This window comes from Pseudomonas sp. yb_9 (genome assembly GCF_043103635.1).
Lineage (GTDB): Bacteria > Pseudomonadota > Gammaproteobacteria > Pseudomonadales > Pseudomonadaceae > Aquipseudomonas > Aquipseudomonas monteilii.
Genome location: NZ_JBICKA010000016.1, coordinates 1 through 57,671, shown reverse-complemented (window position 1 = coordinate 57,671; position 57,671 = coordinate 1). Strand labels below are relative to the sequence as shown.

General features: G+C 62.6%; 48 protein-coding genes and 1 pseudogene (1 of these 49 running past the window's edge). 24 read left to right on the top strand and 25 right to left on the bottom strand.

The genetic code is table 11. The features are described from left to right. Positions 1-1,127, top strand: partial view of a PhoX family phosphatase gene (locus ACF8MI_RS04225; RefSeq protein WP_104834063.1) — the 3' portion only. Its footprint begins 949 nt before the window's first position; the window shows 1,127 of its 2,076 coding nt (coding positions 950-2,076); the start codon falls outside the window, past its left edge; it ends in the stop codon at positions 1,125-1,127. A gap of 126 nt (positions 1,128-1,253) precedes the next feature. Here ACF8MI_RS04225 and gspK read toward each other — a convergent pair. Continuing rightward, positions 1,254-2,219, bottom strand: a pseudogene (gene gspK, locus ACF8MI_RS04220) (type II secretion system minor pseudopilin GspK). Between the two features lie 145 nt (positions 2,220-2,364). Between gspK and tatA the strand changes: the two are divergent. Genes tatA through tatC form a run of 3 tightly spaced genes read left to right on the top strand, consistent with a single transcriptional unit; the run spans position 2,365 to position 3,646 of the window. Next, positions 2,365-2,598: a twin-arginine translocase TatA/TatE family subunit gene (gene tatA, locus ACF8MI_RS04215; RefSeq protein ID WP_025753757.1), complete on the top strand. Its 234-nt coding sequence runs from the start codon at positions 2,365-2,367 to the stop codon at positions 2,596-2,598. Next, entirely contained in the window at positions 2,598-2,888 is a 291-nt protein-coding gene (gene tatB / locus ACF8MI_RS04210; protein ID WP_156867978.1) for a Sec-independent protein translocase protein TatB, read from the top strand. The genes tatA and tatB overlap by 1 nt, the downstream gene beginning before the upstream one ends. Beyond that, positions 2,885-3,646, top strand: a complete 762-nt coding sequence (tatC, locus tag ACF8MI_RS04205) for a twin-arginine translocase subunit TatC (protein WP_104834060.1) — start codon at positions 2,885-2,887, stop codon at positions 3,644-3,646. The genes tatB and tatC overlap by 4 nt, the downstream gene beginning before the upstream one ends. A 41-nt stretch (positions 3,647-3,687) precedes the next feature. On the opposite strand, the gene ACF8MI_RS04200 is transcribed toward tatC, so the two are convergent. Together ACF8MI_RS04200 and purL are read right to left on the bottom strand one after the other, a co-directional pair. Further along, complete coding sequence (locus ACF8MI_RS04200) at positions 3,688-3,999, bottom strand: hypothetical protein (RefSeq protein WP_063911431.1); 312 nt, start codon at positions 3,997-3,999, stop codon at positions 3,688-3,690. Between the two features lie 3 nt (positions 4,000-4,002). Next, the gene (purL, locus tag ACF8MI_RS04195) at positions 4,003-7,902 is read right to left on the bottom strand and encodes a phosphoribosylformylglycinamidine synthase (protein WP_104834059.1); all 3,900 of its coding nucleotides are present in this window, start codon (positions 7,900-7,902) and stop codon (positions 4,003-4,005) included. A 528-nt stretch (positions 7,903-8,430) separates the two neighbouring features. Between purL and mltF the strand changes: the two genes are divergently transcribed. After that, entirely contained in the window at positions 8,431-9,888 is a 1,458-nt protein-coding gene (gene mltF / locus ACF8MI_RS04190) for a membrane-bound lytic murein transglycosylase MltF (RefSeq protein ID WP_019098095.1), read from the top strand. 11 nt (positions 9,889-9,899) lie between these two features. On the opposite strand, the gene tadA is transcribed toward mltF, so the two are convergent. Together tadA and ACF8MI_RS04180 are read right to left on the bottom strand one after the other, a co-directional pair. Further along, positions 9,900-10,379 carry a tRNA adenosine(34) deaminase TadA gene (gene tadA / locus ACF8MI_RS04185; RefSeq protein WP_104834058.1) on the bottom strand — a complete coding sequence of 160 codons (480 nt, stop codon included), beginning with the start codon at positions 10,377-10,379 and terminating at the stop codon, positions 9,900-9,902. Beyond that, positions 10,379-11,761 carry a multicopper oxidase family protein gene (locus tag ACF8MI_RS04180; protein WP_104834057.1) on the bottom strand — a complete coding sequence of 461 codons (1,383 nt, stop codon included), beginning with the start codon at positions 11,759-11,761 and terminating at the stop codon, positions 10,379-10,381. The genes tadA and ACF8MI_RS04180 overlap by 1 nt, the downstream gene beginning before the upstream one ends. A gap of 208 nt (positions 11,762-11,969) precedes the next feature. On the opposite strand from ACF8MI_RS04180, the gene ACF8MI_RS04175 reads away from it, so the two are divergent. Beyond that, entirely contained in the window at positions 11,970-12,425 is a 456-nt protein-coding gene (locus ACF8MI_RS04175) for a GNAT family N-acetyltransferase (protein WP_104835414.1), read from the top strand. 65 nt (positions 12,426-12,490) lie between these two features. On the opposite strand, the gene guaA is transcribed toward ACF8MI_RS04175, so the two are convergent. From guaA to ACF8MI_RS04155, 4 genes are all read right to left on the bottom strand, one after another. Beyond that, positions 12,491-14,068, bottom strand: coding sequence for a glutamine-hydrolyzing GMP synthase (gene guaA, locus ACF8MI_RS04170; RefSeq protein WP_060497421.1), 1,578 nt, complete (start codon positions 14,066-14,068; stop codon positions 12,491-12,493). Positions 14,069-14,146: 78 nt separating this feature from the next. Further along, the gene (gene guaB / locus ACF8MI_RS04165; RefSeq protein ID WP_012270723.1) at positions 14,147-15,616 is read right to left on the bottom strand and encodes an IMP dehydrogenase; all 1,470 of its coding nucleotides are present in this window, start codon (positions 15,614-15,616) and stop codon (positions 14,147-14,149) included. An 86-nt stretch (positions 15,617-15,702) separates the two neighbouring features. Further along, positions 15,703-16,260 (bottom strand): hypothetical protein, encoded by a 558-nt coding sequence (locus ACF8MI_RS04160; RefSeq protein WP_028698964.1) that lies wholly within the window; start codon positions 16,258-16,260, stop codon positions 15,703-15,705. Positions 16,261-16,307: 47 nt separating this feature from the next. Next, entirely contained in the window at positions 16,308-17,063 is a 756-nt protein-coding gene (locus ACF8MI_RS04155; RefSeq protein WP_156867082.1) for a sulfite exporter TauE/SafE family protein, read from the bottom strand. Between the two features lie 97 nt (positions 17,064-17,160). Here ACF8MI_RS04155 and ACF8MI_RS04150 point away from each other — a divergent pair, with 97 nt between their 5' ends. The 4 genes from ACF8MI_RS04150 to leuA all read left to right on the top strand — a co-directional run bounded on the left by ACF8MI_RS04150 (position 17,161) and on the right by leuA (position 22,393). Next, complete coding sequence (locus ACF8MI_RS04150; protein WP_392517374.1) at positions 17,161-18,117, top strand: LysR family transcriptional regulator; 957 nt, start codon at positions 17,161-17,163, stop codon at positions 18,115-18,117. Next, the gene (gene xseA / locus ACF8MI_RS04145) at positions 18,077-19,456 is read left to right on the top strand and encodes an exodeoxyribonuclease VII large subunit (RefSeq protein ID WP_156867083.1); all 1,380 of its coding nucleotides are present in this window, start codon (positions 18,077-18,079) and stop codon (positions 19,454-19,456) included. The genes ACF8MI_RS04150 and xseA overlap by 41 nt, the downstream gene beginning before the upstream one ends. A 3-nt stretch (positions 19,457-19,459) precedes the next feature. Next, entirely contained in the window at positions 19,460-20,287 is an 828-nt protein-coding gene (locus ACF8MI_RS04140; RefSeq protein ID WP_060497424.1) for a M23 family metallopeptidase, read from the top strand. A gap of 432 nt (positions 20,288-20,719) precedes the next feature. Beyond that, positions 20,720-22,393 carry a 2-isopropylmalate synthase gene (leuA, locus tag ACF8MI_RS04135; RefSeq protein ID WP_060497425.1) on the top strand — a complete coding sequence of 558 codons (1,674 nt, stop codon included), beginning with the start codon at positions 20,720-20,722 and terminating at the stop codon, positions 22,391-22,393. 237 nt (positions 22,394-22,630) lie between these two features. Here the strand turns inward: leuA and ACF8MI_RS04130 are convergent, their stop codons facing one another. Genes ACF8MI_RS04130 through zwf form a run of 3 tightly spaced genes read right to left on the bottom strand, consistent with a single transcriptional unit; the run spans position 22,631 to position 25,498 of the window. Next, positions 22,631-23,311, bottom strand: a complete 681-nt coding sequence (locus tag ACF8MI_RS04130; RefSeq protein WP_104834053.1) for a bifunctional 4-hydroxy-2-oxoglutarate aldolase/2-dehydro-3-deoxy-phosphogluconate aldolase — start codon at positions 23,309-23,311, stop codon at positions 22,631-22,633. Positions 23,312-23,328: 17 nt separating this feature from the next. Then, on the bottom strand, positions 23,329-24,042 hold the full coding sequence (gene pgl, locus ACF8MI_RS04125) for a 6-phosphogluconolactonase (protein WP_156867085.1): 714 nt from the start codon (positions 24,040-24,042) through the stop codon (positions 23,329-23,331). Then, on the bottom strand, positions 24,029-25,498 hold the full coding sequence (zwf, locus tag ACF8MI_RS04120) for a glucose-6-phosphate dehydrogenase (RefSeq protein WP_104834051.1): 1,470 nt from the start codon (positions 25,496-25,498) through the stop codon (positions 24,029-24,031). The genes pgl and zwf overlap by 14 nt, the downstream gene beginning before the upstream one ends. 211 nt (positions 25,499-25,709) lie before the next feature. Here zwf and hexR point away from each other — a divergent pair, with 211 nt between their 5' ends. Next, positions 25,710-26,573 carry a DNA-binding transcriptional regulator HexR gene (gene hexR, locus ACF8MI_RS04115; protein ID WP_169774905.1) on the top strand — a complete coding sequence of 288 codons (864 nt, stop codon included), beginning with the start codon at positions 25,710-25,712 and terminating at the stop codon, positions 26,571-26,573. Here hexR and ACF8MI_RS04110 read toward each other — a convergent pair. The 10 genes from ACF8MI_RS04110 to edd form a co-directional block, all read right to left on the bottom strand. Next, positions 26,566-27,420 (bottom strand): D-hexose-6-phosphate mutarotase, encoded by an 855-nt coding sequence (locus tag ACF8MI_RS04110; RefSeq protein WP_104834050.1) that lies wholly within the window; start codon positions 27,418-27,420, stop codon positions 26,566-26,568. The two genes, hexR and ACF8MI_RS04110, sit on opposite strands and share 8 nt — an antisense overlap. Positions 27,421-27,537: 117 nt before the next feature. Then, on the bottom strand, positions 27,538-28,881 hold the full coding sequence (locus tag ACF8MI_RS04105) for a carbohydrate porin (RefSeq protein WP_060497427.1): 1,344 nt from the start codon (positions 28,879-28,881) through the stop codon (positions 27,538-27,540). A gap of 41 nt (positions 28,882-28,922) precedes the next feature. Beyond that, positions 28,923-30,077 carry an ABC transporter ATP-binding protein gene (locus ACF8MI_RS04100; protein WP_060497428.1) on the bottom strand — a complete coding sequence of 385 codons (1,155 nt, stop codon included), beginning with the start codon at positions 30,075-30,077 and terminating at the stop codon, positions 28,923-28,925. 3 nt (positions 30,078-30,080) lie between these two features. Next, positions 30,081-30,926, bottom strand: coding sequence for a carbohydrate ABC transporter permease (locus ACF8MI_RS04095; protein ID WP_060497429.1), 846 nt, complete (start codon positions 30,924-30,926; stop codon positions 30,081-30,083). Continuing rightward, positions 30,919-31,827, bottom strand: a complete 909-nt coding sequence (locus ACF8MI_RS04090; protein WP_019098213.1) for a carbohydrate ABC transporter permease — start codon at positions 31,825-31,827, stop codon at positions 30,919-30,921. The genes ACF8MI_RS04095 and ACF8MI_RS04090 overlap by 8 nt, the downstream gene beginning before the upstream one ends. Positions 31,828-31,960: 133 nt before the next feature. Continuing rightward, positions 31,961-33,247 (bottom strand): ABC transporter substrate-binding protein, encoded by a 1,287-nt coding sequence (locus ACF8MI_RS04085; RefSeq protein ID WP_060497430.1) that lies wholly within the window; start codon positions 33,245-33,247, stop codon positions 31,961-31,963. Between the two features lie 145 nt (positions 33,248-33,392). Next, positions 33,393-34,847 (bottom strand): ATP-binding protein, encoded by a 1,455-nt coding sequence (locus ACF8MI_RS04080; protein WP_104834046.1) that lies wholly within the window; start codon positions 34,845-34,847, stop codon positions 33,393-33,395. Further along, the gene (gene gltR / locus ACF8MI_RS04075; protein WP_060497432.1) at positions 34,828-35,553 is read right to left on the bottom strand and encodes a two-component system response regulator GltR; all 726 of its coding nucleotides are present in this window, start codon (positions 35,551-35,553) and stop codon (positions 34,828-34,830) included. The genes ACF8MI_RS04080 and gltR overlap by 20 nt, the downstream gene beginning before the upstream one ends. A 70-nt stretch (positions 35,554-35,623) precedes the next feature. After that, positions 35,624-36,583, bottom strand: coding sequence for a glucokinase (locus ACF8MI_RS04070; RefSeq protein ID WP_060497433.1), 960 nt, complete (start codon positions 36,581-36,583; stop codon positions 35,624-35,626). After that, complete coding sequence (gene edd, locus ACF8MI_RS04065; protein WP_060497434.1) at positions 36,580-38,406, bottom strand: phosphogluconate dehydratase; 1,827 nt, start codon at positions 38,404-38,406, stop codon at positions 36,580-36,582. Before edd ends, ACF8MI_RS04070 begins: the two co-directional genes overlap by 4 nt. Positions 38,407-38,670: 264 nt before the next feature. Between edd and gap the strand changes: the two genes are divergently transcribed. From gap to ACF8MI_RS04035, 6 genes are all read left to right on the top strand, one after another. Next, complete coding sequence (gene gap / locus ACF8MI_RS04060; protein WP_060497435.1) at positions 38,671-39,672, top strand: type I glyceraldehyde-3-phosphate dehydrogenase; 1,002 nt, start codon at positions 38,671-38,673, stop codon at positions 39,670-39,672. Positions 39,673-39,930: 258 nt separating this feature from the next. Next, positions 39,931-40,443 (top strand): RNA polymerase sigma factor, encoded by a 513-nt coding sequence (locus ACF8MI_RS04055; RefSeq protein WP_060497436.1) that lies wholly within the window; start codon positions 39,931-39,933, stop codon positions 40,441-40,443. Positions 40,444-40,530: 87 nt separating this feature from the next. Beyond that, positions 40,531-41,490, top strand: coding sequence for a FecR domain-containing protein (locus ACF8MI_RS04050; protein WP_200928767.1), 960 nt, complete (start codon positions 40,531-40,533; stop codon positions 41,488-41,490). Between the two features lie 126 nt (positions 41,491-41,616). Beyond that, on the top strand, positions 41,617-44,193 hold the full coding sequence (locus tag ACF8MI_RS04045; protein ID WP_200928768.1) for a TonB-dependent receptor: 2,577 nt from the start codon (positions 41,617-41,619) through the stop codon (positions 44,191-44,193). A gap of 156 nt (positions 44,194-44,349) precedes the next feature. Beyond that, positions 44,350-44,943, top strand: a complete 594-nt coding sequence (locus ACF8MI_RS04040) for a biliverdin-producing heme oxygenase (protein WP_060497439.1) — start codon at positions 44,350-44,352, stop codon at positions 44,941-44,943. A gap of 54 nt (positions 44,944-44,997) precedes the next feature. Then, positions 44,998-45,411, top strand: coding sequence for a YbaN family protein (locus ACF8MI_RS04035; RefSeq protein ID WP_060497440.1), 414 nt, complete (start codon positions 44,998-45,000; stop codon positions 45,409-45,411). Here the strand turns inward: ACF8MI_RS04035 and arcD (ACF8MI_RS04030) are convergent. Beyond that, positions 45,391-46,818, bottom strand: a complete 1,428-nt coding sequence (gene arcD / locus ACF8MI_RS04030) for an arginine-ornithine antiporter (RefSeq protein WP_104834044.1) — start codon at positions 46,816-46,818, stop codon at positions 45,391-45,393. The genes ACF8MI_RS04035 and arcD (ACF8MI_RS04030) overlap by 21 nt on opposite strands. 435 nt (positions 46,819-47,253) lie before the next feature. Here arcD (ACF8MI_RS04030) and arcD (ACF8MI_RS04025) point away from each other — a divergent pair, with 435 nt between their 5' ends. From arcD (ACF8MI_RS04025) to gltS, 7 genes are all read left to right on the top strand, one after another. Beyond that, the gene (gene arcD, locus ACF8MI_RS04025) at positions 47,254-48,681 is read left to right on the top strand and encodes an arginine-ornithine antiporter (RefSeq protein WP_104834043.1); all 1,428 of its coding nucleotides are present in this window, start codon (positions 47,254-47,256) and stop codon (positions 48,679-48,681) included. A gap of 33 nt (positions 48,682-48,714) precedes the next feature. After that, the gene (arcA, locus tag ACF8MI_RS04020) at positions 48,715-49,968 is read left to right on the top strand and encodes an arginine deiminase (protein WP_060497442.1); all 1,254 of its coding nucleotides are present in this window, start codon (positions 48,715-48,717) and stop codon (positions 49,966-49,968) included. Between the two features lie 69 nt (positions 49,969-50,037). Next, the gene (locus tag ACF8MI_RS04015) at positions 50,038-51,048 is read left to right on the top strand and encodes an ornithine carbamoyltransferase (protein ID WP_060497443.1); all 1,011 of its coding nucleotides are present in this window, start codon (positions 50,038-50,040) and stop codon (positions 51,046-51,048) included. 178 nt (positions 51,049-51,226) lie between these two features. Continuing rightward, a complete protein-coding gene (arcC, locus tag ACF8MI_RS04010; RefSeq protein ID WP_392517373.1) occupies positions 51,227-52,156 on the top strand; it encodes a carbamate kinase in 930 nt (309 codons plus the stop codon). Between the two features lie 56 nt (positions 52,157-52,212). Continuing rightward, positions 52,213-52,581, top strand: coding sequence for a DUF5064 family protein (locus ACF8MI_RS04005; RefSeq protein ID WP_060497445.1), 369 nt, complete (start codon positions 52,213-52,215; stop codon positions 52,579-52,581). An 83-nt stretch (positions 52,582-52,664) separates the two neighbouring features. Then, positions 52,665-54,173, top strand: coding sequence for a sigma-54-dependent transcriptional regulator (locus tag ACF8MI_RS04000; RefSeq protein ID WP_016713105.1), 1,509 nt, complete (start codon positions 52,665-52,667; stop codon positions 54,171-54,173). Positions 54,174-54,300: 127 nt separating this feature from the next. Next, complete coding sequence (gene gltS / locus ACF8MI_RS03995; RefSeq protein WP_060497446.1) at positions 54,301-55,503, top strand: sodium/glutamate symporter; 1,203 nt, start codon at positions 54,301-54,303, stop codon at positions 55,501-55,503. Positions 55,504-55,556: 53 nt separating this feature from the next. On the opposite strand, the gene ACF8MI_RS03990 is transcribed toward gltS, so the two are convergent. Together ACF8MI_RS03990 and ACF8MI_RS03985 are read right to left on the bottom strand one after the other, a co-directional pair. Further along, positions 55,557-56,051 (bottom strand): RidA family protein, encoded by a 495-nt coding sequence (locus ACF8MI_RS03990; protein ID WP_060497447.1) that lies wholly within the window; start codon positions 56,049-56,051, stop codon positions 55,557-55,559. A 78-nt stretch (positions 56,052-56,129) separates the two neighbouring features. Then, a complete protein-coding gene (locus ACF8MI_RS03985) occupies positions 56,130-57,521 on the bottom strand; it encodes an FAD-binding oxidoreductase (RefSeq protein WP_200929486.1) in 1,392 nt (463 codons plus the stop codon). Positions 57,522-57,671 lie beyond the last annotated feature (150 nt).

The following is a 57,671-nucleotide window of genomic DNA, read 5'->3' as shown; positions in this document are numbered from 1 at the left end:
CCCGCTTCGACGTCACCGTCAAAGGCGCCAGCGCCACCGACGACTACCGCAACGAAGCCAGCACCTACGGCTACATCGTCGAAATCGACCCATACAACAGCAGCACCCTGGCCACCAAGCGCACCGCACTGGGCCGTTTCCGCCACGAGGGCTGCGCCCCAGGCCTGCCGGTCGCCGGCAAGCCACTGGTGTGGTACATGGGTGACGACTCGAACAACGAGTACCTGTACAAGTGGGTGTCCACCGCCGTGTGGGACGCCGCCGACGCCACCCCGGCCGACCGCCTGGCCACCGGTGCCAAGTACCTTGACCAGGGCAAGCTCTACGTGGCCCGCTTCAATGCCGACGGCACCGGCGTATGGCTGCTGCTGGATGTGAACACCGCTACCACTAACGGCAGCACCCTGGGTGCGCTGTATGGTGACTTGCCAGGCATCATCCTCAACACCCGTGGCGCCGGCGATGCCGTGGGCGCAACGCCGATGGACCGCCCGGAATGGACCACGGTCAACCCGCTGAACGGCGATGTATACCTGACCCTTACCAACAACAGCGCGCGCACCCCGGAAAAGGTCGATGCGGCCAACCCGCGCGGCCCGAACCGCCATGGCCACATCATTCGCTGGCACGACAGCGACGACCAGCTGAGCTTCACCTGGGACATCTTCGTGTTCGGCGCCAACGCGGCCGGTACTGCCGACATCAACCGCTCCGGTCTGACCGAACTGAACCAGTTCGCCAGCCCCGACGGCATGAGCTTCGATAGCCGTGGCGTGCTGTGGTTCGAGACTGACAACGGTGAAAGCACCCTCACTGATTACACCAACGACCAGCTGCTGGCAGTGATTCCTTCTGACCTGGTGGATACCAGTGGCAAGCAGGTGCCGGTGAACGCGCAGAATCAGGTGAACCTGCGCCGCTTCTTCGTTGGGCCGAATGAGTGTGAGGTGACCGGGATTACCTTTACCCCGGACAACAAGACGCTGTTCGTGAACATTCAGCACCCGGGCAACTGGCCGTATACCGACAAGGCGACCGATGCTACGCCGGCGGGGGCCACGGTACGGCCGCGGGCTTCGACGGTGGTGATTCAGCGGGATGATGGCGGGGAGATCGGCACTGCCTGATAGATCCGGGGGCCGCTATGCGGCCCTATCGCGACACAAGGCCGTTCCTACAGGGGGTACGCGATCCCTTGTAGGAGCGGCCTTGTGTCGCGATGGGCTGCAAAGCAGCCCCGGCAATCTCAAGCCTTACCAGGCCATCGGCTCCCGGCTACGCACCCTCACCTGCTGCGCCGTTACTCGGGCATGCCATTGCACCACCCCCAGCGCCTCCACCTGGAACTCGCTGCGTATCACCCGTCCTTCTTCCTCGAACGACAACTGCAACAGGAAATACCCGCTGTTCAGCAGCAACCCTTCGCTCAGCCGCTCGAACGTTTCATCATCCACCGCCCCCAGCGCCTGACGCAAAGCCCCAGCATCCACATACCCCGACGCCGGCCGCCCGCTGATGATGCGGCTGAGCAACGAGCGCGAATAGCGCCCTTCATACAACGCCTCCAGCAGCGGCAGATGCTCCAGCCCAAGCGCATTGGCGTTCAGGCGCCAGCCGGTTACCTGCGGCAAGGCACACAGCATCGGGTAGCGACTCTGCCGGCTGGCGTCCGGCTCCAGCAGCAGGTTCAGTTCGCTGGTGTCGAGCATCGGCTGGTTGGCCGCCAACCGAGCCGGCTGCTGACGCAGGTACTGGGCGCTTTCGGCGCCTTGCAGGCGGGTATCGCTGTCGGCGTCGAGCCAGTCGGCCAGCGCATCGACCAGTCGCTCTGCCGCCATGTCGTCGCCTAGCAAATAGCGCAACTGACGCTCGGCTCGCTCGCCATCAGCACCTAGCAACGCATTGACGTTAAAACAGGTGTGCTGATCACGCACCCGCAACTGCGCCTGCCCGGCGCCAAAGTCATAGTTCAACGGCTGCCCACGCAGGGCCTGCCAGAACAACGGGCTGAGCCGCCAGGTGGGGTCGCGCAGGGCTTGCTTGGCGTAGGCCAGGCCGGCCTGCTCCATGGCCCGCGCCTGTACCCGCTGGTGCAGCAGGCGCACCTCATCCACTTGGCGCCGGCCGTCTTCCACCAGCTAGGCCATACCCGCCGCCAACATTGCCAGCACCACCATCACCATCAACAGGGCCGCCCCCTGCTGTTGCCTGCCACCCATCCGTGCGTGCCTCGCTCGCAGAATAAAGACGCCAGTCAACACGCGGCGTGTTGCAGGTAGATGGCAATGCCCGTCCGTCATGTGTACGTCATCTACACGAGGCAGGATTAGCCTTCCTTTTCATGACCTTACAGGAGTGGTCGCAATGGGTGGCATTGGAATCTGGCAACTGGTGATCGTACTGCTGATCGTATTCCTGCTGTTTGGCACCAAGCGCCTCAAGGGCCTGGGCAGCGATGTGGGTGAGGCGATCCAGGGGTTTCGCAAATCCATGGGCGGTGACAACGATGTCAATGCCGCTGGCCAGGCACAAGTACAGCAGCAGGCGCCGCTGAACGGCCAGGCCACTCAGCAGCCTCAAGCGGATCGTCAGGCCTGATGTTCGAGGTAGGCTTCAGCGAGGTGCTGTTGGTCGGCATTGTCGCGTTGCTGGTGCTGGGCCCGGAACGCCTGCCGGTAGCGGCGCGTACCCTGGGGCGCGGGCTGGGCCAGGCGCGCCGGGCCATGCACGCCTTACGCACGCAGGTAGAACGCGAAATCGACATGCCGAACCTCGACAGCGCCCCATTACAGCGCCTGGAGCAGGAGATCCGACAAGGCATAAGTTTGAACGCGGAGCCGGCCAATGATGCAGCCACGGTCGCCCTGCCCAAGGAAAATGCCTCATGAGTATTGCCATGGACCCGGCGGCCAGCATGCCGTTGACCGAACACCTGCGCGACCTGCGCAAACGCCTGGTGCGTTGCCTGGCGTTGGTGGCGCTGGTGTTCGCTGGCCTGTTCCCCTTTGCGCAAACGCTGTACACGCTCATTTCCGAACCGCTGCGGCGCTTTTTGCCAGAAGGCGCGAGCATGATCGCTACCAGCGTCACCTCGCCGTTTCTGACACCGTTCAAGCTGACCGCGATGTGTGCGCTGTTCGTGGCCATGCCGCTGCTGCTGCACCAGGCCTGGGGTTTTCTGGCGCCGGGGCTGTACCGCCGTGAGCGGCGCATTGCCCTGCCGCTGCTGGTGTCGAGCATCGTGCTGTTCTATGCCGGCATGGCCTTCGCGTTCTTCCTGGTGTTCCCGATGATGTTCGGCTTTTTTGCCAGCGTGACGCCGGACGGCGTGGCGATGATGACCGACATCAGCCAGTACCTGGACTTTATCCTGGCGCTGTTTTTGGCGTTCGGGCTGGCGTTCGAGATCCCGGTGGCGACGTTTATCGTGGTCTGGGTGGGGTTGGCGGATGTGGCCACATTGCGGCGCAGCAGGCCCTACGTGATCGTCGGATGCTTTGTGGTGGGAATGATATTGACGCCGCCGGATGTGTTTTCGCAGACGATGCTGGCGGTGCCGATGTGGGTGTTGTTCGAGGTGGGGTTGCTGGCTTGTGCGTGGTTGAAGCGGCCGGAGCCTTGCAAGGACTTTGTGGCTGGATTGTAGGGCCTCTTCGCGGGCTTGCCCGCGAAGAGCCTTGATGCGGTCTAGAACTCGGCGAGCCGCCAGACTTCATAGGCTGGCGTTTCGTACGGGTGGCTCTGCTTGAGCGCAGCGACGACCTGAACAATCAGGTCGTCCGCCACCACCAGCTCCACCTTCCATTCCTCTACCACCTCAACCTGGCCTGCTTGCCCGAGGAACGGCTGGCTGCCGTCCAACGGGCGAAACTGGCCCTGGCCCAGGGTTTGCCAGGCGCAGTGGTCATAGTCACCGATGCGCCCGCCACCGGCGGCGAATACGGCGGCCTTGACCACTTCGACATGGCTGGCGGGGACGAAGAAGGCGAGCTTGTACACGCCTTAGTTCACCCACACCCGTGCGTTGCGGAACATACGCATCAGCGCGGCATCTTCCTGCCACTCGTCCGGGCGCCAGGAGTTTTGCACGGCGCGGAACATACGCTCCGGGTGCGGCATCATGATGGTCACGCGGCCGTCGCGGCTGGTAAGGCCGGTGATACCACGCGGCGAGCCGTTCGGGTTAGCCGGGTAGGCTTCGGTGACCTTGCCGTGGTTGTCGACGTAGCGCAGGGCCACGCAACCGGACACGTCGGCTTCCAGCAGTGCCGCTTCGTTGGCGAACTCGGCGTGGCCTTCGCCGTGGGCGATGGCGATCGGCATGCGCGAACCGGCCATGCCCTGCAGGAAGATCGAGTTGGACTTCTGCACCTCGACCATGGCCACACGGGCTTCGAACTGCTCCGAGCGGTTACGCACGAAGTGCGGCCAGTACTCGGTGCCCGGGATCAGCTCGTGCAGGTTGGACATCATCTGGCAACCGTTGCACACGCCCAGGGCGAAGCTGTCGGTACGCTCGAAGAAGGCCTGGAAGGCGTCACGGGCACGGGCGTTGAACAGCGCCGACTTGGCCCAGCCTTCGCCGGCACCCAGTACGTCACCGTACGAGAAACCACCGCAGGCGACCAGGCCCTTGAAGGCTTCGAAGTCGACACGGCCAGCGAGGATGTCGCTCATGTGCACGTCGATCGCGGCGAAGCCGGCGCGGTCGAAGGCAGCAGCCATTTCGACCTGGCCGTTGACACCCTGCTCGCGCAGGATGGCCACTTGCGGGCGCACGCCCTTCTTGATGTACGGTGCGGCGATGTCGTCGTTGACGTCGAAGCCCAGCTTCACCGACAGGCCCGGGTTGTCTTCTTCCAGCAACAGGTCGAATTCCTGGTCGGCACAGTCGGCGTTGTCGCGCAGGCGCTGGATCTGGTAGCTGGTTTCGGCCCACTGACGCTGCAGCATGCGGCGGTCGTCGTCGAACAGCACTTCGCCGTTCAGGCTGATGGACACTTCACCGTTGTTGACCGGCTTGCCGATCACCGCGACGCAACCTTCGCCCAGACCAGCAGCGCTGAACTGTGCGAGTACGTCCGGAGTGGCATCCTGGCGAACCTGGATGACTGCGCCCAGCTCTTCGTTGAAGAGGATGGCCGGTACATCGCCCTTGCTGTCGGTCAGCGGGTCGAGGTGCAGGTCGAGGCCGCAATGGCCGGCGAAGGCCATTTCCAGCACGGTGGTGACCAGGCCGCCGTCGGAACGGTCGTGGTAGGCCAGCAGGTGGCCGTCGGCGTTCAGGCCCTGGATGACCGCGAAGAAGGCCTTGAGGTCTTCAGCGTCGTCGACGTCCGGTGCCTGGGCAGCGATCTTGCCGTAGGTCTGAGCCAGGATCGAGGCGCCCATGCGGTTCTTGCCACGGCCCAGGTCGATCAGAATCAGGTCGGTCTCGCCCTTGTCCATGCGCAGTTGCGGGGTCAGGGTTTTGCGGATGTCGGTGACCGGGGCGAAGCCGGTGATGATCAGCGACATTGGCGAGGTAACGCTCTTCTCGACGCCCTCATCGCTCCACTTGGTCTTCATCGACATCGAGTCTTTGCCGACCGGAATGGTAATGCCCAGCTCCGGGCACAGCTCCATGCCGACAGCCTTGACGGTGTCGTACAGGCGGGCGTCTTCACCCGGGTGACCAGCAGCGGACATCCAGTTGGCCGACAGTTTGATGTCGGACAGCTTTTCGATGCGCGAAGCGGCCAGGTTGGTCAGGGTTTCGCCGATGGCCATGCGGCCAGACGCCGGGGCATCCAGCAGTGCCAGCGGGGTGCGCTCACCCATGGCCATGGCTTCACCGGTGTAGACGTCGAAGCTGGTGGCGGTGACGGCGCAGTCAGCCACCGGTACCTGCCACGGGCCGACCATCTGGTCGCGGGCAACCAGGCCGGTGATGGTGCGGTCGCCGATGGTGATCAGGAAGCTCTTGCTGGCCACGGCCGGGTGGCTAAGAACGCGCTGGACGGCGTTGTCCAGGTCCAGCTTGCTCGGGTCGAAGTCATCGCCCAGCTCGGCTTCGCGGGTAACCGAACGGTGCATGCGTGGCGGTTTACCCAGCAGCACGTCAAGCGGCATGTCCACCGGGGTGTTGCCAAAGTGGCTGTCGCTGACGGTCAGGTGTTGCTCTTCAGTCGCTTCACCCACTACAGCGAACGGGCAGCGCTCGCGCTCACAGATGGCCTGGAAGCGGTCGAAGTCAACGGCACTGACGGCCAGTACGTAACGCTCTTGCGATTCGTTGCTCCAGATTTCGTGCGGGGCCATGCCCGGCTCGTCGTTGGGCACGTTACGCAGTTCGAAGCGGCCACCACGACCACCGTCGTTGACCAGCTCAGGGAAGGCGTTGGAGATACCGCCGGCGCCAACGTCGTGGATGAACGCGATCGGGTTGGCGTCGCCCAGCTGCCAGCAGCGGTCGATGACCTCCTGGCAACGGCGCTCCATTTCAGGGTTTTCGCGCTGTACCGAGGCGAAGTCCAGGTCTGCCGAGCTGGCACCGGTCGCCACCGACGAAGCGGCGCCGCCGCCCAGACCGATCAGCATGGCCGGGCCGCCGAGCACGATCAGCTTGGCGCCGACAGTGATCTCGCCCTTCTGCACGTGGTCTTCACGGATGTTGCCCATGCCACCGGCCAGCATGATCGGCTTGTGGTAGCCGCGCACTTCTTCACCGTGCGGGGTGTTGATGGCCTGCTCGAAGGTACGGAAGTAACCGGTCAGGGCCGGGCGACCGAATTCGTTGTTGAACGCCGCGCCACCCAGAGGGCCTTCGATCATGATGTCGAGGGCGTCGACGATGCGCTCAGGCTTGCCGTAAGCCTGCTCCCATGGCTGCTCGAAGCCCGGAATGCGCAGGTTGGACACGGTGAAGCCGGTGAGGCCAGCCTTGGGCTTGGCGCCACGGCCGGTAGCACCTTCGTCGCGGATTTCGCCGCCGGAGCCGGTGGAGGCACCAGAGAACGGGGCGATGGCGGTCGGGTGGTTGTGGGTTTCCACCTTCATCAGGATGTGCACCGGCTCCTGCACCGCGCCGTACTGGCGGGTTTCAGGGTTCGGGAAGAAACGGCCAGCCACGTTACCGACGATGACCGAGGCGTTGTCCTTGTAGGCGGACAGCACGCCTTCGTTGTGCATCTGGTAGGTGTTCTTGATCATGCCGAACAGGCTCTTTTCCTGAGCCTGGCCGTCAATGTCCCAACTGGCGTTGAAGATTTTGTGGCGGCAGTGCTCGGAGTTGGCCTGGGCGAACATCATCAGTTCGATGTCGTTCGGGTTGCGCTTGAGGCCCTGGAAGGCATTGACCAGGTAGTCGATCTCGTCTTCGGCCAGGGCCAGGCCCAGGTCGATGTTGGCCTTGGCCAGGGCGTCGCGGCCACCGGCCAGGATGTCGACCGAGGTCATCGGCTTGGGCTGGGCGTGGCTGAACATGTCGGCCGCCTGCTCCAGCTGAGCCAGCACCCGCTGGGTCATGCGGTCGTGCAGCTCGGCGGCGATCAAGGCAGCATCAGCATCGCTCAGGGTGCCGGCCACGTAGTAAGCGATGCCGCGCTCCAGGCGCTGGATCGACTGCAGGCCGCAGTTGTGGGCGATGTCGCTGGCCTTGCTGGCCCAAGGCGAAATGGTGCCCAGGCGCGGTACGACCAGGAACAGGCGACCGGTCGGCTCCTGTACCGGCACGCTCGGGCCGTACTTGAGCAGACGGCCCAGCACCTGCTGCTGGTCGGCGGTCAGCTCGCCGTCGACATCGGCGAAATGGGCAAATTCGGCATACAAACCAGTAACAGCGGGGACTTTCTGGCTCAGTTGCTCGAGTAATTTACCGTGGCGAAAGGCAGAAAGGGCAGGAGCGCCGCGCAGGATCAACATCGTCGGGACAGCCTCAGGAAGGGGTGTGCTTAGAGGCCGTGCATTCTAGCCTAATTCGATGGCTTTCGGCACCCGCTCTACGCCACGGCTGCCGGGCGGTGGAACCGGACTTTCGGGTCAATATTTCGGGTGCTCGCCTCAAGAGGTTTATGGCCTATGAGATCGAGCGCCGCCCGCGCGGCGCATCGCGAGCTACGCTCGCTCCTACGTTTGTTCCGGGCCAATTATTCCAGGGGGATTTGCGCGCGTACGCCTTGGCGCATGCCGTTAGATTGCGTCGTACCAACAAGGCGGTCGCGCGCGCCTGCCACAGGCGTAACTGGCCCTAAACAAACGTAGGAGCGAGCGCAGCTCGCGATGCGCCGCGCGGGCGGCGCTCGATCTCCCTGGCGCCACACATCTCACGGCAGGCACTTGGTGGCCCAAACACAATCCACCGCCACGCCCCCACATCACATAAACCGCTACCAGACAAGCTAACAGTTGTCGAGATATGGTTGGGCCGGTCCTTTGCGTATACTGCAACCTATGTTCGCCCACACTGCTTTGCGCCAGCGTTGCGCCAAATGGCTTCTCGCAACCGGACTCTTTCTGCTGCTCGGTGCCTGCGTTGAAAAACCCAGCACCCTCGAGCGCGTGAAGGAGGATGGCGTGCTGCGCGTCATCACCCGCAACAGCCCGGCCACCTACTTCCAGGACCGCAACGGCGAAACCGGCTTCGAATACGAGCTGGTCCAGCATTTCGCCGAAGATCTCGGCGTGAAGCTGCAGATCGAGACCGCCGACAACCTCGACGAGCTGTACGACGCCCTCGGCAAGCCCTCCGGCCCGGTGCTGGCCGCTGCCGGTCTGGTCAGCAGCGAGCGGCGCAAGGCCCAGGTCAGATACTCTCACCCGTACCTGGAAGTGACCCCGCAGGTCATCTACCGCAACGGCCGCCCGCGCCCCACAGACGCCAAGGGCCTGGTCGGCAAGAAGATCATGGTACTGAAGGGCAGCAGCCATGCCGACCAGCTGGCCGAGCTGAAGAAGCAGTACCCGGGCCTGCAATACGAAGAGTCCGACGCCGTCGAGGTGGTCGACCTGTTGCGCATGGTCGACGAAGGGCAGATCGACCTGACCCTGGTCGACTCTAACGAGCTGGCGATGAACCAGGTGTACTTCCCTAACGTGCGGGTTGCCTTCGACCTGGGCGATACCCGTGACCAGCGCTGGGCAGTGGCTGCGGGCGAAGACAACAGCCTGCTCAACGAGATCAACGAATTTCTCGACAAGGCGCAGAAGAACGGCACCCTGCAGCGCCTGAAAGACCGTTATTACGGCCATGTCGACGTGTTGGGCTATGTGGGCGCCTACACCTTCGCCCAGCACCTGCAGCAACGCTTGCCCAAGTACGAGAAGCACTTCAAGAGCTACGCCAAGGTCGAGCAGGTGGACTGGCGCCTGCTGGCCGCTATCGGCTATCAGGAATCGATGTGGCAGCCGGAGGTTACCTCCAAGACCGGCGTGCGCGGCTTGATGATGCTGACCCAGCGCACTGCCCAGGCCATGGGCGTATCCAACCGCCTGGACCCGAAACAGAGCATCCAGGGCGGCGCCAAATACTTCATGAAGATCAAGGAAGAGCTGGACGACAGCATTCAGGAGCCGGACCGCACCTGGTTCGCACTGGCTGCCTATAACGTCGGCAGCGGCCACCTGGAAGACGCCCGTACCCTGGCCAAGCGCGAGAAGCTCAACCCGAACAAATGGCTGGACGTGAAGAAAATGCTGCCGCGCCTGTCGCAGAAGCAGTGGTATCGCCAAACCAAATACGGCTATGCGCGTGGCGGCGAGCCGGTGCACTTCGTGGCCAACATCCGCCGCTACTACGACATCCTCACCTGGGTGACCCAGCCGCAGCTCGAAGGCCAGGTGGCCGAGGGCAACCTGCATGTGCCCGGGGTGAACAAGGACAAGCCGGCAGATCAGTCGCCGCCGATGTAGGCCGGTACAGGTTAAGACTTGGCCCGGCGAGCCTTGAAGAAATCACTGAGGATCTGCCCGCACTCTTCAGCCAGCACCCCACCTTCCACCATCACCCGATGGTTCAGGAAGCCCTGCCCGAAAAACTGCCCTTGGCTCTGCACGATCCCCGCCTTGGGCTCCAGTGCGCCAAACACCACGCGCATCACCCGCGAATGCACGATCAGCCCCGCACACATGCTGCACGGCTCCAGGGTCACGTAAAGGGTGCTGCCGGGCAGCCGGTAATTACTGGCAGACTTCGCCGCTGCGCGGATGGCCACCATCTCGGCATGCGCACTGGGGTCGCTGTCGATGATCGGCCGGTTGAAGCCCTGGCCGATCACCTGGCCATGCTGCACCAGCACTGCCCCCACCGGCACTTCCCCCATGGTTGCGCCTTGCGCAGCCAATGTCAGTGCCAGGCGCATGAATTCCTGATCGCGGCTGCGATCGATGATCTGCGGGCGCATCAAACCACCGCGATCGCGGCCATCAGGCCGGTTTCCATGTGGTCGATGACGTGGCAGTGGAACATCCAGGTGCCCGGGTTATCCGCCACCAAGGCCACCTGGGCGCGCTCGTTCTTGCCCAGCAGGTAGGTATCGGTGAACCACGGCTCCTTGATGTCGTGGCGATTGGAGCCAATCACCTTGAAGCTCATGCCGTGCAGGTGGATCGGGTGCTGGTACTGGGTCATGTTCTTCAGCTCGAAGATGTAGCTCTTGCCCTTCTTCAACGTGGCGATGGGGCGGTCGGCGCAGGTCTTGTCGGTGATGTCCCAGGCCTGGCCATTGATCTGCCACATGCTCGAGGGCTTGTCCGGGTCAGGGGTGACAGTGACGTTGGCCGCCCATTCGAAATTGAAGTTGAGCTTTTCGGCATTCTCCAGGTCCGGCTCGGCGATCGGGTTGGGCGGCAGCGCTGGCGGCCAATCACCCGGCACGTCGTTGCTGGCCACCGAACGCAGGGTGCCCAGGCGCACGAAACCGTCTCGCAGGGAAATCTCCTCACCCGCCTCGGGAATACGGATGGCCAGGCAGATACGCATGCCCGGGCCGAGCCAGTACTCGTCTTCCAATGGGCGCGGGGTCACCGGGTTGCCGTCGAGGGCATAGATTTTGGCCTCACAGTTGCCCTTGAGGTTGAGGCGGTAAGTCCAGGTGTTGTCCAGGTTCAGCAGACGCACCCGCACCACGTGGCCGGCCGGCAGCTCGGTGACCGAGCCTGCCTGGCCATTGATGGTGATCAAGCGCCCGGCGGTGCCGTTACGCGCGGCCTCACGCGGGATGCTGAAGGGCAGCCAGGCGCCCTGCTCGTCCACGTGCCAGTTCTTCAGGCTCAGGGTGCGCTCATGCTGGAAGCCGGTCGGCTCGCGCTCCTCGACGATCAGCGGCCCGACCAGGCCGCGCCCCAGCTCTTCAGAGCTGCTGACATGCGGGTGATACCAGTAGCTGCCGGCATCCGGTACGCGGAACTTGTAGTCAAAATACTCGCCCGGCTTGACCGGCAGTTGCGAGACGTAGGGCACGCCGTCCATTTCCAGCGGCAGGCGAATGCCGTGCCAGTGAATGGTGGTTTCCACCGGCAGGTGGTTGATGAAGCGTACCCGCAGCCAGGTGCCCTGACGCGCGCGAAGCTCGGTGCCTGGTGCCGAAGGGCCGAAAGCCCAGGCCTCGGTCTTGAAGCCCGGCACCAGCTCGACATCCAGCGGCGCGGCGATCAGCTCGTAATCATGCCCGGCATTGTCGTCTTCGACCTTGCCCAGCCAGTAACGCGCCGCGCCACCGGCGCCCAGGCCAACCACAACCAGGCCGGTGAGGCCCTTGAGCATTTGTCGACGGGTGAAGGACATCGGTGCGGGTACCTCGTGTTCTGCGCAATCAAGCTGCCAGCAGCGGCTGGCGATGAAGGGCGAATACGATACACCTGCAAATAGGAAAGATTAAGTGAACTGTTGTTTTAATGGCCTAAGCCACCCTGTCCCTGGTGCTTACGCTTGTTTACAGATTGGCAAACCGTTGTACACGCACAATGGTTTTTTATTCAGCCAGGCCGACATCATGGCAGCCATTACCTTTCGCCCTGCAGTACCTGAAGACGCCGCAACCTGTATTGCCATCCGAGCCCTGACCAGGGAAAACGCGTTCACGGAAGAGGACCTGCGCGCCCTAGGCATAACCGTCGACACCTGGAGCAGCGGCATTCGCGATGGGTGCTCCCCTGGGTTCGTGGCTTGCAATGCTGATGAGATAGTCGGCTACTGCTTCGCCGATAAAGACAGCGGCGAGGTCACCGTACTTGCCCTGCTACCCGCATACGAGGGCCAGGGAACCGGCAAGCGTTTGCTTCAGAGGGTTGTCGATCAGCTGCGGGAGCTGGGGTTCGAACACCCCTTCCTGGCTTGCTCCAGCGACCCGAACGTACGCTCATATGGCTTCTATCGTCATCTGGGCTGGAAACCGACAGGTGAGCAGGATGAAGCGGGAGACGAGATCCTGCAGCTCAGTTCGATGTAGCGCCAAGAAATGCAAAAGCCCGCATTCAAGCGGGCTTTTGGGTGTTTCCGGCTATTGGCGCGGGATCATTCCCACTCGATAGTCGCCGGCGGCTTGCTCGACACGTCGTAGGTAACGCGGGAGATACCGTCGATTTCGTTGATGATACGGCCGCTGACGGTTTCCAGCAGTTCGTACGGCAGGTGCGCCCAGCGCGCGGTCATGAAGTCCACGGTCTCGACGGCACGCAGGGCCACGACCCAGGCGTAGCGACGGCCGTCGCCAACGACGCCAACCGACTTGACCGGCTGGAACACCACGAACGCCTGGCTGGTCTTGTGGTACCAGTCGGCCTTGCGCAGTTCTTCTATGAAGATGTGGTCGGCACGACGCAGGATGTCGGCGTATTCCTTCTTCACTTCACCCAGGATGCGCACACCCAGGCCCGGGCCCGGGAACGGGTGGCGGTAGACCATGTCGTACGGCAGGCCCAGTTCCAGGCCGATCTTGCGCACTTCGTCCTTGAACAGTTCACGCAGCGGCTCGACCAGCTTGAGGTTCATCTCTTCCGGCAGGCCGCCCACGTTGTGGTGCGACTTGATCACGTGGGCCTTGCCGCTCTTGGCGCCAGCCGACTCGATCACGTCCGGGTAGATGGTGCCCTGAGCGAGGAACTGGATGTTTTCCAGCTTGCTGGCTTCGGCATCGAAGATGTCGATGAAGGTGCGGCCGATGATCTTGCGCTTCTTCTCCGGGTCGGCTTCGCCTTCCAGGTTGTCGAGGAACTGCTTTTCAGCATCGGCGCGGATCACTTTGACGCCCATGTTCTCTTTGAACATGGCCATCACCTGATCGCCTTCGTGCAGGCGCAGCAGGCCGTTGTCGACGAATACGCAGGTCAGCTGGTCACCGATGGCGCGGTGCAGCAGCGCGGCAACCACCGAGCTGTCGACACCGCCGGACAGGCCCAGCAGGACGTTGGCCGAACCGACTTGCTCACGCACCTGGGCGATGGCGTCTTCGACGATGTTGGACGGGGTCCACAGGGCTTCACAGCCGCAGATGTCCTGCACGAAGCGGGACAGGATGCGACCGCCTTGTTTGGTGTGGGTCACTTCCGGGTGGAACTGCACGCCGTAGTAGCCACGGGCATCGTCGAACATGCCGGCGATCGGGCAGCTTGGGGTGCTGGCCAGTACGTGGAAGTTGCCCGGCATCTGGGTAACCTTGTCGCCGTGGCTCATCCACACGTCCAGGCCCAGTACGCCGTCGTCGTCAACGTGGTCTTCGATGCCGTCGAGCAGGCGGCTCTTGCCGACTACGTCTACGCGGGCATAACCGAATTCACGCAGGTCGGAACCTTCTACCTTGCCGCCCATCTGCTCGGCCATGGTCTGCATGCCGTAGCAGATGCCCAGCACCGGTACGTTCAGGTCGAACACGGCCTGCGGAGCGCGTGGGCTGTTGGCTTCGTGGACCGACTCGGGGCCGCCGGCGAGGATGATGCCGCGCGGATTGAATTCGCGGATCGCTTCATCGTCCATGTCGAACGGGTGCAGTTCGCAGTACACGCCGATTTCGCGCACGCGGCGGGCGATCAGCTGGGTGTACTGGGAACCGAAATCGAGGATCAGGATGCGGTGAGCGTGAATGTCGAGGGCCATGACTCAATCTCGTCAGTGGAAATCGGAAACGACGCGGGGCTGTCGTGACAGCCCCGCATGCTTATATTGCTGGAAGCCTCAGCCTACGCGGTAGTTAGGGGCTTCTTTGGTGATCTGCACGTCATGCACGTGGGACTCGGCCATGCCGGCACCGGTGATGCGCACGAATTCCGGCTTGGTGCGCATCTCTTCGATGGTTGCGCTGCCGGTGTAGCCCATGGACGAACGCAGGCCGCCCATCAGCTGGTGGATGATCGCGGCCAGGGCGCCTTTATAAGGTACGCGGCCTTCGATGCCTTCCGGTACCAGCTTCTCGGCGCCGGCCGAGGAGTCCTGGAAGTAACGGTCGGACGAGCCTTGCGCCTGTGCCATGGCACCCAGCGAGCCCATGCCACGGTAGGCCTTGTAGGAACGGCCCTGGAACAGCTCGACTTCACCCGGAGCCTCTTCGGTACCGGCGAACATCGAACCCATCATCACGCAGGAAGCACCGGCAACGATGGCCTTGGACAGGTCACCGGAGAAGCGGATACCGCCGTCGGCGATCAGTGGCACGCCAGTGCCTTCCAGTGCGGCGGCAACGTTGGCAATGGCGCTGATTTGCGGCACGCCGACACCGGCAACGATACGGGTGGTGCAGATGGAACCTGGGCCGATACCGACCTTGACGGCATCAGCGCCCGCTTCGGCCAGGGCCTTGGCAGCGGCGCCGGTGGCGATGTTGCCGCCGATAACCTGCACTTGCGGGTAGGTTTCTTTTACCCAGCGAACGCGGTCGATCACACCTTTGGAGTGGCCGTGGGCGGTGTCGACAACCACCACGTCAACGCCAGCGGCTACCAGGGCAGCAACGCGCTCGCCGGTGTCCTTGCCGGTGCCGACCGCAGCGCCAACGCGCAGGCGACCTTGGTCGTCCTTGCTGGCCAGCGGGTAGGCCTTGGCTTTTTCGATGTCCTTGACGGTCATCATGCCCTTGAGGTTGAACTTGTCGTCAACGATCAGGACCTTTTCCAGGCGGTGCTTGTGCAGCAGCTCGCGCACTTCGTTCTTGTCGGCGCCTTCGCGGACGGTGACCAGACGCTCTTTTGGCGTCATCACGTCGCGGACCTTGGCGTCCAGGCGGGTTTCGAAGCGCACGTCACGGGAAGTGACGATGCCGACCAGGTCGCCGTTCGCCAGCACCGGTACGCCGGAGATGTTATTCAGGCGGGTCAGGTCGAACAGGTCGCGCACGGTGGCGTCGGCCTCGATGGTGATCGGGTCCTTGACCACGCCAGCCTCGAACTTCTTGACCTTGCGCACTTCGCCGGCCTGCTGTTCGATGGTCATGTTCTTGTGGATGATGCCGATACCGCCTTCCTGGGCCATGGCAATGGCCAGGCGCGCTTCGGTCACGGTATCCATGGCGGCGGAAACCAGCGGAATGTTCAGCTCGATGCCACGGGTCAAACGGGTCTTGAGACTGACTTCATTGGGCAGTACCTCGGAATAACCAGGTACAAGGAGGATATCGTCGAAGGTCAGGGCTTCTTGGCTGATACGCAGCATCGCGGGGGCTCCCGGGCGGGAAAAATGGAAGCGCGCCATTATACTCATGCACGGCGCGCCGCTCAATGCAAAATAAGGGCCTTCGGTCAGCCTTGTGGCAGTTTTACCTGCACCACGGCCACCGGCTGGTCGAGCCAGTCGGCGAAGCTGTCGAGAAAGGCCTGGGTGAACCCGGCCTCGCCCCAGTTGTTGAAGATGAACCCCAGGTTGGAAAAGGCACATGGCTGCAGGTAAATGAAGCCATTGATGTCATCTTCGAAGCCGCACAACGGGCAGGTGAAGTTGTCACTTACCCCCGGCATCCACTCTTCCAGGCTTTCGAACAGCGGCTCGCCCACTTCGCGCCGGCATTCCGGGCAACCGGCTTCTTCAAGAAAGCCATCGGTCGGGGTATAGATGCAGCGCTTGAGCATCACTTCCAGGCCGTTGACCTGCTGGCCGAAGGGCAGTTTTTCCGGGTGCAGGGCCACTTTGCGCGCGCCTGCAGCCAAGGCATGCCCCATGCGGTTGCCGGTGCGGCCACAGGTGGTCAGTTGCTCCTCGACGACCTTTTCGCGCACCAGCCAGCGCAGGATGGCGCGGGCGCGGGCTTCATGCACCGGGACGGTGGACAGCTTGGGAACGATGATGCTCTGGGTGTTCATGAACGGGAAAAGCCTGAAAAACTGCGGTAATGACGCAATTCTACCGCTCAGGCGCTCAGGTAGCGACCGATCAACGCCAACCCGCTGGCCAGCACCAGCCAGGTGACCAAGCGTACAAACGCCTCACGGGACAGCCGGTGGGTCAGCCTACGCCCCAGCCAAAGGCCGACGAACATGACCGGCAGCAAGCAGACGGCAAGCAGCAGCAAGCTTTGGTCGGCATAGACACCGGCGACCAGGAACAGCGTCAGGCGCACCACCGTGCTGCAACTGATCAGCGCGCTCTGGGTGGCACGAACCTGCTCCTTTACCTCCAGCCGTGCGCTCAGGTAAAGGGCGTACAAGAAACCGCCGCTGCCAAATAGCGCACCGAACAAACCACCTGCCGTACCCATCGGCACCGCCCACACGCCAGACAACCGGGCCGGCCGCACCTTCACCGCCAACCCGTAAAGCGCGTAGGCCGTGACGAACAAGCCCATCAGCAGCAGCAAAAGGTCGGATTTCAGTTGCAGAAGAAATACCACGCCCAGCGCGCAGCCCAGCGCCATGAACGGCAGCAGCCGCAGCAACTCGCTGCGCACCACGTCCCGGCGCGATGGCAGCAGGTTGCCAAACGCGGCAACGAAGTCCAGCAGCACCAACAGCGGAATGATGCGTGACAACGGCATGAAGTGGATCAGCACAGGGCCGGCCACCAGCGCCGTGCCGAAACCGGCGATGCCAAAAACGATGTAGGCGGCACCGACACCGAACAGGATGGGCAGCCAGTCAAGGCCGGAAAACGACAGTTGGGCAAGCATGGCGGCAGTTCCTGAAAAGACAGGCCAAGGTTAGCCAGCCATGAGCAATGCCGACTAATATGCCTTTATCGCCATAGCTATCTTGAAAAGGCATGACATGACGTCGATCCGCCAGTTGCGTTACTTCGTGGAAATTGCCGAGTGTGGCAGCTTCAGCGGCGCCGCCGAACGGCTATACATCGCACAATCGGCGCTAAGCCGGCAGATCAAGGAGCTGGAGCAGCAACTGGGCACGCCACTGTTCGAACGCACAGCACGCCTGCCACGCCTGACGCTAGCCGGGCAGGCCTTTCTCGAACGGGCTCGCCGCTTGCTGGCCGACCTGGCGCAAGCAGAGCGCGTTACGCGCGACATTGGCGAGGGGTTGCAGGGCAGCCTGCGCCTGAACCATTCCAGCACCGTGCCGCTGATCGGCCCGTTGCTGGCTCGCCTGGGGGACTATCTGCGGGAAAACCCGGGGGTTTCGCTGGAGATCGCGCAGCAGTCGTCGGAGGCCCAGTTGGAGGATATTGCGGGGGGGCGGCTGGATATCGGCCTGCTGCGCTTGCCGGTGCTGCGCCAGCACGAAGGCGTGGTGCTGCATGAACTGTTCAGCGAACCGCTGTTGCTGGCGGTCGCTGCTGAGCACCCATTGGCCAACGCGCCGCACGTTCAACTGGAGCAATTGAGGGAAGAACGCTTTATTTCCATCCCGCACCGGGACCGTGGCGGGCTGAGTTACCTGTCGGCTTCGTTGTGCATGGCGGCCGGCTTCTTTCCGCGCGCGGCGCAGGTGCTGTCGCGCAAAACTACGCAATTGCAGCTGATTCAGGCGGGTTTCGGGGTGGCGTTACTGCCAGCGTGCATGCGTGAAATTGCGCCGGCTTCGGTCAGTTTCGTGGCGCTGGAAGGGGGCTGCGAGAGCACCGTAGCGCTGGCTTGCCGACGTGACGTAGGGCAGATGGTGCGCCAGTTCGTGAAGGCGATAGGGCCGGGACAGACAACCGGGGCCGATGTCCTTTATGATGCCCGCCATGATCAAAGACCCCTTCGAACGACTCGGCCTGGACCGTGAGGTCCTTACCGTCAGCCAACTCAACGGCCGCGCCCGCGTGCTGCTGGAAGACGTGTTCCGCAGCGTGTGGGTGGAAGGCGAGATTTCCAACCTCGCCCGCCCCGCGTCCGGCCACATGTACTTCACCCTCAAGGACAGCGGCGCTCAGGTGCGCTGTGCATTGTTCCGGCAGAATGCCACCCGCGTACGCCAAGCCCTGCGAGATGGCCTTGCCGTTCGTGTGCGCGGCAAGGTTTCACTGTTCGAGGGGCGTGGCGACTACCAGCTGATTCTCGACACCGTCGAGCCGGCCGGCGATGGCGCACTTCGCCTGGCATTCGAAGCCCTCAAGGAAAAGCTCGGTGCCGAGGGGCTGTTCAGCGCCGAACGCAAGAAGCCGCTACCGGCCCACCCACAGCGCATCGGCATCATCACGTCACCCACCGGTGCAGTGATCCGCGACATCATCAGTGTGTTCGGCCGCCGTGCCCCCCAGGTAGAGCTGAACCTGATCCCGACAGCGGTACAGGGGCGCGAGGCCATCGCGCAGATCGTGCGTGCCATCCGCCTCGCCGACAGCCTCGGTTTCGATGCGCTGATCCTGGCCCGCGGAGGCGGCTCGCTGGAAGACCTGTGGTGTTTCAACGAAGAAGCCGTGGCGCGTGCGGTTGCCGCCTGCGTCACGCCGATTGTCAGCGCCGTGGGCCATGAAACCGATGTGTCGATCAGCGACTTTGTCGCTGACGTGCGCGCGCCCACACCGTCTGCTGCCGCCGAACTGCTGGCCCCCGACAACAGTGGCCTGCAGCAACGCCTGGATGGCCTGCAACGGCGCCTGCTGCTGCGCATGCAGAACCGCCTGACCCACGACCGCCTGCGCCTGGATTCCCTGGCCCGGCGCCTGCGCCACCCGGGCGAGCGTTTGCGCCAGCAGGCCCAGCGCCTGGACGACCTGGACATGCATCTGCGCCGCGCCTTCATGCTCAGCCTCAACCAGCGCCGCGAACGCCTGGCACGCCTGGAGACGCGCTTGGCCGCACAGCATCCGGGGCGTACCCTGAAACTGCTGAGTCAGCGCCTGGACAGCCTGGCCGAGCGCCTGCCACGGGCCATGCGCGACGTGCTCAAAGATCGCCGCCAGCGCTTCCAGGCTCAGTTGCAAACCTTGCAGGTGGTCAGCCCGCTGGCCACCCTCGCCCGCGGCTACAGCATTTTGCTGGATGAACAAGGCCAGGCCATCCGCAGCGCCGAACAGACCCGCAACGGCCAGCGCCTGACCGCTCGCCTGAACGAAGGCGAGCTGCTGGTGCGGGTCGAAGACAACCACCTGACCCCGGTCACCCTCTCACTACTGGACTGACACATGCCCCGCCTGCTTGCGCCCCTGCTTGCCCTTTCCCTGTTGCTGCTGGCCGGCGGCGCTCAGGCCAGCTACATCACCCGCACATTGAATAAGCCGGTGCCCGGCGGCGTGGCGGTGGTCGACCTGGGCCCCGCCGCCAGCGCGCCCAGTGCCCGCTTCGACGGCAAGCCGGTGCTGGTGGTGAAGGAGCAGGATACCTGGCTGGCCATCGTCGGCATCCCGCTGACCCAGAAGCCCGGCACTGCCACTTTGAACCAGGGCGGTCGCACGCTGCCTTTCAGCGTGGGGAGCAAGAAATACCCCGAGCAGCGCATCACCCTGAAGAACACCCGCCAGGTCAACCCGAACCCGGCCGACCTCAAGCGCATCGACCGCGAACTGGCCGAGCAGATCAAGGCCTACCGCAGTTTCAGCCCGAGCCTGCCGAGCAACCTGATCCTCGACAAGCCGGTCAACGGCCCGCTGTCGAGCAAGTTTGGCGTGCGCCGCTTCTTCAATGGCGAAGAACGCAACCCGCATGCCGGGCTGGACTTCGCGGTGCCGGCGGGCACGCCAATCAAGACCCCGGCCAATGGCAAGGTGATTCTGGTGGGGGACTACTTCTTCAATGGCCGCACAGTGTTCGTCGACCATGGGCAGGGCTTCATCAGCATGTTCTGCCACATGTCGAAGATCGATGTGCAGGAGGGGCAGCAGCTGCGTCGTGGCGAGGTGGTCGGGCGTGTGGGCTCCACCGGGCGGGCGACCGGGCCGCATATGCACTGGAACGTCAGCCTGAATGACGCGCGGGTGGATCCGGCGATATTCATTGGGGCGTTCCAGCCCTAGTATCGGCGGCGCCTGCTTCGCGGGCATGCCCGCTCCCACCGGTATTGCGCCGCTCTCGAAGGCCGCGCTGTACCTGCGGAGCGGGCAAGCCCGCGAAGAGGCCAGCACTGCCGACATCAATTCCGCCGTGTTGCGCAATCGAAAAATACCGCGCAACATTCAATAATCATTCAGAAAATTCCAGCGATAAAATCTCGCACAAGAACTTTTTTTAAGCATTCCTCTCAATTTTCCTCGAACGCTTGCCATCCCCCACCCCACTGGTTAAGTTTGAGGGCATGAAAACCTTCAGCACCCTCATCCTGCTCCGACAACATCGCAGCCTCTGCCTGGTCAGCGCCCGACTACCAGGTTGAATCGTGTCGCCTCGCCTCTTCATCTCGTTATCGCTCGGCAGGCCCGATCTCGGCCGCACACAAAAGGATTGCTTCCATGACCATGCTCAAAGACCCTTCGAAGAAGTACCGCGCTTTCCCGACCATCGACCTGCCTGACCGCACCTGGCCCTCGAAGACCATCACTGCCGCGCCGATCTGGTGCAGCTCCGACCTGCGTGATGGCAACCAGTCGCTGATCGAGCCGATGGATTCGGAGAAGAAACTGCGCTTCTGGAAGACCCTGGTGCAGGTGGGCGTGAAGGAAATCGAAGCCTCGTTCCCGTCTGCCTCGCAAACCGACTTCGACTTCGTGCGTACCCTCATTCAAGACGGCCATATTCCGGATGACACCACTATCCAGGTGCTCACCCAGGCGCGTGAAGACCTGATCGCCCGAACCTTCGAGTCGCTGCGCGGTGCCAAGAAAGCCATCGTCCACCTGTACAACGCCACCAGCCCGTCGTTCCGCCGCATCGTCTTCAACCAGGACAAGCAAGGCGTGAAGGACATCGCGGTGAACGCGGCCAAGCTGTTCGTCAAGTACGCTGCCCAGCAGCCGGAAACCCAGTGGACCTTCCAGTACTCGCCAGAAACCTTCAGCGCCACCGAAATGGAGTTCGCCAAGGAAGTCTGTGACGCAGTCATCGAGGTGTGGAACCCGACGCCTGAGCATAAGATCATCCTCAACCTGCCGGCCACGGTGGAAGTGTCTACGCCGAACATCTACGCCGACCAGATCGAGTGGTTCTGCCGCAACGTCAGCCGTCGCGACAGCGTGATCATCAGCCTGCACTGCCACAACGACCGCGGCACCGGCATCGCCGCCACCGAACTGGGCCTGATGGCGGGTGCCGACCGCGCCGAAGGCTGCCTGTTCGGCAACGGCGAGCGTACCGGTAACGTCGACCTGGTGACCTTGGCACTGAACCTCTACACCCAAGGCATCGACCCGTTGCTGGACTTCTCCGACATCGACGGCGTGCGCAAAGTGGTCGAAGAGTGCAACCAGTTGCCGGTGCACCCACGTCACCCGTATGTGGGCGATCTGGTCCACACCGCATTCTCCGGATCGCACCAGGACGCCATCCGCAAAGGCTTCGCCAAGCAGCAGGAAGGCGAGCTTTGGGAAGTGCCGTACCTGCCAATCGACCCGGCCGACATCGGCCGCAGCTACGAGGCGGTCATCCGCGTCAACAGCCAGTCGGGCAAAGGCGGCATCACCTACCTGCTCGAGCAGGAATACGGCATCAGCCTGCCACGCCGCATGCAGATCGAATTCAGCCAGGTCGTCCAGGGTGAAACCGACCGCCTGGGCCTGGAAATGACCGCCCAGCAGATCTACAGCCTGCTGCACAAAGAATACCTCCAGGCCAACGCGCCGTACGCGCTGGTCAGCCACCGCCTGCAGGAAGAAAACGGCCACAGCGCCGTGGAAGTGGAAGTGGCCGGTGAAGGCGAAACCACCCTGCACTGGCGCGGCAAGGGCAATGGTGCCCTGGAAGCCTTGGTGGCCGGCCTGCCGATCTCGGTGGAGATCATGGACTACAACGAGCATGCCATTGGCGCAGGCACCAATGCCAAGGCTGCTGCCTACATTGAATTGCGCGTAGCCGGTGGCCGTCCGGTGCATGGTGTGGGTATCGATGAAAACATCACCACCGCCAGCTTCAAGGCGCTGTTCAGCGCACTGAACCGCTCGTTGAGCCAGCAGGAAGCCAAGGCGGCCTGAGCCAGAGCGCGATGAATGAGAAAGCCCGCATCGTTTGATGCGGGCTTTTTTGTTGGCCTTGCCGGCCCTTTCGCGGGTAAACCCGCTCCCACAGGTACTGCACTGCTCTGCGGAACGGTGCGTGCCCTGTGGGAGCGGGTTTACCCGCGAAAGGGCCAGCACAGGTAACACAGGAATTCCAGGCAAAAAAAGGGGCGCCGACCAAGCGCCCCATAAGCCGTAAAGCACACAACAAATTCAGTTGGCGTCCAGCAACGCCATCGCCTCGGCACTGCACGCCTCGATCCGCGCCCAGTCGCCGTTCTTGATCCAGCTGCTGTCGAGCATCCAGGTCCCGCCCACGCACATCACATTAGGCAAGGCCATGTAATTGCGCACGTTGGCCGGATTGACGCCACCGGTTGGGCAGAAGCGGATATCACCGAACGGCCCGCCAAAGGCCTTGATCGCTGCAACACCGCCGCTGATTTCCGCCGGGAACAGCTTGAAGCGGCGGTAACCCAAGGCGTAGCCCGTCATGATTTCGGACGGGGTGCTGATGCCCGGCAGCAACGGGATTTCACTGTCCACACCGGCTTCCAGAATGTCCTGGGTTATGCCGGGTGTAACGACGAACTGCGCACCGGCCGCTTCGACAGCAGCGAACATGCTGCGATCCAGCACGGTACCGGCGCCGACGCACAGCTCCGGGCGCTGTTCACGCAGCACCTGGATGGCCTTCAGGCCATGCTGCGAACGCAGGGTCACTTCCAGGGTACGGATGCCGCCGGCGGCCAGGGCATCAGCCAGTGGCAGGATGTCTTCCTCACGGGCGATGGTGATCACCGGCAGGATGCGCGCCTTTTCGCAAATGGCATCGATCCGCGCGGCTTTGTCGGCCATCGAGAGCTTGGGCTGTGGGCGTTCAAGGGTGGTCATGACTGTGGATCCTTGGCTCATGGGCACCAGTAGATGTCCAGGGGGTCGTGAAGAAAAGCGCGAATCGGCATTTCAGTGAGGTCGTTGCCAGCCAGCGCGGCGCGCAGGGTAGCGAGTTTGCCCTGGCCTTGCACGGACAGCGCAGTAAAGGCGGCGCTGGCCAGCAGCGAGCGGGTCATCGACAGGCGCTGGTGCGGCACGCTCGGTGCCAGCAACGGCAGGCAGCGGCGCGGACTGGACAGGTCCAGACCTGCTTCCAGGTTAGGGCTGCCCGGGAACAGCGAGGCGGTATGGCCATCGTCGCCCATGCCCAGCACCAGCACATCGATAAGTGGCAGCCCGGCCAAGGCCTGGTCGGCCTTGAGCGCGGCAGCATCGAGGTTCTCCGCCTGCTGGTACAGGCCAACAAAGCGGGCCTTGGCCGCTGCACCCTTCAGCAGGTGGCGGGCCAGCAGGCCAGCATTGCTGTCGGCGTGCTCCACGGGCACCCAGCGCTCATCGGCCAGGCTGACGGTGACCTTGGACCAGTCCAGGTTTTCGCTGGCCAGCTTCTCCAGGAACGGCACCGGGCTGCGGCCGCCGGACAGCACCAGGCAGGCCTGGCCCTTGGCAGCAATCGCCGCACGCAGGCGCTCGGCCACGTCGTGGGCTTGAGTGGCGGCCAGCGCCTTGGCATCTGCCAGCGCGTGTACCTTCACAGCCGCTGGCAATTTCAGTTCAGATATCCCCATACCACGCCCTCCCATCGCGTGTGATCAGTGCAATCGAGCTCATCGGCCCCCAGGAGCCCGCCGCGTAAGGCTTGGGCGCATCGCCCGCATTACGCCAGCCGGCGATCAACTGGTCGCACCATTTCCAGGCATATTCGATTTCGTCCTTGCGCACGAACAGGTTCTGGTTGCCACGCATCACTTCGAGCAGCAAGCGCTCGTAGGCATCCGGAATCCGCGCACTGCGCCAGGTGTCGGAAAAATTCAACTGCAACGGGCCGCTACGCAGTTGCATGCCCTTGTCCAGGCCCTGCTCCTTGGTCATTACCCGTAAAGAAATGCCTTCGTCCGGTTGCAGGCGGATGATCAGCTTGTTACCGATCTGCAAACGCTGTTCCGGGGCGAAGATGTAGTGCGGCGTTTCCTTGAAGTGGATAACGATCTGCGACAGTTTCTGCGGCATGCGCTTGCCGGTACGCAAGTAAAACGGCACGCCCGACCAGCGCCAGTTGCGAATGTCGGCACGCAGTGCGACGAACGTTTCGGTGTCGCTCTGGGCATTGGCGTTGTCTTCTTCCAGGTAGCCGGGCACCGGTTTGCCTTCGCTGTAGCCGGCAATGTACTGGCCACGCACCACACGGGTGCTTAGCCCGTCGCCGGTGATCGGTGCCAGGGCCTTGAGCACTTTTACCTTCTCGTCGCGAATGGCATCGGCCGACAGTTCGCTGGGCGGGTCCATGGCGATCAGGCACAGCAGCTGCAGCAGGTGGTTCTGGATCATGTCACGCAGTTGGCCAGCCTTGTCGAAGTAGCCCCAGCGGCCTTCGATACCGACCTTTTCGGCGACGGTGATCTCCACATGGGAGATGGAATTCTGGTTCCACTGGGTTTCGAACAGGCTGTTGGCGAAACGCAGTGCAATGAGGTTTTGCACCGTCTCTTTGCCCAGGTAGTGATCGATACGGTAAACCCGGCTTTCGGGGAAGAACCGTGCTACGGCATCGTTGACCCGACGCGACGACTCCAGGTCGTGGCCAATAGGCTTTTCCAGCACCACACGGGTGCGCGGGGCCAGCCCGGCCTTGTCGAGGTTTTCACAGATTGCCCCATACACCGCTGCCGCCGTGGCGAAGTAAGCGATCAGCGGCAGTTCGCCTGGCAATTGCTCGGCCAGGGCCTGATAGCCCTCGGGCTGAAGAAAATCCAGATGCTGGTATTTCAGCCTGGCGAGAAAGCGTCCCAGCGCTGCTGGCTCGATATCCGCCTCGGGCACATGCCGGCGCAGGTGCGCCTCGATGCTGTTCAGGTGCTCCTGCGCGCTGCCGGCTTCGCGGGCCAGCGCCAACAGGCGGGTGTCCGGGTGCAACAGGTTGGCCCGGTCAAGCTGGTAAAGCGCAGGAAACAGCTTGCGCAATGCCAGGTCGCCGAGGGCGCCAAACAGGGCAAAGGTGCAAGGTTCGACACTGATCGCAGCCATGATGTTGGTTCTTTCCTAAAGTTGGTCTAGGAATACCGCTTTCACATGCGGTTTTCAAGGGATAATGTAGTAAAAACCACAACATTACACACAAGTGTTACAGACAAGTGGTACGCCAACCGCGCCGACAGTACGATAGACGACCGTGCAAAAAGCCTGCTGCTTCCACAGCCGGCTGTCTTCCCGACCCAAGGACACACCCATGGACCGCGTGCGAAACCTCCTGGAGCAGATCCAGGGACGCCTCGATGAGCTGAACAAGGCCGAACGCAAAGTCGCCGAAGTCATCCTGCTCAACCCGCAACAAGCGACCCGTTTCAGCATTGCTGCGCTGGCCCAGGCGGCCAAGGTCAGCGAACCGACCGTCAACCGCTTTTGCCGCTCGTTCGGCGTCAGCGGCTACCCCGAACTGAAGCTGCAGCTGGCACAGAGCCTGGCCAGCGGCGCCGCCTACGTCAGCCGCGCAGTAGAGGCCGACGATGACCCGGCCGCCTACACCCAGAAGATCTTCGCCAGTGCCATCGCCTCGCTCGACAGCGCCTGCCAGCAACTGGACCCGCAACAGGTCAGCCGCGCCGTGGACATGATGATCCAGGCCCGGCAGATCCACTTCTTCGGCCTGGGCGCCTCGGCGCCGGTAGCCCTGGACGCGCAGCACAAGTTCTTCCGCTTCAACCTGGCCGTGTCGGCCCATGCTGACGTGCTGATGCAGCGCATGCTGGCCTCGGTGGCGCACACCGGCGACCTGTTCGTGATCATTTCCTACACCGGGCGCACCCGCGAACTGGTCGAAGTGGCACGCCTGGCCCGTGAAAACGGCGCCTCGGTACTGGGCCTGACCGCCGCCGGCTCGCCACTGGCCAACGCCTGCAGCCTGAGCCTGCACATTCCGCTGCCGGAAGACACCGACATCTACATGCCGATGACTTCGCGGATCATCCAGCTGACGGTGCTCGATGTGCTGGCCACCGGCATGACCTTGCGCCGCGGCGTGGACTTCCAGCCACACTTGCGCAAGATCAAGGAAAGCCTGAACGCCAGCCGCTACCCGATCGAGGACGACGAACTCAACTGAGCCGGTGCGCCTGCAAGCGCAGGTGGGCACGCTGCCCCGGCGCCAGGCTCAGGCCCTCGCCACTGCCGCTGGCCGCCTCGACGCAAACAAAATGCTGAGTTTCGCGGCCGGTCACGCCCATCAACGGGCGGTTGCCCGGGTGCCAGACCACGGTATCGTCGCTGTCACCCGTATCGATGCATAGCTCACGCTGCCAGGCCGGGTCCTGCAGTTGCACACGCGGTGTGCCGGGGTAGACCTTCTGGCAGCCCCCTTTGAGCTTCAGCGCGCCATCTTCTCGGCAGGCCTGGCGGTTCAAGCGGTCGTAACCTTCGATGTCCTCAAGCCCGGACAGCGCTATCTCGGACACGTCACTGATGCGCCAGTAGGCTAGCAGCGCATGGCTCAACTGGCAGGGTTCGCTGTCCTGATGTTCGGTGCTCAGGCTCAGTTCCATGCGGCTACCCAGCCGGGCATGCAGGTCTACCTGCCAGTCACACAGGTCCAGCCGCCATTTCAGGGTCACGCCCTCCTCGTCCTCGCGGCTGTCCACCAGCTTCCAGTCCAGCAACCGTGCCCAGCCATGGGCTGGCCACAAATCCTCACTGGGGTGGCGGCCATACCACGGCCAGCACACCGGCACGCCACCACGGATCGCCCCCACCTGCGGCCACTGCTCGGCGCACCACAGCCAGGGGCGCTCACCCGCTGGCTGAAAGTGCAGCAGTTGCGCGCCCTGGCGACTGAATACCGCCTGGCAACGGGGGTGATCGATGATCAGAACATCGCGCTGCTGGTAACGCTCCCACTCGAATGTCGGCCTGGGCCGCTGCGAGGAAAAGAAGCGATGGAGCGGATGTTCGGGCATGGTTCAGAGCTCTTGTTGTTTGAGATAGCGCTGTCTCGGCCTATCCCTGACACCCACTGCAGGCCAGTGGGTGCCGGAAACCGAAAAGGGATTGGCGTAAATTTACAACAATTGCCCTCAGAATGACGACTGAATCTTCAATCCTGCGACCAGCGCGTTGTCCACCTCGTCCACCCCGCCAGGGCTCTTGATGTACTGCAGGTTGGGCCGCACGGTCAGCCAGTTGGTGACGTGAAAGCCGTAATAGAGCTCGGCGTTGTACTCGGTGCGCTGCAGCGGCACGAAGCCTGGGTTGTCGTAATCGCTGATACCGCTCTGGGCATTGAGCAGTTCGGCACGCTTCTTCACGTCGTCATTCACATGAATACGCGCCACGCCGAAGCCGATGTCGTCCTTGGGCCGGGCATCGAAGGCGCCTTTGTAGACCAGCCCCACCTGCTGGTAGTTGTCGACCACGTTGGTGGCCTTGTCGTGCACGGTGAAGTTGGCGAACAGGCTAAGGCCACGGTTGACGTCACCCGCATGGGCAGTGACCTGCTGCTGCGCCACCACCCACCAGCCATGCTTGCTGGAGTGGGACTTGAAGGCCTCGCCGGTCAGCGCCTGGGGGTTGCCGTTGATGTCGTCGTAGACATCGTCGGCCTTGGCCGTGCTGTAGTAGTAGCCCAGGCGGTACTCGCCCGGCAGGCCATTGACCTTGGGAGACCATACCGCCTCGACCGGCAGGATCGCGCCCTTGGTACCGCTGCCGCTTAGCTTGAAGCCGTTGCCGGTTTCCAGGTTGGAGGGGTTCTGCTCGAAGGCACCGACCTGGACGAAAAATTCCGGGGTGATGTTGTATTTAACCCGCAGCGCCCACTGGCTGACCGGCCAGTTGTACCAGATACCGCCCACCCAGTTACCCACCTGCGAGCCGCAGAAGGCCAGGTTCTGGAAGTCGCACGGGAAGCTGTTGAAGTCCTCGCCCGGGCCGAACCGGCCGAGCTTCACATCCAGCGCACCGTCGAAGTATTTCTGCTTGAACCACATCTGGGTCAGGCGCCAGGTCTGGCCGCGGCCCCACACCTCCTGCACCGAACTGAACTGCCCGGCGCGTGGGTCGCTGATACGGTCGTTGGACAGGTTGCGGCCACTGCGCTCGGTGATCGCCAGCTTGAACTCGGCATCGTGCCAGCCAAGGATCTTTTGCAAGTCCAGGTGTGCACCAAGGGCAAACTGATCGCTGTAGCGCGCTGTCTTGTCGTCGTTGTAGCCGCCGTTAAGGTTGCCGGCCACCTCGCCGACGTAGTCGAGGGTGAAGTCGTAGCCCTTCTCCAGCAGCTCAGTGCGGGTGCCGCCCCAATCGCCGGTCATCCATTTCGATTCGCTGGAAAAGGCCTCGGCAGCCTGCGCGCCGCTGCTGCCGACAACGGCGAGCAATGCCAGCGAGCCCAATGTCCTGATGCGTTTGCGCTGTTCCATCCCTTTGCGTCCTCTTTTTTCTTATTGATGGTGTAGACGAGTCAACGGCCTTTGAAGTGAGCCACGTTGTCCTTTGCAGCTGCTGCAGTGCTGGCCAGGTGCAGGCGTTCGCCGCTTTGGGCGTCGAACAGCAGCACCCGGGCCGGGTCGAATTGCAGGCTGAGGGTGTCCCCCACCCGGCACGCCACATCGGGCGCCAGGCGGCAGCACACCTTGGTCTGGTTGAGGGTGACGAATACGAGCAGGTCTGGCCCGGTGGGCTCGGTTACCTGCACCTCGGCACGAATGCCCGGCAGGCCGTTGCCCTCGACGGTGCCCAAGGCAATTTGCTCGGGGCGGATGCCGAGGATGATCTCGCGGCCCTCCAGTTCGTCACCGGCTACGCCCAAGGGCAGCTCGCAGCGTGCCTGGCCGCTGTCGAGCACGGCCAACAAGCGCCCCTCCTGCTGCGTGAGGCGCACCGGAATGAAGTTCATCGGCGGCGAACCAATGAAGCTGGCGACAAACTGGTTGGCCGGGTCGTTGTAGATCTGCTGGGGGGTGCCGAACTGCTGGATGATGCCGTCCTTCATCACCGCCACCTTGTCGCCCAGGGTCATGGCCTCGATCTGGTCATGGGTGACGTACACGGTGGTGGTTTTCAGGCGCTGATGCATCAGCTTCATTTCGGTGCGCATCTCGACGCGCAGCTTGGCATCGAGATTGGACAGCGGTTCGTCGAACAGGTAAATCTTCGGCCGCCGCGCCAGCGCCCGCCCCATGGCTACGCGCTGCTGCTGGCCACCGGACAGCTGCGCCGGCTTGCGCGCCAGCAGGTGCTCGATCTGCAGCAGCTTGGCCACCCGCGCAACCTCTTCGTCGATGGCGGCCTGGGGCAGCTTGCGGATCTTCAGGCCAAACTCGATGTTCTCGCGCACGCTCATGGTCGGGTACAGCGCGTAGGACTGGAACACCATGGCGATGTCGCGGTCCTTGGGGCTCATGCCGCTGACATCCTGGTCATCGATAAGGATCGCGCCACCGGTAATCTGCTCAAGGCCTGCGATGCAGTTCATCAAGGTCGATTTGCCGCAGCCGGAGGGGCCGACCAGGATCAGGAATTCGCCATCCTTGATCGACAGCTGGATGTCCTTGAGGGTATCCGGCAGGCCGCTGCCGTAGGTCTTGTTCACATTGCGAAGTTCGAGCGTTGCCATGACTTACCCCTTGACCGCGCCGGCGGTGAGCCCGCGGACGAAATATTTGCCTGCCACCACGTACACCAGCAGGGTTGGCAGGCCGGCGATCATCGCCGCCGCCATGTCGACGTTGTACTCCTTGGCCCCGGTACTGGTATTGACCAGGTTGTTCAGGGCCACGGTGATCGGTTGCGAGTCGCCACTGGAGAACACCACACCGAACAAAAAGTCATTCCAGATCTGGGTGAACTGCCAGATCAGGCAGACCATGATGATGGGCGTGGACATCGGCAGGATGATGCGGCGGAAAATGGTGAAGAAGCCGGCACCGTCCAGGCGTGCGGCCTTGACCAGCGCATCGGGGATGCTCACATAGAAGTTGCGGAAGAACAGCGTGGTGAAGGCCAGGCCATAGACCACGTGCACCAGCACCAGGCCGCCAGTCGTACTGGCCAGGCCGAGCTTGCCAAGGGTGAACGAGGCCGGCAGCAGCACGGTCTGGAACGGCAGGAAGCAGCCGAACAGCAGCAGGCCGAAGAACAACTGCGAGCCGCGAAAGCGCCACATCGACAGCACATAGCCGTTCAGCGCGCCGATGGCGGTGGAGATAAGCACGGCCGGCACGGTGATCATGATCGAATTCCAGAAGTAACCGCTGACCGTGCCCCAGGCCTTGACCCAGCCAATGCCGGTGATCACCTGCGGCCAACTCAGCAGGTTGCCGGTGCTGATGTCTTCCGGGGACTTGAAGCTGGTCAGCAGCATCACCACCAGCGGCACCAGGTACAGCGCCACGGCCAGCAGCAGCACCGCGTGGATGGCGATACGGCTCATGCTGAGCACGGGCTTTTCGACAGGGCTATGCATGGCGTTTGCTCCGCAGCTCCGAGTACAGGTAAGGCACGAGGATCGCCAGGATCGCCCCGAGCATGAGAATGGCACTGGCCGAGCCCATGCCCATCTGGCCGCGGCTGAAGGTGAAGGCGTACATGAACATCGCAGGCAGGTCGGATGAGTAACCCGGGCCGCCAGCGGTCATCGCCGCCACCAGGTCGAAGCTTTTGATGGCGATGTGCGAAAGGATCATCAGCGCACTGAAAAACACCGGGCGCAGGCTGGGCAGTACCACGGTCCAGTAGATGCGCGGCATGCTGGCGCCATCCATTTGCGCAGCGCGGATGATCGAAGGGTCGACACCGCGCAGGCCGGCCAGGAACATCGCCATGATGAAGCCCGAGGCCTGCCACACGGCCGCGATCACCAGGCAGTACACGACCCGGTCGGGGTCGATCAGCCAGTCCAGACGAAAGCCCTCCCAGCCCCAGTCACGCAGCAGCTTGTCCAGGCCCATGCCGGGGTTGAGCAGCCACTTCCAGGCGGTGCCGGTGACGATCATCGACAGTGCCATGGGGTACAGGTAAATGGTGCGGATGAAGCCTTCGCGGCGAATGCGCTGGTCCAGCAACACTGCCAGCAACACACCGATGGCCAGGCTGATGGCGATGAACAGGCCACCGAACAGCAGCAGGTTCTTGCTGGCCACCCACCAGCGGTCGTTGTCGAACAGCCGGGCGTATTGCGCCAGGCCGGCCCATTTGTAGGTGGGCAGGAAGGTCGAGGTGGTGAAGGACAGCACGAAGGTCCAGAGGATGTAGCCGTAGAAGCCCACCAGGACGATGAACATGCTGGGTGCCAGCACCAGTTTGGGCAGCCAGCGCTGAAGCGCGTCCAGGGGTGAGGCCCGCAGTTGGGCGGTGGTTGTGGTCATAGGTCGGATTCCGAGGTAATGGCGGTGCGATGCACCGCTTCGCGGGCAAGCCCGCTCCCACATGGGCCCTGCTCGCCGCAGGTCTTAGGCAGGGCGCCAGACCTGTGGGAGCGGGCTCGTCCGCGAATAGCGGTTACTGGGCAGCCTTGATCGCCGCCGCCAGTTTCTTCGCCGCATCGGCCGGGTCGGCCTTGGGGTCGTTGATGTAGTTGGTCACCACATCGAAGAACGCGCCCTGCACGGCCAGCGTGGTGGCCATGTTGTGCGCCATGCTTGGCTGCAGGCCGCCGGTTTTGGCATCCGCCAGGAAGTCCTTGGCAGACGCCTGCGCGCAGGTATCAAAGCCATACTTGGCCATGTCGGCCAGCATGTCGTTACGCACCGGGATCGACCCTTTGTTGGTGCTGAAGACCTTCTGGAAGTCCTCACCCAGCACCTTGCGGGCAATGTCCTGCTGGCCGGCAGCCGTGCCGGGGTTGTTCTGCTTGAACACCACCAGCGAATCGATGTTGTAGAGGAAGGCCTTTTCGGTGCCGGGGAACGGCACGCACTGGTAATCCTTGCCGGCGATTTTCTTCGCCAGGGTCCACTCGCTCTTGGCCCAGTCACCCATGATCTGCATGCCGGCCTTGCCGTTGATGACCTTGGCCGCTTCCAGGTTCCAGTCCTGACCTTTGCCGTCCGGGTCCATGTAGGTGGCGACCTTTTTCAGCTCGGTCAACGCCTTGACCATGTCCGGGCCGGTCAGCGCGGCGCTGTCGAGATCGACCATGGCCTTCTTGTAGCCATCAACGCCCATTACCGACAGCACCACGCTTTCGAACACGGTGCTGTCCTGCCACGGCTGGCCGCCATGGGCGAGCGGGATGAAGCCGGCAGCCTTGAGTTTGTCGGCAGTGGCGTAGAATTCGTCAAGGGTGGTGGGCGCCTTGTCGATACCGGCTTTCTTGAAGACTTCCGGGTTGATCCACAGCCAGTTGGTACGGTGGATGTTTACCGGTACGGCGACGTAGTTACCGTCGTACTTCACGGTGTCGGCGACTTTCTTGTCGAGCAGTGTGTCCCACTGTTCGGCCTTGGCCACCTCCTTGAGCACATCGCCATCGAGCAAGCCGGTGGCCGCCCAGTCCTGAATGTCAGGCCCTTTGATCTGCGCGACACCCGGTGGGTTGCCGGCTACAGCGCGGCTCTTGAGCACGGTCATGGCCGTGGCACCGCCACCACCCGCGACGGCACCATCTTTCCACGTAAAGCCGTCTTTTTCGACCTGGGCCTTGAGCACATCGGCAGCAGCTTTTTCACCCCCCGAAGTCCACCAATGCACGACTTCGACAGTGCCTTTGGGTTCGGCAGCGTGGGCACTGAGCGGGAGTAGGGAAGCCAGGGAGATTGCGGCAGCGAGCCGGAGCGTGGAATTCATCGAAGCACCTTTCTTGTTGTTATACCGTGCAAGTCGAGCGCTTGCGTTGCTTGAAGTCTAAACAGACTGCCCACCTCGCCAGGTAACGAAGCGATGCGTGAATGTCATCGTTTGGTTACATTGCCGGCGCACGCCATACACAGACTCACTCCACGCCACGCGGCAGATACAAGGTCACCCGCAAACCACCCTCCCTCAGGTTCAGCAGGCTCACCTCACCCCCATGGCTGTGGGCGATGTTGCGGGCAATCCCCAGCCCCAGCCCATAACCCTGCTGCTGCGCGGCCAGACGGAAATGCGGCTCGAACACCTGCTCCAGCTGCTGCTGCGGCACGCCCGGCCCTTGATCGTCCACCTGCAGCACAAACCCCTCGGCACTGTCGATGATGCGCAACCGTGCCCGCTCGCCATACTTGATGGCGTTGTCGATCAGGTTGCCGATGCAGCGGCGCAGCGCCAGCGGCTTGCCGGGGTATGGCGCCAGCGCGCGGCCTTCAACCGTGATACGGCCATCGCGCAGGTAGGGCTCGGCCAGGATTTCCAGCACCTGGTTGAGGTCCACCGGCTCGATATTTTCGTGGATGTCGGTGTCTTTCACACACTGCAAGGCGCCTTTGACCAGCAGTTCAAGTTCATCCAGGTCCTGGCTGAACTTGGCCTGCAAGTGTTCGTCCTCCAGCAGTTCGACGCGCAGGCGCAGGCGTGTAATCGGGGTGCGCAGGTCATGTGAAATGGCGCTGAACAGCTGGCTGCGCTCCGTCAGGTAGCGGCTGATGCGCTCGCGCATGCTGTTGAACGCCCGGCCCACCTCGACCACCTCGCTGCCACCGCCTTCGGCCACAGGCGCCACATCGGCGCCCAGCGACATCTCCCGCGCGGCCCGCGCCAGGCGCTTGAGCGGCCAGCTTTGCCAGTGCACCAGCAAGCCGATGAACAACAACAGCAAGGCCGTGGTGAGCACGATGAAACCGATCTGCTGGCGAGGCAGGCGTTCGGCCTCAAGGCTGGTGTAGGGTTCGGGCAACAGCGAGGCGATGTACAGCCACTCGCCCTCGCCCAGGCGGATCTGCGTTACCAGCACCGGCGGGTTGAGCGGTTCCAGGGTTAACGAGTAATGCGCCCAGGAACGTGGCAGCTCGTCGAGCTTCAGGCCGCTGTTGAAGATGCGCAGGTCATCGGGCCCGACGAATTCCACGGAAATGTCCATCTGCGAACCCAGGCGCTCATGCAGCACCTGCTGGAACACATCGATCACCGCCTGCTTGCGCGGGGTAACGGGCAGCACCGGCATATCCAGGGGTTTGGCATTGAGTGACACGAAAAAGCGCGTCCCCCCCATGCTGCGCAACTGGTCGAGCACCAAGGGCCGGTAGGCCACCGGCAGCGAACGGAAGTAACTGACACTGGCGCTCATCGAGTGGGCCAGGCTGCTGGCGCTGGCACGCAGGCCCTGCAACTGGCTGGCACGCAGCTGGGCCACCCAGATGATGCTCGACAGGCCCTGGGCCAACAGCACCACCAACAGGGTCAGCAGCAGCATACGCCCCAGCAGCGAACGCGGCAGCAAGCGCCAGTGCCGCTCAGGGCGCAGTGCAGACATGCGTCGCCAGCAGGTAGCCACTGCCGCGCACCGTGCGGATCAGCCGGGGTGGTTTTTCGGTATCGCGCAGGCGCTGACGCAAGCGGCTGACCGCCATGTCGACAATGCGGTCCAGCGGCATGGGCTCGCGGCCACGGGTGGCATTGCCGATGGTGTCGCGGTCGAGAATCTGCTGCGGGTGGTCGAGGAACAGCTTGAGCAGGGCAAAGTCAGCGCCCGACAGAACCACCTCTTCGCCGTCGCGATGGAACAGCCGGTGGCTGACCGTGTCCAGGCGCCAGTCATCGAAGGCCAGCACGGCATTGCCGGGTGCCGCCGTGCCGAATTCGGCACGGCGCAGCAGGGCCTTGATTCGCGCTTGCAGTTCGCGAGGGCTGAAGGGTTTGCCCAGGTAGTCGTCAGCGCCTAGCTCCAGGCCAATGACCCGATCGGTTTCATCGGAGCTGGCCGTGAGCATGATGATCGGCACCCGCGCCTGACGCGGGTGCTGGCGTACCCAGCGGCACAGGCTGAAGCCGTCTTCGTCAGGGAGCATGACGTCGAGGATGACCAGATCGCAGGGCGTGGTTTCCAACGCATGGCGAAAGCCCTTGCCGTCGGCTTCGGCATGCACCTGGAAGCCGGAACGGCTCAGGTAGGTTTGCAGCAGTTCACGGATTTCCTGGTCGTCGTCGACCATCAGGATCGATTTGCCGGCAGTGCTCAAGGTGGTCCTTCCTCTTGTTGGTTACAGGTCTTTGTTGCCTGTTTTTACAGGGGCCGCTTTGCGGCCCCTGTCAGTGATCCAGCGCTTGCTGCAAGGCCACCCCGGCCCCCAGCAACCCGGAAAACTCCGCCGTCACCAGCCACACCGGCACGCCAGCGAAGTAGCCGCTCATACAGCCTTTGTCGGCAAAACTCGCCGCAAACCCACTGCGCAAAAACAACTCGGCAAAGCGCGGGATCACACCGCCAACAATATAAACCCCACCCCGCGCGCCCAGCGTCAGCACATTGTTACCGGCCACACGCCCAAGGAACCGGCAAAATTGCTCGACCACCGCCAGCGCCTGCGGTTCACCGCCCAGCGCGGCATCGGTGACCTGCGCGGGGGTTGTGTGCCTGGGGGTGTCGCCGTCCAGCGCGCAGATTGCCTGATACAGGCGCACCAGGCCGCCACCACTGAGTACGGTTTCAGCGCTGACATGGCCGATCTGCCCATGGATTTGCTGATGGATCGCCGCTTCACGGGCATTGCCAACCGGCAGATCGACATGCCCACCCTCCCCCGGCAAGGCCTGCCAGTGCTGTTCGCCAAGGCGCAGCAGCGACCCCACGCCCAAGCCTGTGCCCGGCCCGATCACCAGCGCCGGCCGCGACGGGTCAGCCTGGCCTGGGCACACTTCGCGGAACTCGCCCTCACGCAGACGGGTCATGCCCAGCGCCATGGCCGTGAAATCGTTGATCAGCAACAGACGCTCGACCTGCAAGGTCTTGCAGAAGGCCGCGCGGCTCAGGCGCCAGTGGTTGTTGGTGAAGCGAAATTCGTCGCCATCGACCGGCCCGGCCACTGCCAGGCATACCGCCGCCAGGCCGCCACGGGTAATGCCCTGGCTCTGCAGATAGGCCTCGATGGCCTGCTCCGGGCTGGTGTAATCCGCCGTGGCGAAGACTTTGACTTCATGCAGCTGGTTGTCACGCCACAACGCAAAACGGGCATTGGTGCCGCCGATGTCGCCAACCAGCAGGTCCTTCATTTGAGGTTCTCCAGGGCCGAAGTAAAGGCACTGGCGCCCTGCTCTGCCGGGCTGAACGCCATGCGCATGAAGCCGAACAGCTCGCGCCCGCAACCCAGGTCGTTGCCCTCAGGCGCTGGCGGCAGGTCGCGGCTGGCCAGTTCTTCGGCCGACACCATCACCCGCAACGTGCCTTCGACACCGTCGACCCGCACGATATCACCATCACGCACCCGCGCCAGCGGGCCGCCATCATAGGCTTCGGGGCATACGTGGATCGCCGCCGGGATCTTGCCCGAGGCACCGGACATGCGCCCGTCGGTGACCAGCGCCACCTTGAAGCCACGGTCCTGCAACACCCCGAGGAACGGCGTGAGCTTGTGCAGTTCGGGCATGCCGTTGCAACGCGGGCCCTGGAAACGTACCACCGCGACAAAGTCACGCTCCAGCTCGCCGGCCTTGAACGCGTCGGCCAGCGACTGCTGATCGTGGAACACTCGCGCCGGGGCCTCGACCACCTGATGCTCGGCGGCGACGGCAGACACTTTCATCACGCCACGGCCCAGGTTGCCCTCCATAACCCGCAGGCCACCTTCAGCCGAGAACGGCCGCGCGACCGGGCGCAGGATGCTTTCGTCCAGGCTCTGCAGCGGCCCTTCGCGCCACACCAGCTTGCCGTTGTCGAGGAACGGCTCCTGGGTGTAGCGGCGCAGGCCATGGCCGGCCACGGTGTTGACGTCTTCGTGCAGCAGCCCGGCATCGAGCAGCTCGCGAATCAGGAAAGCCATGCCACCGGCAGCCTGGAAGTGGTTGATGTCGGCCTTGCCATTGGGGTAGACGTGCGACAGGGTCGGCACCACTTCGGAGAGGTCGGCCATGTCCTGCCAGGTCAGCTGGATGCCTGCCGCCTGGGCAATCGCCGGAATGTGCAAGGTGTGGTTGGTCGAGCCGCCCGTGGCGTGCAGGGCGACGATGGAGTTGACCAGCGCCTTCTCATCGACGATTTCGCCCAGCGGCATGAAGCTGCCGCTGGCCTTGGTCATGCGCGTGACCTGCTGCGCGGCCTCGGCGGTAAGGGCGTCGCGCAGCGGCGTGTACGGGTTGACGAACGAAGCACCCGGCAGGTGCAGGCCCATCACTTCCATCACCAGCTGGTTGGTGTTGGCGGTGCCGTAGAAGGTGCAGGTGCCAGGGCTGTGGTAGGAGTTCATCTCCGACTCCAGCAGCTCTTCGCGGCTAGCCTTGCCTTCGGCATAGCGCTGACGCACGTCGGCCTTCTGCTTGTTGGAGATGCCGGACACCATCGGCCCGCCAGGGACGAAGATGGTCGGCAGGTGGCCGAAGCGCAGCGCCCCCATCATCAGGCCGGGGACGATCTTGTCGCAGATGCCCAGCATGAGCGCGGCGTCGAACATGTTGTGCGACAGCGCTACCGCAGTGGACATGGCGATGACTTCGCGGCTGGCGATGGCCAGCTCCATGCCTGGCTCGCCCTGGGTAACGCCGTCGCACATGGCCGGCACACCACCGGCAAACTGGCCGACCGAGCCGACTTCGCGCAGCGCCTTTTTGATCTGCTCGGGGAAGTGCAGGTACGGCTGGTGGGCAGACAACATGTCGTTGTAGGCCGAGACGATGGCCACGTTGGCCGCGTTCATCAGGCGCAGGGTCTGTTTGTCCTCACTGCCGCAACCGGCCACGCCGTGGGCGAAGTTGGCGCACTGCAGGCTGGCACGCATGGGGCCTTCACTGGCCGCACCGCGAATCAGCTGCAGGTAGCGTTCGCGGGTGGCACGACTGCGTTCGACCAGCCGTTGGGTGACCTCAAGGATGCGCGGATGCATGTACTGGACTCCAGGCTAATTGTAAGGGCGGTTTACCAGGCATTTCCCCTCCAAACGATTGCGGCCTAGGCTCAAGGTAAGGAGCCCGCTGCATCGGTGGAGGCACATCGCCCGACCACTCGTTGTATGTTTAAACAAAATACTGCCACTAAAAAGGCTTGTTTTCTATCGGCCAGTGAATAATCTTGTAATTCCAACAACAAAACCGTTTCAGTGAAGCTCCTTTTTGCCACAGGTTTCACTCGGACTGCCAGAGGTACTGCCATGACCCTACGCATCGCCATCAATGGATTCGGCCGCATCGGGCGCAACGTCCTGCGCGCACTGTATACCCAAGGCTACCGCCAGGACCTGCAGGTCGTCGCCATCAACGACCTGGGCGACAGCGCCATGAATGCCCACCTGCTCAAGTACGACAGCGTACACGGCACCTTCGACGCCACGGTCGAGGCCGACCACGAAAGCCTGACGGTCAATGGTGACCGTATCGCGGTCAGTGCCATCCGCAACCCGGCCGAACTGCCTTGGAAGGCCGAGGCGATCGACGTGGTGTTCGAATGCACCGGGCTGTTCACCGACCGTGCCAAGGCCGCTGCACACCTGGCCGCAGGGGCTGGCAAGGTGATTGTTTCGGCGCCGGCCAAGGGTGCCGATGCCACCGTGGTGTACGGGGTCAACCATGACATCCTGCGTGCTTCGCACCAGGTCATTTCCAACGCCTCCTGCACCACCAACTGCCTGGCGCCGATTGCCCAGGTGCTGCACCGCGAGTTCGGCATCGAGCAAGGCCTGATGACCACGATTCACGCCTACACCAACGACCAGGTGCTGACCGACGTCTACCACAGCGACCCGTACCGCGCGCGCTCGGCCACCCAGTCGATGATCCCGAGCAAGACCGGCGCTGCCGAGGCCGTGGGCCTGGTGCTGCCGGAGCTGGCCGGCAAGCTGACGGGCATGGCGGTGCGGGTGCCGGTGATCAACGTGTCGCTGGTGGACCTCACCGTCAACCTCAAGCGCGAGGCCACGGCCGAGCAGGTCAACCAGCTGTTCCTTGAAGCCAGCAAGCATTCCCGGGTACTGGGCTACAACGCCTTGCCGTTGGTTTCCTGCGATTTCAACCACAACCCGCTGTCGTCCATTTTCGATGCCAACCATACCCGTGCCAATGGGCGCATGCTCAAGGTGCTGGCGTGGTATGACAATGAGTGGGGGTTCAGCAACCGGATGCTGGATAACTGCCTGGCTCTAAGCCGGGCAGGCTGACGCGACCATTGTGGGAGCGGGCTTGCCCGCGAAGCAGGCCACGCGGTGGATGGCACGGGCTTCGCCCGTGTTCGCGGGCATGCCCGCTCCCACAGTGATCGCGCAACCCTTCAGATTTTGAGCAAGGCAATTGCTCCAAAAATGAGGCTGGGCCAGGTCGCAGACTCACAATCTTTACCTTTTCCTAACACTTCCACACTTGACCTTCGGCATAGATGATAAGCATTATCATTAACCTTTCGTCGACCAGGTTCCCCCGTGAGTCAGTACCGGTTCAACTCCGTCTTCCTCGTCCAGCGCCTTACCCTGCTGCGCACCCTGCAACGCATGGTCGGTAACCCCAGCACGGCCGAAGACCTGCTGCAGGAAACCTACCTCCGGGTGTCCCGCGCCTTGGGCGAGCGGCCCATCGAGCATATCGAGCCGTTCGTGTTCCAGACCGCGCGCAACCTGGCACTGGACCATCTGCGCGCACGCCGGGTGCAGGCACGGATGCTGGTCGACGACGTGCCCGACGAGGTCCTGCACAGTGTGGCTGCCCCCGCCACCAGCAGCGAGGACGCCGCCCATGCCGAGCAACTGCTCAAGCAACTCAGCATCAGCCTCAACCAACTGAGCGAGCGCCAGCAGCGCATCTTCATCCTCAGCCGGCTGCATGGCGCCACCTACCTGGAAATCGCCGAACAGCTGAATGTGTCGCCCAGCACGGTGCAGAAGGAGCTGAAACTCATCATGGCCATCTGCATGGGTGTCGCCGACCGCCTCAAGTAGCCGACCGCTGCCCGGCGGTTACGCAAAGCCCTTGCCACACCCCGCCTTAGCCTTGATCATTCGCGAAAAACCATTCAAGGATTTCCCGTGACCGACAGCCCCGCCCCTCGCCCGTCACCCGCCAGGCCCAGCGCCCGTGCTCGTGCCATGGACGAGGCGCGGGACTGGCTGGTGCGCCTGCAATGTGCCGACGCTGCAGATACCCAGGCTTTCGAAGCCTGGCTGAGCGCGGCCCCCGAAAACGCCGAGGCCTATGTCGAGGCAGAAGCGCTGTGGAACGGTGCCCCACTGCACCACGCGGCCGCGCAGATGCACCAGCTGCAGCGCCGCTCATGGCGCGGGCGCCTGCGCAGCCACTGGAAACCCCTGGCCACTGCAGCTGTGCTGCTGGTCGGGCTGTTCACCGTCGGTAACCTGCCCATGCGCCTGCAGGCTGACCACCTGACCGTGGTAGGCGAGCGCCAGCGCCTGCAACTGGAAGACGGCGCAAAAGTGCTGCTCAACACCAATTCGGCCTTTGCCAGCGACCGCCGCGATGGCCGCCAGGTCGCCCGCCTGCTGCAAGGCGAGGCCTACTTCCAGGTACCCGAGGACGTGCTGCCGTTGGAGGTAGAAGCCGGGCCGTTGCGTGCCCAGGTGCGCGACACCGACTTTGCCGTGCGCTACCTGGACGGCGAGGCTCAAGTGCGGGTGCAACGCGGCGATGTCGACCTGCAGGGGGCCCGCGACCAGCGCATCCGCCTGAGTGCCGGCGACAGCATCAGCGTCGGCCCGCAGGGCTTTGGCCAACGCCAGCGCCCCGACATGCACAAGGACCTGGCGTGGATCGATGGCCGCCTGGTGTTCGAGAACTGCCCCTTGAGCCAGGTGCTGGCCGAAGTGCGGCGCTACTACCCCGGCTGGATCATCAACCGCAATGCGCAGCTGGAAGACGTGGCCGTCACTGGCAACTACCGCCTCGACCAGCCGCTGGAAACCCTGCGCGCGCTGGCCCACATCACCTCGGCACAGCTGCATGAGTACCCGGCGTTGGTCATTCTGAACTGACCCGAGCATTATTTTTACGCAATCGCGCTACCCCGCCCGTCTCGTTATAGCCAATGCAACTGATTCTTGTTTGAAAACGAGAACAGCCATCACCTATAACAGTCCGCGCGTCTGGGAGCGCTTCCGATGTCCACTGGTCCTACCCGCTCGTCCCCCCTTCCCCGCCTGTCCCTGTTGACCTTGGCCCTGCTTGCCAGCGGCGCCTGCGGCCTGCCTGCAATGGCCGCAGAACCGGCCCAGGCCAGCAGCCCGCGCATGGGTGACTACCGCTTCAGTATCAGCCAGCAGCCGCTGGTGTCGGCCATCAATGCCTTCAGCAAGGTCACCGGCTGGCAAGTCGGCTTCAGCGCCGAACTGGCCGAGGGCGTGGTTTCGCCGGGTGTACAAGGCTCGCTGGCACCCGAAGCGGCGCTCAAGCGCCTGCTGCACGGTACCGGGCTGGGTTTGCGCAAGATCAGCAACGGCAACGTGGTGCTCGAACGCCAGGCCAGCGGCAATGTGATCGCCCTGCAGCAGGTGACCGTCAGCGCCACCCGTAGCGCCCAGGATGTCAGCCAGGTGCCGAGCACCGTCAGCGTGCAGACCCGCGAGCAACTGGACCGCCAGAACGTCAACAACATCCAGGACCTGGTGCGCTACGAGCCGGGCGTATCGGTGGCCGGTACCGGCCAGCGCAGCGGCCTGAACGGCTACAACATCCGCGGTATCGACGGCGAGCGCATCCTGACCCAGGTCGACGGCGTGTCGATCCCGGACAGCTTCTTCTACGGCCCCTACGCCCAGACCCAACGCAACTACGTCGACCCGGAAATCGTCAAGCGCGTGGAAATCCTGCGTGGCCCGGCCTCGGTGCTGTACGGCAGCAACGCCATCGGCGGCGCGGTGAGCTATTTCACCCTCGACCCCGACGACATCATCAAGCCCGGCAAGGACGTAGGCGCCCGCCTGAAGACCGGCTACAGCTCGGCCGACGAAAGCTGGCTCACCTCTGCCACCGTCGCCGGCCGCGAGGGCGACTTCGATGGCCTGTTGCACCTGAGCCAGCGCAATGGCCATGAAACCGAGACCCACGGCAGCCACAGCGGTGACGGCCTGCCGCGCACCGAAGCCAACCCAATGGACGTACGCACCACCAACGTGCTGGCGAAGCTGGGCTGGAACTACGCCGACGACGCACGCCTGGGCGTGACCTACGAGCGCTACAAGGATGATCGCGACCAGAACATCCTCAGCGCAGTGGGTGGGCCGTTCATTCCCGGTTTTGGCGGCATGGGCTACTACAAGGCGCGTAATGGCAACGACACCATCACCCGCGAGCGTTTCGGCATCAATCACGAATTCGGCCTGGACTCGCTGGTCGCCGACCATGTGAAATGGAGCCTGAACTACCAGATCGCCAAGACCGACCAGCACACCGAGGAAGTCTACGCACCGCCTGGCCGCCAGGTTCTGCGTACCCGCGACACCACCTACAAGGACCGCCAGTGGGTATTCGATGCCCAGCTCGACAAGGCCTTCAGCATCGGTGCCACCGACCACTTGCTGACCTACGGCACCACACTCAAGCATGAGAAAGTCACCGGATCGCGCAGCGGCACCGGCACCTGCCTGACCATTGGCTCCGGCTGCACCGCCATCGGCGCCGACCGCCCGGCAGACGGCCAGGCGCTGGTCAGCGACTTCCCGGACCCGACCGTGAACACCTACAGCCTGTTCGTGCAGGACGAAATCCGCTGGAACAACTGGACCTTCATGCCCGGCGCACGCTACGACTACACGCGCATGGAGCCCAAGTTCACCGACGAATTCCTGCGTGGCCTGGCATCGACCGGTACAGCGCCTACGTCCCAGGACGACTCGGACAACAAGTGGCACCGCGTCTCGCCCAAGTTCGGCCTGACCTACGCCTTCAACGACAACTACACCTGGTACGGCCAGTATGCCGAAGGCTTCCGCACCCCGACCGCCAAGGCCATGTACGGTCGCTTCGAAAATATCGAGCAAGGCTACCGTGTAGAGGGCAATCCGAACCTTGAGCCGGAGAAGAGCAAAAGCTACGAAACCGGCCTGCGTGGCAACTTCGCTGCCGGTAACTTCGACGTGGCGGTGTTCTACAACAAGTACCGCGACTTCATCGATGAAGACGCCGTGCAAAGCGCCAACCTGGAACAAACCTTCCAGGCCAACAACATCAAGCACGCCACCATCAAGGGTGCCGAGGTCAAGGGCCGCCTGAACCTCGACCATTTCGGTGCGCCGCAAGGCCTCTATACCCAGGGCTCGATTGCCTACACCTACGGCCGCAACGATGACACCGGAGAGCCGCTGAACAGCGTCAATCCGCTGAAAGGCGTGCTCGGCCTGGGTTACGAGCAGCAGAACTATGGCGGCCTGCTGAGCTGGACGCTGGTCAAGCGCAAGACCCGCGTCGACGACAGCACCTTCTATTCGCCTGACGGCTCGACCTCGAAGTTCCGTACACCGGGCTACGGCGTGCTGGACCTGACCGGCTACTACAAGGTGACCGACGACGTCACCATCAACGCCGGCCTGTACAACCTCACCGACAAGAAGTACTGGCAGTGGGACTCGGTGCGCAGCTACGACGGCCAGGGTGAAGCGGCTGTTACCCAGCCCGCCAACATTGACCGCCTGACCATGCCAGGGCGCAACTTCGGTATCAATGTGGTTTGGGATATCTGAGACTTTTAGTTTTGCATCGACTGTGAGATCGAGCGCCGCGCGGGCGGCGCTCGATCTCACAGGCGCTGCAACTCTCAAAAAAGCCAGTTTTTTTACTGTCCCGCCCCCGCTGTTTCGTCTTGTATCTAGACGCCCCTTTTTCCAAGGATTGCCCCCATGACCGAACGCCCAGCCCTGCGCTCCCAGCGCCTGAACCAGATCACCCACGCCCCGCACGCCGCGCTGGATGCCCTGGTCAAATCCCACGCACCCTTCGACAGCCGCGAAAGCTTTGCCCGCTTCGTCGTTGCCCAGTACCTGTTTCAGTCTGAATTGCAGGCCCTGTACAACGACCCGCAACTGATCGCCATCGTCCCCGACCTGGCCGAGCGCTGCCGCGCCGATCAGGCCCGCCTGGACCTCGCCGACCTCGACACCGAAGTACCGGCAGCCGTGCCGGGCGCCCTGGGCAAACCGAGCCTGGGTGAGGCAATGGGCTGGATCTTCGTCTCCGAAGGCTCCAAACTGGGCGCTGCGTTTCTGATCAAGCGTGCCGTGGCCCTGGAACTGTCCGAAAGCTTCGGTGCCCGCCACCTGGGCGAACCGGCCGGTGGCCGTGCCGAAGGCTGGAAGCAGTTCACCCGCATCCTCGATGGCCTGGCATTGTCGGCCGAAGAGGAAGCCGCTGCCGAACGCGGCGCCGTTGCCGCCTTCGAACGCTTCACCGAGCTGCTCAAGCACGCCTATGCTGCAGATGCCGCGCTGGTTTGATACGCCGTAGCCGGCCACCCTTCCGGTGGCCGCACCGTTTTATGCAGTGAGACCATGACCCGACCCGCCCGCTCCAAACTCGCCCGCCTGCTGTATGGAATACTGGCTTACGTGAGCCTGGGCGTGGGCCTGGTCGCCATCGTGATTCCCGGCTTGCCGACCACCGAGTTCATCCTGCTGGCCGCATGGGCTGCCACGCGCAGCTCACCGCGCCTTTCAGCCTGGCTGGAAAACCACCGGTTGTTCGGGCCAATCCTTTACAACTGGCGCAATGGCAAGGTGATCCAGCGCCGGGCCAAGGTAAGCGCGACCCTCAGCATGCTGCTGTGTGCTGGCCTGATGCTGACCTTTTTCGAACACCGCTGGCCGGTGTTCCTGGCCATCGCCGGCATGACCCTGGGCAACCTGTGGATCTGGTCGCGCCCGGAGCATGCCTGCCCTGCCCCGTCACAAGCTCAGCAGCCCTGAATACAAGGCGTAGGCCGCCAATGCAGCGCCCACAAGCACGGCAGCGAAAATCAGCTTTTCCCAGGTGGTGAACAAGGCCTGCCCCTGCTCATGCTTGGCCCTGGCGAACAGGATCACACCGGGTGCGTACAACAGCGCAGAAAGCAGCAGGTACTTCAGCCCCCCCGCGTACAGCAGCCAAACGGCATACAGCAGGGCAACCAGCGCCACCAGCAGGTCCTTGCGGCGCAGGCCCGGTTGCCCGGCGTAGGTTTCCCCACGCACCGCCAGCAGCACGGCATAAGCCGCCGACCACAGGTAGGGCACCAGGATCATCGAAGACGCCAGGTAGATCAGGCTGGTGTACGTACCGGCCGAGAACAGCGTGATCAACAGGAAGCCCTGGATCATGCAGTTGGTCAGCCACAGGGCGTTGGCCGGCACATGGTTGGCGTTTTCCTTGGCCAGAAAGCGCGGCATGGTCTTGTCCCGCGCCGTGGCGTACAGAATCTCGGCGCACAGCAGCGCCCAGGACAGCAAGGCACCGAGCAAAGAGACCGCCAGCCCAAGGCTGATCAGCAACGCACCCCAAGGGCCGACAATGTGCTCCAGCACCGAGGCCAGTGAGGGGTTCTGCAGCCCGGCCAGTTCCGGCTGGGTCATCACCCCCAGCGACAACACGTTGACCAGCACCAGCAACGCCAGCACCCCGAGAAAACCGATGACCGTAGCCTTACCTACGTCCGAACGGCGCTCGGCTCGCCCGGAATACACGCTGGCCCCCTCAATACCGATGAACACGAACACGGTCACCAGCATCATGTTGCGCACCTGCTCCAGCACGCTGCCGAACTGCGGGTTGCTCATGCCCCAGATATCCCGGGTGAAGATATCGGCACGGAAGGCAAACGCGGCAATCACCACGAACATCAGCAATGGCACTACCTTGGCCACGGTGGTCACCTGGTTGATGAACGCGGCTTCCTTGATGCCGCGCAGCACCAGGAAATGCACCGCCCACAGCAGCAGCGAAGCACAGCCGATGGCGATTGGCGTGTTGCCTTCGCCAAACACCGGGAAGTAAAAGCCCAGGGTGCTGAACAGCAGTACGAAGTAGCCGACGTTACCCAGCCAGGCGCTGATCCAGTAACCCCAGGCCGAGGAGAAACCCATGTATTCACCGAAGCCCGCCTTGGCGTAGGCGTACACCCCCGAATCGAGCTCCGGCTTGCGGTTGGCCAGGGTCTGGAACACGAAGGCCAGCGCCAGCATGCCGACAGCCGTGATGCCCCAGCCGATCAAAACCGCCCCTACATCGGCACGCGCCGCCATGTTCTGCGGCAGCGAAAAGATGCCGCCACCAATCATCGAGCCGACCACCAGCGCGATCAGCGCGCCAAGGCGCAGCTTCTGTCCCGGTTCGCTCATGAGCCTCCCTTTTTCCTGCACTGTCACGCATTTGAAACAGCGTTGCGGGCCATATAAATGCTGTTACTTATAATGAAGCATGGCCTTGAAGCTATAGCACTAATAACTGGTTTGTCTATGCACCGCTCCTGTAAAAACTAGCAGCTGCGCGGCAACTAGAAAAGAAACTGATAAAACTCGAAATTCTTGTGAAAAATTTGCGAAAGCGGCAAAAGCGGCTAGCTTCAAGCATCGCAGGCTGAACAGAGCGTTTGCTCTAGAACGACATGGAGGTGCCAGCGCGCAAGGCCTGCAGCTTAAGCTGTCGGCACTCTCCAGGAGCACCCGTGAAGGAAATCCCCTACCTTCGCGTCGCCTTAAACTGACACAAGTCAGATTACGGCAGAGGCGTCAGATTTATGCTGATGTCAACTTTCTCCTGGCAGGAGTTGTTAAATGTCTGATTCATCCGGAAAACTAAAGCTCGGCGCGTTAGTTGCACTTGTCGTCGGTTCAATGATTGGCGGCGGGATCTTCTCGCTGCCGCAAAACATGGCCGCCAGCGCTGGGGTTGGTGCGGTGTTGATTGGCTGGGGCATCACCGCCGTCGGCATGCTGACCCTGGCCTTCGTGTTCCAGACCCTGGCCAACCGCAAGCCTGACCTGGATGGCGGGGTGTATGCCTACGCCAAGGCCGGTTTCGGCGACTACATGGGCTTTTCCTCGGCCTGGGGCTACTGGATCAGTGCCTGGCTGGGCAACGTCGGCTACTTCGTGTTGCTATTCAGTACCTTGGGGTACTTCTTCCCGATCTTCGGTGAAGGCAACACGCCGGCCGCCATCATTGGCGCGTCGATCCTCTTGTGGGCCGTGCACTTCCTGGTGCTGCGCGGCATCAAGGAAGCGGCATTCATCAACCTGGTCACCACCGTGGCCAAAGTGGTGCCGCTGGCGCTGTTCGCACTGATCTGCCTGTTCGCCTTCAGGCTCGACATCTTCACCGCCGACATCTGGGCCGTAGGCACACCAGAGCTTGGCAGTGTGATGAACCAGGTGCGCAACATGATGCTGGTCACCGTGTGGGTGTTCATCGGCATCGAGGGTGCGAGCATCTTCTCGTCCCGGGCGGAAAAACGCTCTGACGTGGGCAAGGCCACGGTCATCGGCTTCATCACCGTGTTGCTGTTCCTGGTGCTGGTCAACGTGCTGTCGCTGGGCATCATGACCCAACCGGAGCTGGCCAAGCTGCAGAACCCGTCGATGGCGGCCGTGCTGGAACATGTGGTCGGCCACTGGGGTGCGGTGCTGATCAGCGTCGGCTTGATCATCTCGCTGCTGGGGGCCCTGCTGTCGTGGGTACTGCTGTGCGCAGAAATCATGTTCGCCGCCGCCAAGGACCACACCATGCCGGAGTTCCTGCGCCGCGAAAACGCCAACCAGGTGCCGGCCAACGCCCTCTGGCTGACCAACGCCATGGTGCAGATCTTCCTGGTGATCACGCTGTTCTCCAACAGCACCTACCTGTCGCTGATCTACCTCGCCACCTCGATGATCCTGGTGCCTTACCTGTGGTCGGCAGCCTACGCCTTCTTGCTGGCACTGCGCAGCGAAACCTACGAACAGGCCCTGGCCGAACGCAAGAAAGACCTGATCATCGGCGGTATCGCCCTGTTGTACGCCATCTGGCTGCTGTACGCCGGCGGCGTGAAATACCTGCTGCTCTCGGCCCTGCTCTACGCACCTGGCGCCATCCTGTTCGCCAAGGCCAAGCGTGAGGTAGGCCAACCTGTCTTCACCAACGTGGAAAAACTGATCTTCGCAGCCGTGGTCATCGGTGCCCTGGTGGCAGCCTTCGGCCTGTACGACGGCTTCCTGACCCTTTGACCCACGTCTTCGTTCAATTGGAGGAATGAAACCATGTCCGCTGAAAAACAGAAGTACGGTGTCCACTCCGAAGCCGGCAAACTGCGCAAAGTGATGGTTTGCGCTCCGGGCCTGGCGCACAAGCGCCTGACGCCGAGCAACTGTGATGAACTGCTGTTCGACGATGTGATCTGGGTCGACCAGGCCAAGCGTGACCATTTCGACTTCGTCACCAAGATGCGCGAGCGCGGCGTAGATGTGCTGGAAATGCACAACCTGCTGACCGACATCGTCCAGCAACCCGAAGCACTGAAGTGGATCCTAGACCGCAAGATCACCCCCGACACCGTGGGTGTGGGCCTGACCAACGAAGTGCGCAGCTGGCTCGAAGGCCTTGATCCTCGACACCTGGCCGAATTCCTGATCGGTGGCGTGGCGGGCCAGGACCTGCCACAAAGCGAAGGCGCCGACGTGGTCAAGATGTACAACGACTACCTGGGCCATTCCAGCTTCATCCTGCCGCCATTGCCCAACACCCAGTTCACCCGCGACACCACCTGCTGGATCTACGGTGGCGTGACGCTGAACCCGATGTACTGGCCGGCGCGACGCCAGGAAACCCTGCTGACCACTGCCATCTACAAGTTCCACAAGGAGTTCACCGGCGCCGACTTCCAGGTGTGGTACGGCGACCCTGACAAAGACCACGGCAATGCCACCCTCGAAGGCGGTGATGTGATGCCGATCGGCAATGGCATCGTGCTCATCGGCATGGGCGAGCGCACCTCGCGCCAGGCCATCGGCCAGCTGGCACAGAACCTGTTCGCCAAGGGCGCCGTCAAGGAAGTGATCGTCGCGGGCCTGCCGAAGTCCCGCGCCGCCATGCACCTGGACACCGTGTTCAGCTTCTGCGACCGCGACCTGGTCACGGTCTTCCCGGAAGTGGTGAAAGAGATCGTGCCGTTCATCATCCGTCCGGACGAAGGCAAGCCGTACGGCATGGACGTTCGCCGCATCAACAAGTCGTTCATCGAAGTGGTGGGCGAGCAACTGGGGGTCAAGCTGCGCGTGGTCGAGACCGGCGGCAACAGCTTCGCCGCCGAGCGCGAACAGTGGGATGACGGCAACAACGTGGTGGCCATCGAGCCGGGTGTGGTCATCGGCTACGACCGTAACACCTACACCAATACCCTGTTGCGCAAGGCGGGTATCGAGGTCATCACCATCAGCGCCGGCGAACTGGGCCGGGGCCGTGGCGGCGGCCACTGCATGACCTGCCCGATCGTGCGCGACCCTATCGATTACTAACGCCCATTACCCCCGGCCGCCCTCACAAAGCGGCGGCCGGTGCGTTCACCAAACTCAAGGAGAAAAGTCATGGCGTTCAACATTCACAACCGCAACCTGCTCAGCCTGGAACACCACACCACGCGCGAGTTGCGCTACTTGCTGGACCTGTCCCGCGATCTCAAGCGCGCCAAGTACACCGGCACCGAGCAGCAGCACCTGAAGGGCAACAACATCGCCCTGATCTTTGAAAAGACCTCTACCCGTACCCGCTGCGCGTTCGAAGTGGCGGCCTATGACCAAGGCGCCAACGTCACCTACATCGACCCCAACTCTTCGCAGATTGGCCACAAAGAGAGCATGAAAGACACCGCCCGCGTGCTCGGGCGCATGTACGATGCCATCGAGTACCGTGGTTTCAAGCAGGAAATCGTCGAAGAGCTGGCCAAGTTTGCCGGCGTGCCGGTGTTCAACGGCCTGACTGACGAATATCACCCAACGCAAATGATCGCCGACGTGCTGACCATGCGTGAGCACAGCGACAAGCCGCTGCATGACATCAGCTACGCCTACCTGGGCGATGCCCGCAACAACATGGGCAACTCCCTGCTGCTGATCGGTGCCAAGCTTGGCATGGATGTACGCATCGCCGCACCGAAGGCGCTGTGGCCGCATGATGACCTGGTCGAGCGTTGCAAGAAATACGCAGAGGAAAGCGGCGCCCGCATCACCCTCACCGAAGACCCGAAAGCGGCGGTCAAGGGTGTGGACTTCGTGCACACCGACGTGTGGGTATCGATGGGCGAGCCAATCGAAGCCTGGGGTGAGCGCATCAAGCAGCTCAAGCCTTACCAGGTGAATGCCGACCTGATGAAGTCCACCGGCAACCCACGGACCAAGTTCATGCACTGCCTGCCGGCGTTCCACAACTCCGAGACCAAGGTAGGCAAGCAGATCGCCGAACAGTACCCGGACCTGGCCAACGGCATCGAGGTGACTGACGACGTGTTCGAGTCGCCAGCCTGCATCGCCTTCGAGCAGGCGGAAAACCGTATGCACACGATCAAGGCGATCCTGGTGTCGACCCTGGCTGATCTGTAAGGGCTGACTCGATAGCGCGGCCACCCCGCTCCCATGTAGGAGCGGGTTCACCCGCGAATGCGTCGGCAGCACCAACCTATTTTTCTGGGCTGACGCCTTCGCGGGTAAACCCGCTCCTACACAGGGAGAGGCACGGCCTGAGAGCATCACTCCCTTCTCTCGTTAAAGGACATTCCCCATGCGTATCGTTGTTGCATTGGGCGGCAACGCCCTGCTGCGTCGCGGCGAGCCCATGACCGCTGACAACCAGCGTGCCAATATCCGTACCGCCACCGAACAGATCGCCAAGATTCACCCCGGTAACGAATTGGTCATTGCCCACGGCAACGGCCCGCAGGTTGGCCTGCTGTCGCTCCAGGCGCTGTCCTACAAGCCCGACGAGGCCTACCCGCTGGACGTGCTAGGCGCTGAAACCGAGGGCATGATCGGCTACATGATCGAACAGGAACTGGGCAACCTGCTGGCCTTCGAGGTGCCGTTCGCCACCCTGCTGACCCAGGTGGAAGTGGACGCCAACGATCCCGCCTTCAAGGACCCGACCAAGTTCATCGGCCCGGTCTATAGCAAGGAAGAAGCCGAGCGCCTGGCCAAGGAAAAGGGCTGGGTGGTCAAAGCTGATGGCGACAAATATCGCCGCGTGGTGGCCAGCCCCAAACCCAAGCGCATTTTTGAAATCCGCCCGATCAAGTGGCTGCTGGAAAAGAGCAGCATCGTGATTTGCGCAGGCGGTGGTGGCATCCCCACCCTGTACGATGAAAACCGCAAGCTCAAGGGCATCGAGGCGGTGATCGACAAGGACCTGTGCTCGGCTTTACTGGCCGAGCAACTGGATGCCGACCTTCTGATAATCGCCACTGACGTCGATGCGGCGTACATTGACTGGGGCAAGCCTACGCAAAAAGCCATCGCCCAGGCACACCCTGACGAACTCGAACGGCTTGGCTTCGCTTCCGGCTCCATGGGGCCAAAGGTGCAGGCTGCCAGTGACTTCGCCCGCAATACCGGCAAAGTAGCGGTGATCAGTTCGCTCGAGAACATCGAGGACATCGTCAAAGGCACTGCCGGCACTCGGGTCTCCACCGCGAAGCCGGGGATCAGCTACCGTTGAATGCAGTGGGCGGGCGCCTGGCGCCCGCCATTTTCGACCTTCCAGAGGAGTTAGCCATGGCCCAGTACCACCCCGGTCATGTACACATCGAGCGCACTGCGCTGAACGCGGCAGACCACAGCTACGACCTGAACATCGAGTACGAGGCAGTGTCTGATCCCAAGGAAGGCAGAGGCATTCAGTTCCACATGCATGGCAGCATCGAAGGCAAAACGGTGGAAGAAAAGTTCTTCCTCGCCAAGGACCAGGTGTTGCCCAGCTTCCTCATGCAACTGAGCCGCAAGGCCCAGTCGTATCTGGCGCCGCCGAAGAAATTCGAGACCCTGAGTTCGCCGCACAAGCTCTATGACCACATGTTCGCCGACATTCGCGAAAAGCTCGATGTGAAATCGGGCGATCCGATCAAGCCTGAACATCTGGAGTGATTTCAAGAACCGGGGCCGCACAGCGGCCCCGGCGATGTTAAGGCATACTACCGCCCTCCCCGGCCACCACCTCACCCTCCCCCATGCGCATCCACGTCAGCTTCATCGACCGCGTCGGCATCACCCAGGAAGTCCTCGCCCTGCTCGGTGCCCGCAACCTCAACCTGGACGCCGTAGAGATGGTCCCGCCGAACGTCTACATCGACGCCCCCACCCTAAGCCCCGCCGTGCTTGAAGAACTGCACGACGCGCTCTTCGAGGTGCATGGCGTGCAATCGGTGGACGTGGTCGACATCCTCCCTGGCCAACGCCGCCACCTGCAACTGGATGCCCTGCTGGCCGCCATGAGCGACCCGGTGCTGGCGGTGGACAGCGCCGGGCTGGTGCTGCTGGCCAACCCGGCGCTGATCGAACTGTGTGGCCGCGAATCCGCCGGGCGCTCGGTGGGCGAACTGTTTGGCGACCCGGCGCTGCTGCAAGCCCTGCTGGACAACAACTTCCACCTGCCCATGCGCGAGATGCAGCTGAACGGCCAGAGCCTGCTGCTGGACGCCATGCCGATCACCAATGCCGGCGGCCTGCTGACGCTCTATCCACCTTCACGCATGGGCGAACGCCTGTCAGCCTTGCACCACGACCACGCCGAAGGTTTCGATGCCCTGCTCGGCGAGTCACCGGCCATCCGCACCCTCAAGGCCCGCGCCCTGCGCGTGGCGGCGCTCGATGCGCCATTGCTGGTGCATGGCGAAACCGGCACCGGCAAAGAACTGGTAGCCCGTGCCTGCCATGCCATCAGCAGCCGCCACGCAGCACCGTTCCTTGCCCTTAACTGTGCCGCGCTGCCCGAGAGCCTCGCCGAGAGCGAGCTGTTCGGTTACGCCCCTGGCGCCTTCACAGGCGCGCAACGGGGTGGCAAGCCCGGGCTGATGGAGCTGGCCAACCAGGGCACGGTGTTCCTCGATGAAATTGGCGAAATGTCGCCATACCTGCAGGCCAAACTGCTGCGCTTTCTCAGCGACGGCAGCTTCCGCCGGGTGGGCGGTGACCGCGAAGTGAAGGTGGATGTACGCATCATCAGCGCCACCCACCGCGACCTAGAACGCATGGTTGCCGACGGCAGCTTCCGCGAAGACCTGTTCTACCGCTTGAACGTGCTCAACCTGCAGGTACCGCCACTGCGCGACCGGGGCCAGGATATCCTGATGCTGGCGCATTTCTTCATGCAGCAAGCCTGCACGCAGATTCAGCGCCCACCTTGCCGGCTGACCCCCGCCACCCACTCGGCACTGCTGGCCAACCCTTGGCCGGGCAATGTGCGCCAACTACAGAACGTGATTTTCCGCGCAGCGGCCATCTGCGAGGGCAACCTGGTGGATATCGGCGACCTGGACATCGCCGGTACTTCGGTGGCACGTGGGCTGGATGGCGACGTAGCCAGCCTGGAGCAGGCCGTGGGTGACTTCGAGCGTGAGCTGTTGCAGCGCTTGTATGCCAGCTACCCGTCGACGCGGCAGTTAGCCGGGCGTTTGCAAACTTCGCATACCGCTATTGCCCAGCGACTGCGTAAATATGGAATACCCGGAAAAGCCTGATACTTGTCGTCAAAACTTACCGTTGATTCAGATTTTTCCTAGCCGCTCAGCCGCAATTGACTGGAGTACTCGCCGTAGAATGGTGACATTGTAATTTTGCATGTCACCCTGAGCGAAGAGTACCCTGATGTTTGAACTCGATTTTTACGGGACACTTGTAGCCGCCTCTTTAGTACTGCTACTGGGGCGCGGTCTGGTCGCACGTATTGGCTTCCTGCGCGCTTACAATATTCCGGAGCCTGTTGCAGGTGGGTTGGTCGTTGCCCTGTCACTCTTGGCATTGCGCAGTTTCGATGTACAGGTCCAGTTTGATACCTCGTTGCAAGCACCGTTGATGCTGGCATTCTTCGCCACCATCGGTTTGAGTGCAGACTTTGCCAGCCTGAAGAAGGGCGGACGCGTGGTTGCCGTGTTCCTGCTGGTGGTGACGGGCCTGCTGCTGGTTCAGAACGCCATGGGTATCGGGCTGGCAACGGCATTGGGGCTCGACCCACTGATGGGCCTGCTGGCCGGTTCGATCACCTTGTCTGGCGGCCACGGCACTGGTGCTGCCTGGAGCGCGACCTTCACTGAAAAATTTGGGTTGGCTTCGGCCTCGGAACTTGCACTGGCCTCTGCCACGTTCGGCCTGGTGCTGGGCGGTTTGATTGGTGGCCCGGTCGCCCGGTTGCTGATCAAGCGTGTCAAAACATCGGGTGTGGAAGAAGAAGTACCGCAGTTACCCAAGGGCTTTGAGCAGCCGAACAAAGAGCGGTTGATTACTTCGTTTTCATTTATCGAAACCTTGGCACTTATTGCCGTCAGCTTACTGGCCGGCACATTACTTAACAGCCTGTTGAAAGGTACGGCATTCGAACTGCCAACATTCGTTTGCGTACTCTTCGTGGGCGTATTGTTGCGCAACGGCCTTTCGGCGTTCGGTTTTTATCATGTCTTCGAACGGGAAGTTTCGGTACTGGGCAACGTCAGTCTGTCGCTGTTCCTGGCAATTGCCTTGATGTCACTCAAACTGTGGGACCTGGCAGCACTGGCCTTGCCGTTCTTCATACTGCTGGCTGCACAGACATTGGTCATGGCACTGTTTGCGATCTTCGTGACATTCCGGGTCATGGGCCGCAACTACGATGCAGCGGTGCTGGCGGCGGGGCACTGTGGCTTCGGCCTGGGTGCAACACCCACGGCGATTGCCAACATGCAAGCGGTGACCCAACGTTACGGCGCCTCGCACATCGCCTTCCTGGTGGTGCCGATGGTGGGTGCGTTCTTCATCGACATCATCAACGTGATCGTGATCAAACTGTACCTGGCATTGCCATTTATCACTGGCTAAACCCACCGGCCAGTCCCGGGCATGGCTAGCCCGGGACTGTCGCATGCCTGGGTTCAGGGACGAACCGCTGTCACTTCGATCTCGACACGCCAGGCAGGGTCGGCCAGGCCGGCAATCTGGAACGCCGAGCGTGCAGGAAGGACTGGCTGCTTGGCGGCTGGCCCGAAGAATTGGGTATAACCGGCCATGAAACCGTCGAAGTCCATCTTCCCGCCGTTCTCCGGGCCGCCCACCAGGAATACCTGCATCTTCACCACGTCGGCAAGACCAAGGCCCAGTTCTTTCAGCTGCTGCTGGATGTTTCCAAGCACATTGATGGTTTGTGCCTTGGTATCACCGTAGGCTTCCAGCGAACCCTTGGGTGCGTCAGGGTGAATAACCGAAGGGACAGAACCACTCAGGTAGACAACCGTCTTCCCGGCAGGCACCTCTACAGCCGACGAGATAGGGAAACTCCCTGCGCCATGGCGCACGATTTCTTGTGCATGAACGCTCCCGGCACCCGCGAGTGCCACGGCCATTGCTGCGGTCGTTAAAGCCACTTTCATACTGTTCTCCTGATGATTGCCAAAAATGTGCACGTATCGACGCTGCGCGCACGGGTCATTCCATTGCGCCTGGTGGGCTTAGAACCGATACAGGCTGAAGGGTTTGGGGTCCAGCACCGGCGCCTTTCCAAGCAGCAAGTCCGCCGACAGTTCGGACGACACCGGGCTTTCGGTCATCCCCCAACCGGTTGCGGTGTTGAGGACCAGCCCCGGGTACTCATTGACCTGCGAAATGATGGGGTTTTCGTCGGGTGCGATAGCCATGGCACCGCTCCACTGATCGATCAGCTTCGCATCGCTGAACGCAGGGAACTCGACCTTGAGTTTTTCCAGTGAGGCATTCAGTTCCGGCAGGTCCGGCGCTGCGGTCATCAGCCGGTTTTTCTCGAACGGCGAAACCTCGTCCAGCTTCCAGTGCGTTGGCTGAATGAACGAATCGATCAGTTGCTTGTTGAGTGAGATGTGCACCGGGAAGTCGGGGATGGCCAGCAGTGGCAGGTACTTATAGCCATACATGAACGACTCTTTGACCACCGGGGCAACCACGACGCGTGGCGAGGTGGCGTATGTGCCGTCAGCCTGCTCGCGGAAGTAGATATTCCCCGGCAATGCAACGTTGCCCCCGGGTGCACGGGGCGCCGCGCTGATGATTTGCTGGGACTGGTAGGCGGGCAAGGTAGGTACATCGACGCCCAGGTTCTGCATGAACAACCGGGACCATGCACCGCCCGCCACGATCACGCGAGACGCCCTGATGGCGCCCTTTTCCGTCACCACGTCGGAGATGGCACCTGCGTGGGTTTCCAGGCCCCTTGCGGCGCAGTGGGTGTAGATCCGCACCCCCACTTTCTTGGCATACTCGGCCATGACGAACGAAGCGCGCTCGGCATCCAGGCTACCGGAGTCTTCCTCGAAGCCTGCAACCGTCCAGCGCGAGGATGCACCGCGCAGGCGCTCTTCAAGTTCACTGCCTTGAATGATTCGCGTCTTGAAGGGAATGTCTGCGCCGACTTCCCGCGTTTTGACATCGATCCACTTTCTGACGCCTTCCAGGTCTTCTTCATCGAAAGGTACTTCGACCCGGCCTTGTGTGCGGTAACTTGTGTCCGCCCCCACTTTGGCATTCATCTCTCGCCAACGTTGCTTGGCAAGATGGTGCAACTGGAATGTCGCATCAGGCATCTTGTAGGTCATGACCTGGCCATAGAACCTGCAAGACTGTTCGCCGGCAATTTCACCTTTTTCAACGACAACGACCGAGAGGCCGCGCTCGACAAGGTTGATTGCGGTCATGAGCCCCAGAATACCAGCGCCAACAACCACTACGTCTGCCTGCTTGGGAAGCGCCCCCTCGGTGCCTGCCACATAACCGAACCGCGGTTTGCCGGGAATCAATCGGCCTTCCCGGGTCAACAACGGGGTCAGAACCCCTGCGCCGCCTGCGATAGCCACGACGCCGCCGCCAATCAAAAATTTACGCCTCGTCATTCCCATGACACTTTCCCTTCCTGATATTCGGTGCTGGTTGCATGAGCCCTGGCAGCAAGGCACATGCTGGGCCGACAGCCGAATAACCAACTTTGTGGTTATTGCTTCAGACTGACGGCTCACATGAAAGGT

Coding starts and splice junctions, on each gene's coding strand:
- tadA (WP_104834058.1), bottom strand. CDS start 10,379: ATGCGCCCGCAGATCATCGATCGCAGCCGCGATCAGGAATTCATGCGC.
- edd (WP_060497434.1), bottom strand. CDS start 38,406: ATGCATCCGCGCATCCTTGAGGTCACCCAACGGCTGGTCGAACGCAGT.
- tatA (WP_025753757.1), top strand. CDS start 2,365: ATGGGTGGCATTGGAATCTGGCAACTGGTGATCGTACTGCTGATCGTA.
- ACF8MI_RS04175 (WP_104835414.1), top strand. CDS start 11,970: ATGGCAGCCATTACCTTTCGCCCTGCAGTACCTGAAGACGCCGCAACC.
- ACF8MI_RS04100 (WP_060497428.1), bottom strand. CDS start 30,077: ATGGCAACGCTCGAACTTCGCAATGTGAACAAGACCTACGGCAGCGGC.
- ACF8MI_RS04040 (WP_060497439.1), top strand. CDS start 44,350: ATGACCGAACGCCCAGCCCTGCGCTCCCAGCGCCTGAACCAGATCACC.
- ACF8MI_RS04140 (WP_060497424.1), top strand. CDS start 19,460: ATGCCCCGCCTGCTTGCGCCCCTGCTTGCCCTTTCCCTGTTGCTGCTG.
- guaA (WP_060497421.1), bottom strand. CDS start 14,068: ATGGCCCTCGACATTCACGCTCACCGCATCCTGATCCTCGATTTCGGT.
- ACF8MI_RS04080 (WP_104834046.1), bottom strand. CDS start 34,847: ATGTCTGCACTGCGCCCTGAGCGGCACTGGCGCTTGCTGCCGCGTTCG.
- xseA (WP_156867083.1), top strand. CDS start 18,077: ATGATCAAAGACCCCTTCGAACGACTCGGCCTGGACCGTGAGGTCCTT.
- ACF8MI_RS04095 (WP_060497429.1), bottom strand. CDS start 30,926: ATGCATAGCCCTGTCGAAAAGCCCGTGCTCAGCATGAGCCGTATCGCC.
- arcD (WP_104834044.1), bottom strand. CDS start 46,818: ATGAGCGAACCGGGACAGAAGCTGCGCCTTGGCGCGCTGATCGCGCTG.
- gltS (WP_060497446.1), top strand. CDS start 54,301: ATGTTTGAACTCGATTTTTACGGGACACTTGTAGCCGCCTCTTTAGTA.
- ACF8MI_RS04085 (WP_060497430.1), bottom strand. CDS start 33,247: ATGAATTCCACGCTCCGGCTCGCTGCCGCAATCTCCCTGGCTTCCCTA.
- ACF8MI_RS04130 (WP_104834053.1), bottom strand. CDS start 23,311: ATGACCACCCTTGAACGCCCACAGCCCAAGCTCTCGATGGCCGACAAA.
- ACF8MI_RS04000 (WP_016713105.1), top strand. CDS start 52,665: ATGCGCATCCACGTCAGCTTCATCGACCGCGTCGGCATCACCCAGGAA.
- ACF8MI_RS04045 (WP_200928768.1), top strand. CDS start 41,617: ATGTCCACTGGTCCTACCCGCTCGTCCCCCCTTCCCCGCCTGTCCCTG.
- tatB (WP_156867978.1), top strand. CDS start 2,598: ATGTTCGAGGTAGGCTTCAGCGAGGTGCTGTTGGTCGGCATTGTCGCG.
- ACF8MI_RS03990 (WP_060497447.1), bottom strand. CDS start 56,051: ATGAAAGTGGCTTTAACGACCGCAGCAATGGCCGTGGCACTCGCGGGT.
- ACF8MI_RS04150 (WP_392517374.1), top strand. CDS start 17,161: ATGACGTCGATCCGCCAGTTGCGTTACTTCGTGGAAATTGCCGAGTGT.
- leuA (WP_060497425.1), top strand. CDS start 20,720: ATGACCATGCTCAAAGACCCTTCGAAGAAGTACCGCGCTTTCCCGACC.
- ACF8MI_RS04105 (WP_060497427.1), bottom strand. CDS start 28,881: ATGGAACAGCGCAAACGCATCAGGACATTGGGCTCGCTGGCATTGCTC.
- ACF8MI_RS04180 (WP_104834057.1), bottom strand. CDS start 11,761: ATGTCCTTCACCCGTCGACAAATGCTCAAGGGCCTCACCGGCCTGGTT.
- arcD (WP_104834043.1), top strand. CDS start 47,254: ATGTCTGATTCATCCGGAAAACTAAAGCTCGGCGCGTTAGTTGCACTT.
- ACF8MI_RS04015 (WP_060497443.1), top strand. CDS start 50,038: ATGGCGTTCAACATTCACAACCGCAACCTGCTCAGCCTGGAACACCAC.
- arcC (WP_392517373.1), top strand. CDS start 51,227: ATGCGTATCGTTGTTGCATTGGGCGGCAACGCCCTGCTGCGTCGCGGC.
- ACF8MI_RS04110 (WP_104834050.1), bottom strand. CDS start 27,420: ATGCCCGAACATCCGCTCCATCGCTTCTTTTCCTCGCAGCGGCCCAGG.
- tatC (WP_104834060.1), top strand. CDS start 2,885: ATGAGTATTGCCATGGACCCGGCGGCCAGCATGCCGTTGACCGAACAC.
- ACF8MI_RS04005 (WP_060497445.1), top strand. CDS start 52,213: ATGGCCCAGTACCACCCCGGTCATGTACACATCGAGCGCACTGCGCTG.
- guaB (WP_012270723.1), bottom strand. CDS start 15,616: ATGCTGCGTATCAGCCAAGAAGCCCTGACCTTCGACGATATCCTCCTT.
- ACF8MI_RS04035 (WP_060497440.1), top strand. CDS start 44,998: ATGACCCGACCCGCCCGCTCCAAACTCGCCCGCCTGCTGTATGGAATA.
- ACF8MI_RS04070 (WP_060497433.1), bottom strand. CDS start 36,583: ATGAAGGACCTGCTGGTTGGCGACATCGGCGGCACCAATGCCCGTTTT.
- zwf (WP_104834051.1), bottom strand. CDS start 25,498: ATGGCTGCGATCAGTGTCGAACCTTGCACCTTTGCCCTGTTTGGCGCC.
- mltF (WP_019098095.1), top strand. CDS start 8,431: ATGTTCGCCCACACTGCTTTGCGCCAGCGTTGCGCCAAATGGCTTCTC.
- gap (WP_060497435.1), top strand. CDS start 38,671: ATGACCCTACGCATCGCCATCAATGGATTCGGCCGCATCGGGCGCAAC.
- ACF8MI_RS04090 (WP_019098213.1), bottom strand. CDS start 31,827: ATGACCACAACCACCGCCCAACTGCGGGCCTCACCCCTGGACGCGCTT.
- arcA (WP_060497442.1), top strand. CDS start 48,715: ATGTCCGCTGAAAAACAGAAGTACGGTGTCCACTCCGAAGCCGGCAAA.
- pgl (WP_156867085.1), bottom strand. CDS start 24,042: ATGGGGATATCTGAACTGAAATTGCCAGCGGCTGTGAAGGTACACGCG.
- purL (WP_104834059.1), bottom strand. CDS start 7,902: ATGTTGATCCTGCGCGGCGCTCCTGCCCTTTCTGCCTTTCGCCACGGT.
- ACF8MI_RS04160 (WP_028698964.1), bottom strand. CDS start 16,260: ATGAACACCCAGAGCATCATCGTTCCCAAGCTGTCCACCGTCCCGGTG.
- ACF8MI_RS04155 (WP_156867082.1), bottom strand. CDS start 17,063: ATGCTTGCCCAACTGTCGTTTTCCGGCCTTGACTGGCTGCCCATCCTG.